Consider the following 57,671-nt stretch of genomic DNA (forward strand, 5'->3'; position numbering starts at 1 on the left):
ATCTTAACCCCTTTAACCTATTTAATCTTGATTTCGAAGCATTCAGTATTCTGCTGACAGTAATCATTGTATCGTTGGTATCATTCATTGCCTATCGCCCATTCTGTCAATTCATTTGTCCTTTTGGCCTTATTTCGTGGATAGCTGAGCGATTTAGTATTTTTCGTGTTCGAATTGACAAAGAAAAGTGTGTCCAATGCGGTGCCTGTATAAAGGCGTGTCCCTTAGGAGCTGCAGAAGGTCGCATTAACAGGAAAATATTACCGGCAGATTGTTTTAGCTGTGCGCGTTGTTTGAATGTTTGTCCAGTTGATGCTATCCAATATACGTTTTTCTTAAAAAAAGGGTAATCTAAATGATTGCACCAAGAAGCAATTATTTTAAGAGCGTACTGTTCTCCATAGTTATAATTTTTATATTTCTGTCTGTGGCAGCAGGGTTTCTGCATAATCACAGCGATTCAGAATTTCATAATGATTGTCCTGTGTGTATTTTAGCTATAACCGCATATATAATTATATTTTTCACAATCCTTCTTTTTGTAGATTTTCCATATATTGGTTTTACTTATATTACGTTCCAAAAGTTTATATATATAGATTTTTACTCCTCAAATTTTTCTCGAGCTCCTCCATTTCTCTTTAAAGTCTAATTTCGTCACTTAAAATTCACTTATACTACATAAAATAGAGGAGTGTTGCCTTTATATGAAGAAAATTTTATATCTAACCTTATTTTTAATGGGTATTGCATCTTTTGCGTATGCAGCAAGGCCATTATCTACCGATGATGCAGGAACAGTAGAAAAAGGATTTTTTGAGATAGAGAACGGTTTTGAATATGTTAAACAAGATGATGAAGAATATAATTTGAGCTTTGCTTTGAAATACGGTATTAGTGAAAGTTTTCATATAGGAGTAGAGCTTCCATATAAGTTTATTAACTTTAAGGAAAGCGAGGATATGGATGGTATAGGAGATCTCGTAGTTAGTTCTAAATATAATTTCTTGGAGGATGAAGGGAATTTGCCCAGCATGTCTTTAGGTGTCAGTATCAAGACAGAAACAGGAGATGCAGATAAAGGCTTAGGCACAAGTGAAGTAGATTATGGTGTTAATGGAATAATGAGTAAGGAAATAGGAAGATTAATCTCGCATTTAAATGTAGGTTATACATTTGTTGGAGGGCCAGGAAAGGATACATCTTCCTATGGGCTTGCTATGGAATATCCAATAAATGAAAATTTGAATGTATTAGGAGAGATTACTGGTGAGACAGCTTTTGATGGAGATTTTGATGACAATCCTTTTAGCGGACTGGTGGGGGTAAATTATGCTATAAATGCGATGGTAATGTTCGATCTTGGAATAGGCTTTGAGATTTCAGATGCAAGCCCTGATTATACTATTGTTACAGGTTTGACATTAGGATTTTGATATTTTCATTAAGGATTGTACTAGTCACTATTTGGTCACTAGCAATAATCCTCAAAATCACCAATTCTCATAACTTATTGTGAGATAATAGGTTACAACCATACAATCCATCTAGGACATCAGATTTTCGATCTGACGACACCGGTTCGAATCCGGTTGGGGACGCCATTTTATCATAACTAATTGTAAAATAATAAGATAGGAAAGTACTTAATAAGCTACTCTTGAAGTGTCGTCAGATTGTATCTCTGATGACATAGCGGGGAGGGTCGAATTTAGCAAGTTTGTAGTTTTTTCAATAATGCACCCACTGTAGCCATCTTTGTCTCGAAATCGCACCCCTTCCCAATAAGCTATATTTGTGATATACTTATAATTGAATAAGTAGCTCAACTTAGCCCCTGAGAAAGGGCGATTTTTTGCCATGATTATGACGAGATTTAGAAAACTGTTAATCACAAAAACAATAGGATTGGTTATAATAGTTACGTTCTCTGTAACTACTACAGTCTACGGCATAGATTTGTCAGACTTCGAGCATCTTAGAAAGCCCCTTGATTTTAGCGATGTTTCTTTGGATGCGGACAAGAGACACAGCGATGCAAGAAAAGACTTGGTAGCTACAGAAGAAAATCTAAGACTTATAGATGAAAATGAAAGAAATGATATTTTGCAAGCGATTAAAATTTCCATAGAGGGAGTAAGAATAGCAAAGCGTCTAAAATTAATTTCTCGAAAACAAAAAAATGAAAATATTTCTTTGTTGCGAGAATTAAAAAGAAAAAATTCAATCTTTATTCGTTCGAATCCTGAAAAAATATTAAACATAGATTATTTTTTGGGGCCAATTCGTTCCAACGAAAGATTTATTTTTGCCCAAGAATTATTTAATAGGTCCTGGTTTAAAGGGCGTGGCCTGGAATACCTATCCGACCTTATTCTCTTTCGCACCCTATCTACCGATGACCTAAGAAATAAAATCATAGGCGAGGAGAAAGTTATCAAGTTAAAGCAAACAGTAGAATTTTACCTAGAAAACTATAGGAAGTCTCCCCAAGAAAGAAACCTAACATTGCTCTATTTTGAAGAATCGTTAGAAGATATTAGGCCCAGAGTAACAGAAGCAATAAAAGAAGTGATTGACCAATTGTTTTATCAGGAATCTGAAGAACGCAATAAATTAATACAAAGCTTAGAAACGTTAAATATTTTTAGATCTAGGAAGGGGAATTGGTTATCTACTAGCCATTATTATTGGGTACTTTTTAAAGCCTTGTTTCTTGGGCATTCTGTTAAGAAAGATGTTGTTCATCATGAGATGGGGCATCATAGTAGATACCTTTTTAATTTAGAAGACCCTTTCAGTGTATTTGGAAATATAGTAAGAGGACTTTTGGGTAAGGAAGACGAAAACGTACAAAAGGGGAAAGATTATGCCCGTTCTTATTTGGAGCAAAAAGTAACTCAAGGGGAACTCAAGAAAACAATAAGCGAAAAATGGTTAGAGGGTAGGACTAAAAAATATAGAGATCCTAAAGATTTTTTCTCTGACGAGGATTATAAGGCAGGATATTTTTTAGCAGGTCTTTTCTTGGGATTACATGGGAACGATAAAAAACGGGCAATGAAATTTGCATTGGATTTAACTTTTGCCGAATGGTTTAATTGGACAAGAAAATTTTTGAAAAAATATTATTTTTTAAATAACCTTTATCTTGCTTTAGGGCTGGTAGGTGATATTTTATTTGTAATATCCGGTGGATGGGGTATTTATATATTAACAGAATCAGCATGGGCAGTAGTTGGTGGCGTTATCGCCATTATTGTTCTCGGAGCATTTTTAATGACAGGGCATGAATCTTACCGTGAGAAATTATTCAATGAAAGAGTCGAAAGAGGAGATGTTAAAGATTTTGGTGCACCAATTGCAGATATAGACCTTATAGATGAAGAAGCTCCTCAACATAAGACTGATGATGCAGATGCAGCAAATAATTTGACTTCCGAACTAATTAAGTTTAGAAAACTTCAAGCAGACGATTTATAAAAAATTATTCTATTAAAAAGATGCTTGAACTAGTCACTATTTGGTCACTAGCGATAAACTGAAAACTTACCAATTCGCCCAACCTGTTGTAAAATAATAAGTTGTAAGTATAATATTTTACTAGGACATCAGATTTTCGATCTGACGCCGATAAAACCCCTTGACATTGTATATACCATATGGTATATTTTAAATGGTGATAAATATGAAAAATGGTATATTTTCCGTACAAGAGCAGATTAGTTATATTATGAAAATGTCTGGTATGAACCAGGCAGATATAGCTAGGGCTTTAGAGGTGGATTACAAGACTGTAAACAGGTGGATTAACGAAGAAAGGGCACCGCATACTGCACATAGGCAAAAGCTTTATAAGTTATTTATCGAAAAAGTTGATTTGCCTTTATTGGCCGCTAGATTAAAAAAAAGATACAAGAATCCTCTGAAAACAATAAAAGAAAACCCCAGCATATATAATAAGTTCCTGGTAAGTTTGACCTATAATTCAGATGCGATCGAAGGCAGCACTTTAACAGAGAGTGATACGGAAAGGATCATTATACAAGGAGATGTCTTGGCCAATAAAAGCCAGAAGGCACAACAAGAGGCAATAAACCATAAGACAGCGCTGGAGTTTGTATTTTCAAAAGCAACCAGGGATTTTAAAATAGACGAAGGTTTTATATTGTCGTTGCACAGAATGGTTATGCACGGGTTAAGCAAAGACGCGGGTCAATTAAGAAGGGTAAACGTAAACATAAGAGGGCTTCAGAAAAAATTGTCCCACTACCAGTTTGTTCCGCAGCTATTTAAGGAGTTTACCTCAGATGTAAATACGTACGGGGGTAATGTGATAAAAAAGACAGCCATTAATCATTATGAATTTGAAGAGATGCACCCATTTAGTGATGGGAATGGCAGGGTGGGTAGGCTCATTTCCATAACTCAGCTATTATCAAAAAACTTCCCTCCTTGTGTAATACAAAATAAAGACAGAGAGCGTTACTATGGTGTTCTGCAGATGGGAGACATACATAGGTTTGACCCTATAGCGAATTTTTTCGCTGAAAGCATTTTGCAAGGATATGCTTTGTTGGAATAACTTTCCTCCTTGACCATCCTGATTTTTCTTCTATAATATAACGACATGCGTTATACCAGAGATCAAATATTATCCGCGCTCAAACAATATTGGGGTTATACTTCTTTCCGGCCTTTACAGGAAGAGATAATTTTTTCTATTCTCGAGGACAAAGAGAGCCTTACAGTCCTGCCCACTGGCGGGGGAAAGTCACTCTGCTTCCAATTGCCGGCGCTTCTTAGGGATGGCATGGCAGTTGTCATTTCTCCGCTTATATCTCTCATGAAAGACCAGGTGGACGCGTTAAAAGATATAGGAATAGCCGCGGTATATTTAAATTCCAGCTTATCTATTAAGGAACAAAGAAAAATAATAGCGCTTATCCAGGAGCAAAAAATAAAACTTCTCTATATCTCGCCTGAGCGTTTGCAGAACGAAGAGACAGTTGATCTCTTGCGCTCGGTACAGGTCTCCTTTTTTGTAATAGATGAGGCGCATTGTATAAGCCACTGGGGGCATGATTTCAGGGCTGACTATCGTAATCTCAGGATTATAAAGGAGATGTTCCCGTCGATGAGTGTCCACGCGTTTACAGCCACTGCTACAAAAGCAGTGCAGGATGATATTGTGGCCCAGCTAAAATTTGACGACGCGAAAGTACACATTGCTTCTGTAGACCGGTCTAATCTGACATACAGGGTGGTGCCCCGCACGATCATTATACAGCAGATAACTGATGTGCTGAAAAAACACGTTAACGAACCAGGCATTATATATTGTCTGCGCAGGGATGATGTTGACACGATATCTGATAAATTAAATAAACTTGGTTTCGAGAACCTGCCTTATCACGCGGGCCTTACAGATGAAGTGCGCCACGTGAACCAGGATAAGTTCGTGCGTGAACAGGTCAATATAATAGTGGCAACAGTTGCCTTTGGCATGGGTATTGACCGTTCAAATATCCGTTTTATCATACACGCTGCTATGCCCAAAAGCCTGGAATATTATCACCAGGAAACAGGACGCTCTGGCCGCGATGGACTCCCGTCATATTGTTACATGTTTTTTGGCGGCAGGGATTATCGCACCTGGAAGTTTCTGTCGGAAAAATCCTCTAATCAGGATACTCTCGTTGCTAAACTAAATACAATATATCATTTTTGCTCAAAGCCTCAGTGCAGGCACAAGGCTATCGCAGCTTATTTTGACCAGGTGTATGATAAAAATTCCTGCGCGGCCTGCGATTATTGCCTGGATGAATTTGACATGGTCGTGAATCCTTTAAAGATAGGGCAGGACATATTGTTCTGTATATACGAGGTCACACAGGATATCTCTTACGGATTTGGCGCAGGCCATATAGCCAATATATTAAAGGGGCATCTGACCGATAATGTTGAAAGAAGAGGACATCATAAGTTAGCCAAGTTTGGTATGATGACCGGCACTTCGCTGGAATTCATAAGATACATGATAGAGCAGATGATAGGCCAGGATTTTCTTGTAAGGGAGGGAGCGTATTCTACACTTTCGCTTACGCCTTCCGCGATAAAGGTGCTAAAAGGCGAGATCACTCCGACGCTGGTCAAGCCGCTACTGGCCAAAAAGAAAAAAGAGATCGCGAAGAAAAGAAAAGAGATAAAAGAAAAAGAATGGCAGGGCATAGATCAGGAATTATTTCAGATGCTTCGCAGGAAACGAGCAGAGCTTGCGTTTAACCATCGTGTCCCAGCCTTCATAATCTTTGGAGACAAATCCTTAAAAGACATGGCCATCATAAAACCTACCACAAAAGAAACCTTTGCCACAGTATTTGGAGTAGGCGCCAAAAAAGCAGAGACCTACGCAGACACCTTTACTTCAATAATCAGCGAATACCTGAAGTCATATGACTGAATATATTTGCCCTCACTGCAAGCAGCCTGTTTATGATGACGATGCAATAAGGTGTCTTTATTGCGGGGAAAGTCTGAACCGTAGCATAGGCTTTATGGCACGCATAAAATATCCACCGTATAAAACAATAATCATCGCTGCCGTAATATTGGTCTTAGTAAGTTTTATCGCATTAATAATTAGATAAGAGGTGAAAAAATGAAATTACCGAGTTCTTTAGTGGTGTTTGATCTTGAGACGACCGGTACTTGGATTGAGAAGGACAGGATAGTCGAGATCGGTATGATCAAGTTATTGCCGGATGGTTCAAGAGAGGCTTATGTAAAACGCGTTAATCCTGGCATACCAATTCCACCTAATGTCAGTCGTATTATTAATATCGTGGACGGTGATGTTAAAGACGCGCCGCGATTTAAGGATATAGCCAAGGAGGTGCAGGAGTTTATAGGCGATTCTGATCTTGGCGGATTCAATATCCTGAGATTTGACCTGCCTGTATTGGAGCGCGAGTTTTTTGACGCGGGCTTCAGTTTTTATTGGCGCGAGCGTAATATATACGACGCGCAAAAAGTTTATCACATACACGAAAAAAGGGACCTGACAGCCGCTTACCGGTTATACTGCGGAAAAAATCTTGATAACGCGCATTCCGCCCTGGGTGACGCTGAAGCAACGGTCGAGATATTTGACGCGCAGATCAAAAAGTACGGGGCCGTGGAGCAGGGCATAGAGTCTCTGAAAGATTTTGATTATGAACGCTCCAGCGCTTATTTTGATAAAGGCCGAAAGTTTTGCTGGTGGAATGGCGAACTGTATCCAATGTTCGGTAAATATGGAAAGAAAAAACACATAAAGGACATCCTCAAGAATGACCGTCGATATTTAGAATGGGTGATTACCAAGGATTTTAGCGAGGAAATCAAGGTGATGATAAAAAAAGCCCTGGCCGGAGAATTGCCGCAGGCCCCGTCATTTGATAATTAAAAGGAGGTTTAGCGTATGACTTATCTAAGGATAATTTTAATATTAATATTCCTTTCAATCGTTTCTTGGGTAGGGGAGTCCAATGTTTTTGCTGAAAAATTAAAACCCATTGAGCTTTTAAAACCTCAGCTCGAAAGAGGCGTATTGTTAATGCAGGCGCTCAAGGAAAGAAAATCAGAACGTGAGTTCAGCACCAAGGAGCTTTCCCTGGAACTTATTTCAAATCTTTTATGGGCTGCTTCTGGCGTAAACAGGCCTGATTCTGGAAAACTTACATCTCCCACTGCAAAAAACTGGCAAGAAATCGAGATATATGTGGCTATGGAAAAAGGATTATATTTATACAATGCCCAAAAGCATACCTTAGAACCGATCATGGCTAAGGATGTGCGGGAGTTTGTCGGGCTTCAGTCTTTTACGCAAATAGCTCCTCTTGATCTTATATATGTAGCTGATTTTGCAAAAATGGGTGGACATAATGAAGGGACAATTTTTTATTCAGCGACCGATACAGGGTTTATCAGTCAGAATGTATATCTTTTCTGTGCATCAGAAGGGCTGGCAACTGTTGTCCTGGGCTGGGTTGATAAACCAGCCTTGTCAAAAATCATGAACCTTAGAGACGATCAAAGTATAATACTTACACAGCCAGTAGGTTATCCAGAGTAAGGGAAATTTTATGAAACGTAAAAAAGTTGAACTCGTGGCTCCAGCAGGATCCTGGGCTGGGCTACAGACTGCTATAAAATATGGGGCAGATAGTGTGTATTTTGGCGTAAGAGATTTGAACATGCGCCACAGCGCAGAGAATTTTGATTTACTCGAGCTGGACAAGGCAATGAAGTTATTGCATAAAAACAATAGAAAAGGTTACCTGACTTTAAATACTATCATCTACAATAACGAACTTAGCAAGATCAGGAAGATCCTGAAAAAGGCTAAAAAAGCAGGCGTGGACGCGGTTATTGCTTGGGACATGGCTGTTCTTAAGATAGCTAAAGAATTAAAACTCAAGGTTCATCTTTCAACTCAGGCAAGTGTTTCAAATTTTTCTGCAGTGAAATTCTATAGTTTATTAGGGGTTAAAAGGATTGTGCTGGCAAGGGAGTGTAGTTTCGAAGCAATAAAGGATATCATTAAATCCATCAGAAAAGAGAAGATAGGCTGCGAGATAGAGACATTTATCCACGGCGCCATGTGCGTGAGCCTATCAGGAAGATGCTTTTTATCGTCGTATGCATTTGCAAAATCAGCAAATAGAGGCAAGTGTATCCAGCCCTGCAGGAGGCGATATCTTATCACTGACCTGGAAGAAAAGGGCAATAAGTATATTTTGGGCAAGGATTATATATTGAGTCCCAAGGATCTATGCACAATAGATTTTATTGACAGACTTATAGAAATAGGCGTAACTTCTTTTAAAATAGAAGGCAGGATGCGTAACCCTGAGTATGTGAAGGAGGTAACTTCTGTATACAGGACTGCGATAGACGCGTTCTTTAAAGATAGCCTGAGCGCGCAGTTGAAAAAAAATCTCAAGCGCAGACTGAATTCGGTCTACAATAAAGGCTTTACGAACGGATTTTTCTGGGAGACACCTAATGATACAGGTGCTGGCCCTGTAGACAGTAAACACGAAAAGATCTTTTTAGGAGAGGTGGTTAATTTTTACAATAAAAATAACGTCGCGGCCATCCATATAAGGAACCAAGGTGTTAAGATAGGAGACAGGATCGCAATCTACGGAAAAAGCACACCCTTATCCATCGCAGAAGTAAAAGAGATGCAGATAGCCGGCAAGGCAGTAACCTTTACAGAAAAAGGCAAACAAGTAGGCATAAAACTACCCTTCAAAGTAAGACGCAACGACAAGGTCTTCTTTTACAAGCAAAAACATGCTTAACTTTACATTTAAGGTCTTGCTTTAAATGTAAAGTTAAGTACAATTCGCCATACCGCTACCCCCTTCCCAATAAGCCATATTTGTGGTATAATATACTTGTATGAGCATCTCAACCAGGCCCTTGAGAAAGGGTGGTTTTTTGGGTGGATTATGGAGAGAATTAAAAAACAGTTAACTGTGATAACGTTATTTGTGTTTGTATTTACAGCCACAGCTTATAGCGCAGATGGGCATCTAAGGATACCGCTTTTATCAAAAGAGAAAGAGGCCCTGCAGAAATTAAGAGATTTATTTTATAATGACGACATGAACTTGCGAGAACGCTTGCATCTGCAGGGCATAACAGAAAAAGAAATTGACATTATCGGAAAAGAGACTAAAGAGCCTCAAGACTACAGATATTTTTATGAATACGAATTAGGGATTGTGCAAATCAAATCTTTGATGCAATATCTTAAAGGGCCAGTAATTTTAGTTATAGAAGGAGAGATGGGTAGCGGCAAATCTACGTTAATACATAGGCTGGCAACAGGACGCGATTTTGGTATAAACCCTTCAGCTATCACTGTATTTGACGAAGATATTTTAGACATGGAGCATGACGAAGACGAAATGAGAGATATAATAGAATTATTTATCGAAACGATAGAAACTGATAAGAATTTTATAATTTATGATGGGCATTTTTTTATACAGCATGTTCGCACGTTGCCTAGTGTATACGACAGAACGAAAGAGTTACTGAAAAAGTTTTATATTATTAAAGTTAGCATAGAAGCTATCTGGGATAGAGAAGGGCGTATACTGACAAAAAACGAAGATTTTGTTACTATACCCACAATTGGTGACCTAGACTTTGATGATAAGTTGCAAAGCCAGAAAAGATATATTATGATTAAGCCCGATGCGATACTACAAAAGGCAAAAGGGGATTCTTCAAAGGACTTATCCCGAGATGCTGTCCAACTCGGCAATAAGAAAAAAATCATAAAAGAACTAAATCGTCTAAAAGTTAAGACGCTGCATTTTCTTAGGAAAATTGGTTTTAGATTTTTGTGATGTAGAAGAGAGTAAGCAGTCTTCCTAATAATCCCATCCAAATATCAGATTTTCGATCTGACTCCGACTGGTTCGAATCCACCGGGCGGAGGGGCCCACGAACAGAATACCCCACGCACCATAATATGGGATAAAGAGATTGCTTCGGCCCCGGTAAATCGGGACCTCGCAATGACATACATATTTCCCTGTTAACTTACCGATTATCCTAAAACCTATTAATCGCTTATAACTTTCCTCTTTACAAAACCTTACCCACCTTGTATAATAATTCAGCTGCATGCCCCGTTCCAAATTTTATAGGATGTGGAATTGTTTAGGGGTATGTATGTTTTTAGAGTCACTAAATCAATATGACAGCCAAATCAAAGATTTGGAACGGGGTGAAGAAAAAGGCTAAGCGTATAAAGGTACGTAGGTCTTGGACCATTAATCCCAAAACTCGCGTAAAAAAGAGTGAGAAGCGCTATTCCAGAAAAGATAAAATGAGATTGCTTCGCGGAGTTTACCCCGAGCGAAGTCGAGGGGCCCGCAATGACGTATTGGAGGGTGATAAGATATGAAGTTAAAACTTGGACTTCCTAAGGGTAGCCTGCAAGAGGCTACTATCCGGATGTTTAAAAAAGCAGGCTTTAATATATCTATAGGTTCTAGAAGTTATTTCCCATCTATAGATGATATAGAGATAGAGCCGTTTTTATTAAGGGCGCAGGAGATGGCGAGATATGTTGCTGATGGCGCGCTTGACTGCGGCATTACAGGCAATGACTGGACCATAGAGAGCGGCAAACAGGTCGTAAAGGTGTGCGATCTTATATATGGCAAGCAGGGCCTCAGGCCAGTGCGCTGGGTTCTGGCAGTACCGAAAGATTCAAAGATAAGAAGCGCAAAGGATCTTAAGGGAAAACGTATAGCCACTGAACTCGTCAATGCTACAAAGGCATATTTTAAGAAGAAAAAGGTGAGCGTGGATGTAGAATTCAGCTGGGGTGCGACAGAGGCAAAGGTGGGCGCAGGCCTGGTAGACGCAATAGTCGAACTTACTGAAACAGGCATGAGCCTCAAGGCTAATAACCTTCGCATCATCGATACGATCTGCGAATCCACGACTCTTGTAGTAGCAAATAAGGCCTCGTGGAAGAATCCATGGAAAAGGCAGAAGATAGAATCCATAGCGCTTCTTCTAAAAGGCGCGTTGGCAGCTGAGGAAAAGGTAGGGCTTAAGATGAACGTGGAAGAAAAGAATCTCAAGAAAGTGATCTCCATTCTTCCTGCCATGAAAAAACCCACCATCTCAAAACTTTCTCAAAAAGGATGGTGCGCGATAGAGACTATAGTTGAAGAAACAATCGTTCGTAATATTATTCCAAAGCTGAAAAAGCAGGGCGCTCAAGGAATCATCGAATATCCATTGAATAAAGTGATACAATAACAGGAGGTCGTACATGCCTTGTGGCAGAAAACGAAAACGCAGAAAGATCTCGACTCATAAGAGGAAAAAAAGACGCAGAAGAGATAGACACAAGAAGAAGTAACCGCGGTTTACAACATTGATAATGACTTCGAGACATTTATTAATCTTAGCGATTGCAGGGATAGTGGCTTTGCATGGCGTGGGCTGCGTGTCTACAGAGAAGGCAAAGAAACGCGTAACATTCAGCCCTGCCCAGGAGATTTTGAGGATAGCAGAGAAAAAGACTGCTCCGTCCATAGCACCCCGTTCATACGCCCATTATTCTATGGGCATGATCTATGACAATGAAGGCAATGTCTCCCAAGCAATAGAAGAATACCTTAAGGCCATTGAGATCGATCCTGGCGCAGCGCCTGTGTATTATAAATTAGGCGCAGCTTACGTAAAACTGGGCAGGGCTAACGAGGCCATTGTAAATCTCAAAAAGGCATCAGAGCTCGACAAAGAAAATAGTCACGCCAGATTTTTGCTCGCTCTTATTTATACCTCTCAGCAAAATTATGACGAGGCAGCAAAGGAATACGAAGAGATCTTGAAAAGCGACCCAAAGGATCTCGCGATCCTTACGTCCCTGGCAGATATGTATATACTTGGCCAGGATTTGGACAGGGCCATAAAGATCTATGAAAAACTTGCTGGAGAAAAAAGGGATTCACCGCTGATCCATTTTAATCTCGGAGTCGTATACACAAAGGCAGCGCGGATCGAGGCCGCGGTGAAAGAATTTAAAAAGGCAATAAAGTTAAGGCCAGATTATCTGGAGGCCCATTTAGCCCTGGCAGTGCTCTTTGAAATAAATAATAATCTGGATGGGGCAATAACGCATTACGAGAAGTCGATAAAACTCGACCCTGTAAATACAAAATTATATCGCCAGTTGGGTCAGCTCTATTTTCAGATGGAGAATGCCACTGAGGCGATACGCCAGTATAAGCTTTTGTTGAAGTTTGACCCTGAGGATGTTATTGCGCATATAGAGCTCAGTTATATCTATGTCGCAGATTCCAGGATCGATGATGCGATAGAACTTTTAAAAGAGGCGCTTCTTCTGGAGGAAAGAACAGAGGATATCTATCTTGCCTTGGGTTTTTGTTACAGTGAAAAAGGCGACAAAAACTCCGCGGTAGAGTCGTACAAAAAAAGCATAGAAGTAGACCCCTTTAATCCAAAATCTCATTTTTATCTGGGGGCAATGCTTGAAGATATGGGCCAGCGGAAAGACGCGTTCCTGCAGCTGGAGAGATCCCTAGAGTTAAATGCTGATGATCCTGAGGTATTGAATTATCTTGGTTATATATACGCTGAGGAAGGCATAAATCTTGAAGAGGCAGATCGTCTAGTAAGAAAGGCGCTCTCTATGAGCCCGAATAACGGCGCGTATATAGATAGCCTTGGGTGGGTTTATTATAAAAGGGGCATGTTTGAAGAGGCGAAGCTGGAACTTGAAAGGGCGATAGGGCTGATAGGTGACGATCCTGTAGTATATGATCATCTGGGAGACGCGTATTTTAAGACAGGCGCGCTTGATCAGGCAAAAGGGGCCTGGCAAAAATCACTCCAACTTAACGAAAACAAGGAAGTTCAAAAGAAACTGGATGAGCTATGTCAAAAAGAAGAGCTGATATCAAAGAATTAGAAAAAATAGCAAAAGAGATCCGGATTGAAATAGTGAAGATGCTTACTTGCGCTGGCTCAGGCCATACAGGTGGGTCGTTATCCATGGTGGAGCTTGTCGTGGGGCTTTATTTTTATAAGTTTAGATGCGAATCTGACAAGCCACTCTGCGATACGCGTGACATATTTGTGCTTTCAAAGGGCCATGCCTGTCCTGCGCTATACGCAGTGCTCGCGCACATGAATTTTTTCGATAAGAAAGAACTATGCACATTGAGAAAGACAGGCACGCGGCTTCAAGGCCATCCTCAGGTCGGACTGCCAGGCATAGAGGCATCAACTGGTTCTTTGGGTCAGGGCCTTTCGATCGCGAATGGATACGCGCTTGCCGCAAGATTAAACAAAGACCCTAAGCGCATCTATTGTCTTATGGGCGATGGTGAGCTCGATGAAGGACAGATCTGGGAAGCAGCCCTTACATCAGCGCATTATAAGTTAGATAATGTGTGCGGCATAGTGGATAATAATAAATTTCAGATAGATGGAAGAATAGAAGATGTAAAAGGCCTTGAACCACTTAAGGAAAAATGGCGCGCGTTTAACTGGGAAGTGCTGGAGGTAGACGGGCATAGCATAAAAGAAGTGGTAGATGCTTATGACAAGGCAGAAACCATAAAAGGAAAGCCTACTTTAATAATAGCGCACACAGTGAAGGGAAAAGGCGTTTCATTTTTTGAAAACCAGAATCAATATCACGGCGTAGCCCCTAGTAAAGAAGAATTAGAAAGAGCGTTAAAGGAATTAGGATCGTAGAAAGGCAATATGGACAGAAAACCAACAAGAGATGGATTTGGCGAAGGACTTTTGGAGCTGGGCAGTAACCGGCAGGACATAGTGGTACTTTCAGCAGACCTGACAGATTCTACGCGCGCAGGATGGTTTAAAAAGAAATTTCCTGAGAGATTTTTTTCAATGGGCGTGAGCGAACAGGACATGATCTCTACTGCAGCAGGCATGGCGCTTTCAGGCAAAATAGCCTTTGCCTGCACATTCGGAGTATTTGCCGCAGGCAGGGCATGGGATCAGGTACGGGTCTCAGTCGCATACATGGATCTGGACGTAAAGATAGCTGGGACGCATGGAGGCGTATCAGTAGGACCAGATGGCCCAACGCACCAGGCAATAGAAGAGATAGTGCTCATGCGCATCCTGCCAAACATGAGAGTAGTTGTGCCGTGTGATGCTATAGAAGCGAAAAAAGCGACCATTGCCAGCGCTTCTTGTAAGGGCCCTGTGTATCTGAGGCTGGGCAGGTTAAAAGAACCCATTATTACAAAAGAGGAAGATAGTTTTGAAATAGGTAAAGCAAAGGTTTTAAGGAATGGCAAGGATGTTACGATCATAGCATGCGGCCATGAAGTGAGTGAAGGACTTATCGCATGCGAGATTTTAAAAAAGCAAGGCATTGACGCGCGTCTTATTAATCTACACACAGTAAAACCGATTGATAAAGCCACGATTTTAAAAGCAGCCAGAGAAACAGGCGCGATAGTAACAGCTGAAGAACATACTATAGCAGGCGGCATGGGCAGTGCTGTATGCGAGGTCTTGATGCAGGAGAACCCAGTGCCAGTGGAGTTCATAGGCGTAAAAGATAGATTTGGCGAATCAGGCGATCCTAACGAGCTTTTTAAGATATTTGAATTAACCGCGGAAGACATTGCTAAGGCGGCGAAAAAGGTTATCGCAAGAAAGAAATAAATGTAGGTCACGCAATAGCTGCTTATAGCAGCTGTAGGGCACACTTTAGTGTGCCAAAAGAGTTTCATGCATGAATTCATTGTCTACGCCCCAGCAAAGTTGAATTTGTATTTAGATGTAGTTGGAAAGCGGCCTGACGGTTACCACGATATAGAAACGATCTTTGAAAAAATAGATTTAAAAGACGAGATCCTCATAAGAAAGAAAGGCAGAACCCTTGAGGTAAAAGTAGAACCTCATGACGTATGTCCTTCAGGCGATGACAACATTGTTTATAAGGCTGTTCAGGCCCTTTTAAAAGAGGCCAATGCTGATCTGGGCTTGGAGATAGTCGTCAAAAAAAATATACCTGTCTCTGCTGGGCTGGGAGGAGGCTCGAGCGATGCAGCATCAGCGCTTCGCTCTATAAATGAACGATTCGAACTGGCTGTGCCTTTCGAACGACTTTTATCCATTGCCTCGGCTACAGGCGCAGACGTTGGATTTTTTATGCAGGATGATCCTTTTGCAATAGGCACTGGCAGAGGAGACACTATAGAACCAATAAATACAGATTGTTCTTTGTCGCACGTGGTCATAAAGTTTGAGCTATCTATCTCAACATCCGAGATGTACAAAAGGCTTGATAGCCACAAGAGAAAATCCAAACGCTCAAACATCAAAGACATCGCCTCGAACATTAAAAATAAAGATATATCTTTAGTAGGCGCGAATTGTTACAATATCTTTGAGGAGGTCCTGGATGGTTATGGCCAGGATATAAAGAGAATCAAGGTTTTATTGTCACAGGCAGCTGGAATGCCTGTGTTTTTATCTGGGAGCGGACCTTCGATCTTCTGCACAGTTAAAAGCAGGGGGGAGGCGATGAAAATAGCAGAGAAGGTGCCGAAGGGAAACAGGTTGAAATCGTTTGTTGTAACAACGAACACTGGAGGCATCTATGGAGATAACTGAGGTTAGGATATTTCCAAAAGAGGGATTGAACAATAAGCTGCGCGCATACGCTACCATAACTATTGAGAATGCATTCGTGGTCAGAAATATAAAGGTCATAGAGGGGAAGAACGGGCTTTTTGTAGCAATGCCGTCGCGAAGAATGAAAGATTCGTGCCCGAAATGCGGGCATAAGAACGAGGTCAGAAGTAAATTTTGCAATGAATGTAGCGCTAGTATCCCTGCAAAGGCACCTGTAGCTGCTACCCCAGAGGCCCAACACGATGCGCGGCAGTCAGAGCATAAAGACATTGCGCATCCCATAACTGTGGAGTGCAGGGAGCGTATCCAGAGAAAGGTCCTGGATGCGTACGAGGCAGAAAAGGGTAAGCCCAAGAGTATATAGCGGAAGATAGTGGGACGTCGTCCAAAGGTAGGACGCGAGGTTTTGGATCTCGTTATTGTGGTTCGAATCCACACGTCCCAGCCATCCTGCGCTCAAATGGGACGAATCTTCGAAGCATGCTTCGGATGGCAAACCATTGACTTACGGAAGGTAGAAGACCATGAAAAATATAGCTGCTGTAATTTTAGCTGCGGGCGAGGGTACGAGGATGCGTTCCTCGATCCCCAAAGTGCTTCATACTATTTGCGGGAGGTCGATGATAGACTATCCGCTGCTTACCCTAAAATCTATCGGCATACAGAATATAGTAGTTGTGGTCGGCCACAGGTCTGGCCTGGTACAAGAAAATCTAACAGGAGTAAAATGCATTAAGCAGGATAAACTTCTTGGCACTGGAGACGCGGTCTTAAAGACGAAAAATGTTCTTTTAAAAGATAATAAAATAGACATGGTTCTTATAACATGCGGGGACGTGCCTTTATTAAAGGCCGAGACATTGCGGAGGCTTATCTCAAGACACCTCTCTACGCGTTCTGGCTGTACCCTTCTTACTTCTCATCTGAAGAACCCTACCGGTTATGGCAGAATTTTACGTTCTGGCAATGATAAGATCGTGAAGATAGTCGAAGAAGTGGATGCCTCGATCTATGAGAAGGTCACAGAAGAGATAAATGTAGGCGTGTATTGTTTTGATAAAGATGCGCTTTTTGACGCGCTCCAAGAAATAAAGCCAAACAATAGAAAAAAGGAATATTACCTGACAGATACAATAGAGATCCTGGCCAAATCAGGCATAGTAGTAGATTCTATATCCACTGATGAGACTGAAGAATTTTTGGGTGTTAATACGCGGAGTGACCTGATGCAGGCAGAGGAGGTTGTGAGGCGCAGGGTCCTGGCTGATATCATGCAGAAGGGCGTGAGCATCATTGACCCGAACAATACCTATATACAGGAGGGCGTTGAGATAAAAAGGGACACGGTAATATATCCCTATACATTTATAGATAACGGTGTTAAAATAGGCCAGAAATGCAGCATCGGCCCGTTCGCGCGATTGCGGCAAGGTACTGTACTGGATGAGGAAGTCTCCATTGGAAACTTTGTGGAGATAGTGCGCTCTAAAGTAGGCAAGGCCACAAAGATCCGCCATCAGTGCTATATAGGCGATACTGTAATAGGCAAGCGCGTCAATATTGGCGCGGGCACAATAGTCGCAAATTACGACGGAAAGCATAAGCATAAGACTGTCATTGATGACAATGCTTTTATAGGTACAGGCACTGTATTAATAGCGCCTGTCAAGATAGGCAAGGGTAGTGTGACTGGCGCTGGCAGCGTTGTCACCAAGAACCATAACGTACCTGCGGGCAGGACGGTGATCGGCGTGCCTGCGAAGATACTAAAAAGGACCAAACACTCTGTGTAATGTTTAATGTGTAATGTGTAATGTACCAAGCTGCCCCAATTACATTACACCTTACACCTTACACATTACACAAGCAAAGTGAGGTAACCATGAACAAGACCGCTTCTATTGTTACAGGTAATTCCAATACGGCTCTGGCAAAAGAGATCGTAAAATACCTAAAGATGCCCCTTTCAAAGGCCATTGTAACTGTGTTTAGCGAGGGCGAGGTATTCGTAAAAATAGAAGAGAATGTGCGCGGCAAGGACGTATTTATAGTACAGTCAACATGTCCTCCTGTAAATGATAATCTTATGGAACTATTGATATTGCTGGATGCATTAAAGAGGGCCTCTGCAAAGAGGATTACAGCGGTACTCCCTTATTTTGGATATGCTAGGCAGGACCGCAAGGACCAGCCGCGCGTTCCAATAACCGCGAAGCTTGTGGCAAATCTTTTGACCACTGCAGGCGCGGACAGGGTACTTACAGTGGATCTGCACGCAGGCCAGATACAGGGTTTCTTTGATATACCTGTGGATCATCTTTTTGCAGTTAATATATTCGTCAAATATTTTAAGCAGCTAAAGATCAAAGACATCACAGTCGCATCTCCAGATGTAGGCGGTATAAAAATGGCGCGGGGATATGCAAAGAGATTAGGCGCGCCATTGGCCATAGTGGATAAAAGAAGGGTTTCAGGAGAAGACACAGAGGTTATGAATATCCTGGGCGAGGAAGAGGTAAAGGGAAGACATGTATTGCTGGTAGATGATTTAGTGGCAACTGCTGGATCTCTTGTTGAGGCAGCAGGTGCGCTAAAGCGCGCAGGCGCAAAAGATGTCTATGCCGCGATCACACACCCTGTTTTGTCAGGCCCAGCAATACAACGCATAGAAAAATCAGCCATAAAGAAGCTGGTAGTAACAAACACCATTCCTGTGGAGGATGGAAAAAAGCACAAAAAAATAAAAGTGCTATCCATAGCACCTCTTTTAGCAGAGGCAATAAAGAGGATACACAACGAGGAGTCAGTAAGCTGTTTATTCGACTGAAAATCGCGGAACCTACGCGGAAGCCGGCCTTCGGCCGGACGCGGAACTTACGCGGAAGATTAACGGGGAGGAATTAAATGGATTTCGTAGAATTACACGCGAGTTTGAGAGAAGGAACAGGTAAGGAGATCAACAAGAAATTAAGGAGCGGTGGCCTTGTGCCAGCGGTTGTCTATAAAAAAGGCGAGGATACCCAGTCCCTGAAGATAGACAAAAAAGAACTTTTTACAACCCTTCATACAGAGGCAGGAGAAAATGTTATAGTAAAGCTCTGTATAGATGGCGCAAAAAAGAAAAAAGAACGCACTGTGATATTTAAAGATATACAAAGGGATCCCATAAAGGATATATTGTTGCACGTGGATTTCCAGGAGATATCTTTGACCGACACGCTCAAGGTAAAAGTGGCAATAGCAGCAAAAGGCGAGGCTATGGGAGTCAAGCAGGACGGCGGCGTACTGCAGCATGTGTTATGGGAATTGGAGCTGGAGTGTCTGCCTACCAATATTCCTGAAAAGATCGAAGTGGATATAACTAACCTGAAGTTAGGCGAATCAATACATGTGAAAGACATCACCATACCTGAAGACGTAAAGGTATTGGATGATCCTGAAGGCGTTGTCTTTAGCGTGGAACATCCTAAGAGCGTAGAGGATCTTGTGGCAGCGCCTGCTGAAGGAGAGTTGCTGGAGCCAGAGGTAATAAAGGAGAAGAAAGAGGTACCTGAGGAAGGCGAGGCAGCTGAAGGCGCAGAAAAACCAGCCCCAGCTAAGGAAGAGAAAAAGGCGGAAAAAAAAGAGGGAAAATAAAGGAACGTTAGCTATACATGAAACTAATAGTCGGCCTTGGAAACCCCGGGGATAAATACGCTCTTACTCGACACAACATAGGGTTTTTGATTTTAGAGGAATTCGCAGGCCAGAATGATATACGATTTAAATCCAATAGGCGCTTCAAGGCGCTTACAGGAGAAGGCGCTGTGGGTAAGGAAAATGTAATTCTTGCCATGCCCCAGACCTTCATGAATCTTTCAGGCCATTCTGTGCGTTCCATGGCGAACTGGCTCAAGATAAACTTGAGCGATATATTATTGGTAGTAGATGACATAGCGCTTGAATTTGGCGCGTTAAGAATAAGACCCAAGGGTTCCAGCGGTGGGCACAAGGGTCTGGGCTCAACAATAGATGTTTTAGGCACGAATGAGTTTTCCAGGATGAGAATAGGCATCATGGGAAGAAAGGGCATAAAGGATTGTTCAAAATATGTCCTCAGTATGTTTACAAAAAAAGAACGAACACTCTTACCAGATATCTTAAAACGCTCCTCTAGAGCGTGCGAGTGCTGGGCGAGACAGGGCGTTGATACAGCAATGAACAAATACAACGGAGGTCAAGGATGAAGAGTTACGAGGCTATACTTATTGTTAAACCAGATCTTAGTCAGGACGGACTTGACAAGACGCTAAAACAGATCAAGGATATCTTTGCAAAGAATAAAGTATCTTCAGAAGATTTCAAAGAAATGGGCAAGCAAAGAATGGCTTTCCCTATAAAAAAATTCAAAGAGGGCGTGTATTATCTTGTGAATTTTGATATGGATCCTGCTGCGATAACCACGATCAAGCGCTCTTTTAATCTGAACGAGACGATATTAAGGACATTGATCATTAGCAAGGGGTGATTACACAGCAGCTTATAGCAGCTGTAGGGCACACTTTAGTGTGCCGAACAAGAGCAAGCAAGGGAGGATAAGGATGGCCAGTTTTAATAAGGTATTTTTGATGGGGAATCTTACAAGGGATCCTGAACTGCGTTATGTACCTAGCGGAGCGCCTGTTGCCACATTTGGCCTGGCAGTGAATCGCAGATACGTGACACAGCAGGGAGAGAAAAAAGACGAAGTGTGTTTTGTCAGGATCGTAGTCTTTGGAAAACAGGCAGAAAGTTGTAGCCAATACTTGAATAAAGGCCGACTTGTTTTTATAGAAGGTCGCCTGCAGTATCGGTCATGGGAGCAGGAAGGTCAGAAGAGAAATTCGCTGGATGTTGTCGCAGACAGGGTCCAGTTTTTGGGCGCGCCACGCTCGCAGGGTACCGGCGCGGATGTAGACTCTGCCAGCGAGATTCCAAAAGGCGGCGAGGTAACAGAGAGCGCGGGACTAAAAACGGATGAAGAGGCACCATTCTAATTGAATAAGGAGGAGAAATGCCAGGAGAGAGACGAGGTAGTTTTCAGAAGCAAAAGGGTAGATTCCAAAAGGGCAAAAAGAAGGGCCCAAAACGAAAACTTTTTTTTAAGAAGAAGTTTTGCAAGTTTTGCGCGGATAAGGTAGATAGCGTAGATTACAAGGATGTGATGAAACTGAAAAGGTTTATCACTGAGAAAGGAAAGATCCTGCCGAACCGCATAACAGGGAATTGCGCCAAACACCAAAGGGTTGTAGCGCGTGCCATAAAACAGGCAAGATATGTCGCGCTTTTGCCATACGTGAGTGAAGGATAGATTCCGAGGTAAGCGAAGCTCGAGGGGGATTTAAAACATGAAAGTAATACTGATAGAAGATGTCCAGAAGCTAGGGGTAATGGGTGAGGTGATCCAAGTCAAAGAAGGCTATGCCAGGAATTTTCTTTTTCCAAAGGATCTGGCAAAGCCGGCAACAGGCTCAAATATGAAGATAATAGATGAGATAAAGAAAAAGAAGATACAGGCCCTTACGAAAGAGAAAAAAGAAGCAGAGGAACTCAAAGAAAAACTTTCACATGTCTCTTGCACTGTCTCTGTTGAGGCAGGGGATGATGATAGGCTTTTTGGAAGCGTGACCACGCAAGATATCTCAAAGGCCTTTGAGGAGGCAGGACTTTCTCTGGACAAGCGAAAGATAATCCTTGAAGAACCAATAAAGAAACTCGGCGTCTATCACATTACTGTAAAGATCCATCCCGAAGTCACGGGAGCGGTGAAGGTGTGGGTGGTGAAAAAATAATATGGACAAGATAGATATGCAATTAGAAAAAATGCCGCCGCAGAATTTAGAGGCGGAAATGGCAGCGTTGGGTTCTATGCTCATAGAAGAAAACGCCATTGCTGACGCCATAGATATCCTGGATGCGAGCTGCTTTTACAATGATGCGAATCGTAAGATCTTCGAATGCATGTTGCAGCTATACAGTAGCGGCAAGGCAGTTGACATAGTCACATTAATAGAGGAATTAAAAAAGACAGAAGACCTTGAGAGAATAGGCGGCGCTACTTATATAACAGGCCTTACTACAGTAGTGCCGACAGCCGCGAATGTGAAGCACTATGGCAGCATTGTAAGAGAAAAGAGCATACTGCGCAATCTGATATCTGTTTCTACGAATATTATCTCTGAAAGCTATGACGCGCAGGGCGATGTGCGAAAGATCCTGGACAGGGCAGAGCGTACCATATTCGAGATCTCTTCCAGGAAGATGGATACGCATTTTTCTCCGATAAAAGAGGTAATAAAAGATAGCATCGAGACAATAGACAGGCTCTATCAGCAAAAGGCGCATGTAACTGGAGTCGCGACTGGCTTCAGTGATCTTGATGGTCTGACAGCAGGACTGCATCCTTCAGACCTGATCATCTTTGCAGGCCGCCCGTCAATGGGTAAGAGCGCGCTCGTTACTTCTATGGCAGAACACATTGGCCTGGTTGAGAAAAAGCCGATCGCGATCTTTAGCCTTGAGATGTCCAAGGAACAGCTGGCACAAAGGATGCTCTGTGCTCACGCGCGCGTAAACGCACATAGCGTGAGGACAGGATTCCTGTCCCAGTCTGACTGGCCGCGTCTTACAAGCGCTGCAGGTAAGCTTTCAGACGCGCCTATTTTTATAGACGATACTGCTGGACTTTCCGTACTTGAATTAAGGGCAAAGGCAAGGCGATTAAAATCCCAGCAAGACATACAGATAATAATAGTGGACTATCTTCAGCTAATGCAGGGGCTGCCAGGTTCTGAGAATAGACAGCAGGAGATCTCAGAGATCTCCAGATCTTTAAAGGCGCTTGCAAGAGAATTAAACGTACCACTAATAGCAGTGAGTCAGCTCTCAAGGGCAGTGGAGTCGCGACAGGACCACAGGCCCCAGCTTTCAGATCTGCGGGAATCAGGCGCCATAGAGCAGGATGCGGATCTGGTAGGACTTTTATTAAGAGAAGAATACTATAGCCCTACACCGGAGAACAGAGGCATAGCAGAGCTTATTATTGCAAAGCAGCGCAATGGCCCTGTGGGCACAGTAAAGCTCACTTTTATCAAGGATTATGCGAGATTTGAAAACCTCACCATGGTGGCTGAGGAAGTAGTGGAGTAGTAGAAATACTATGAAAAAATCCCAATACTACCAATACTACCAAATCCCCAATAAATCCCAATTTCAAAATCCCAAACATGGTTTTGGATTTGGGATTTTGGATTTATTTGGTAGTATTGGTATTTATTGGGATTTGGGATTTTCTCAAGGTAGATTGACATGTTAGTAGATATATGCTATATTCGTTAATAATATAATGATTAAAAAGACTTCTATAATACTCTTCGCGGTTTTATTTCTATTAGGGACATGTTTTTCTGTCTCTCTACTGGCCCAGGAAGAATCCTCTAAAAAAATTATTAAATATGTGGACGTAAAAAACAATAAAACTGTCTCAAGCGCAAAGATATTGGCTAAGCTAAAGACAAAAAGGGGAGATATATTTTTAGAAAAGGTGGTCAATGAAGACGTCAAGAGACTTTATCTCATGGGATATTTCAGTGATGTCAGCATTTCGATCGAAGAGGTCCAGGACGGCGTAGGCGTTATATTTACAGTCAAAGAAAAGCCGCCGCTCACATCCCTCAGGTTCATCGGCAATAAGAGATTCAAGGAAGAAAAGTTAAAGACAGTTATTAAGTCAAAATTGAATGAATTTGCAGATGAAAGAAAACTTAAGCAGGACGCGGACGCCATAGAAGACCTCTATAAGCGCGCAGGCTACCCGTGGGTTAAGGTTACATACGAGGTGGAGACTGCTGAGGATGTAAACGAAGGCATAGCTATTTTCAGGATAGATGAAAGTGTAAAGGCAGTTGTGAGAAAGATGAGCGTAATCGGGAATACCGCATTTAGCGATAAGCGTATATTAAAGGTCGTGAAGAGTCGGACATCCGGCATGTTCCGCTCAGGTGTTTATAAAAAAGATGTAGTGGATGATGACATGGAGCGGATCAAGAATTTTTATAGAAGTGAAGGGTTTTTGGATGTCGATACTAGCTACGAAGTGGTATCCAGGGAAAAGGGAAAGAAGAAATGGATCGAGCTGGTGATACGACTTGAAGAGGGAAGAAGGTACATTGCTGGCGATGTCAAGATAGTCGGCAATTCTATTTTTTCAGATGAACAGCTAAAGGCCCTTTTAAAAGTAAGACCAGCAGATGTATTTACAGAGATGGCCCTGCACGGTGAGGTAGCAGCTATCCAGGAATATTATTTTGATAAAGGCTATATAATGGCTAAGGTAAAGCCGGATACACTCTTGAATCTAAGTACAGACAGGGTGGATGTCGTCTACAATATCGTTGAGGGCGAGATCTGTTATGTAAATAAAGTCAATGTAAGAGGAAACACCAAGACAAAGGACATTGTGATCAGGAGAGAGTTAAGGCTTAATCCAGGCGATCAGTATGACGGTAAAAAGTTGCAGCGCAGTAAAGAACGTCTTTATAATCTTGGGTTTTTCGAGGACATAACATTTGACACAGAGGATACCGAAGTAGAAAACAAAAAAGACATGGTGGTAGAGGTAAAAGAGTCTAAGACAGGCGAGTTCAGTTTTGGAGGAGGCTTTTCTTCTGTAGATAAACTCATAGGCTTTATAGAAGTAGAGCAGAGGAATTTTGATATCTTGAATTTTCCGACATTTACAGGAGATGGCCAGGATCTTAAATTAAGGGCAGAGTTTGGCAGTGTGCGTAAAAATTATCTCCTGAGCTGGACTGAGCCGTGGATCTTTGATCGCCCTCTTAGTTTTGGATTTGATTTGTACGCCTCTGAGCGGAACAGAAGCGGATCTACAGGCTATGCCTATGATGAGGAAAAACAAGGAGGCGCTTTAAGGCTGGGCAAGGAATTCAACGAATACCTGAGGGGTGATTTTGTATACAGGCTCGAGACCGTTGATATATCTGATATATCTGCCACGGCGTCTCAGGAATTAAAAGATGAGCTGGGCGAAAAGACAGTCTCCAGTGTCTTGTTTCAGCTCACAAGAAATACCACGGATAATGCTTTTAATCCTACACAAGGCTATGTATTGACAGGCTATGTTGAAGTAGCTGGCGGCCTTATAGGAGGAGACAGGGACTTTGCAAAGTTTTTTGATTCTGGTAGCCACTATTCTAAAATAGGGCCTTTTGTCTTGGAGCTGAAGGCAAGAAGCGGTGTTGTCAGTTCATTTGGTGATTCAGGCAAGGTACCTATATATGAGCGCTTTTTTGCTGGCGGTACTTATAGTATACGCGGGTATAAAGAGCGTGACGTCGGGCCAAAAGATATTTCAGGAGATGCAATAGGAGGCGGGAGCATGTTTGTAGCCAATGCAGAGATGACACTCCCCATAGTGACCAATATAAAAGGCGCGTTGTTTGTTGATGCAGGCAATGTGTGGGCAAGACCTGACAGTAAACCGAAAAGCGGCACAGCTACAAGAGGACTAAAAGCAGGCGCAGGTGTTGGTGTTAGGATAAAGACTCCGATAGGGCCTGTTAAATTGGATTTCGGATATCCTTTAAATCCAGAAACATGGCAGGAAGATCAGCCTAGATTTCATTTTAGTATGAGTAGGGGGTTTTAATTAAGGAGGTTACGTAATGTTACGTAATGTTATGGAAGGTTATGGAAGGTTACTGGTTCTAAGTTTAGTCGCAGTGTTTCTGTTTGCAGGGCATGTGTTTGCGCAGGACGGCAAAATAGGCTTCGTAGATCTCTCTCGGTCATTTGATGAGTATCAGAAGACAAAAGATTTTGATAGGAATCTGGAAAAGACAGGGGATATCAAGCAGCAGCAGAGAGAGAAGCTGGTTAAAGATATAAGAAAGATGAGGGATGAGATCGAGCTCATGAATGAAAAGGCCAGACAGAAGAAAGAGGATGATATAGAGGCGAAGATAAAATCTCTTCAGGAGTTTGACCAGGATGCCAAGATGGAGCTTACAAAGGAAAGAGACGATATGGTGCGAGAGATCCTGAAAGAGATAAATACAGTGATAGAAGAATACGGAAAGACCCATGCGTATTCGATTATCTTAAACGACAGAGTTCTTTTATACGGACAAAAGACCCATGATGTGACAGACGAGATCATTGATTTGTTAAACAAAAATTACGAGCAGCAATAAGGACAGAGAGATGAAGAAGACATTGACCGAAATAGCCGCTATAGTCGACGGAGAGATCGTAGGCGACGAGAAAACAGTTGTGACTGGCATATGCGGCATAAAAGAGGCGCAGAAGGGTGACCTCACATTTATCGCAAATTCCAGGTATCTTTCGCTTATGAATCAGACAAAGGCATCCGCGATTATTACGTCCCGAGATGTGAAGTCAGCGCCCAAGCCTATCGTACGCACTGAAAATCCTTCTATAGCATTTGCCAAGATGGTCTCTCTTATGGCGCCCAATGAGGTAAAAAAGCCAAAAGGCATACACCCTACTGCTGTTATAGGAGAAAAGGTAAGAATCGGCAGGAACGTAGCTATACAGGCCTATGTTGTTATCGAAGATAATGTTGAAATAAAAGATAGTACTATTCTTTATGCAGGGGCATACGTGGGGCATCACGCAAAGATAGGGAAGAACTGCAAGATATATCCGTATGTTATAATCAGGGAACGCGTTGAGATAAACGATAGAGTAATCATACATGGAGGTACTGTTATAGGCAGTGATGGTTTTGGTTTTTCTACAGTCAAAGGCGTGCATCAGAGGATCCCCCAGATCGGTACTGTGGTGATAGAGGATGACGTAGAGATCGGGGCCAATGTCACGATAGACAGGGCGCGTTTCGAAAAAACTATTATAAAAAAAGGCACTAAGATAGATAATCTTGTCCAGATAGCTCATAATGTAATCGTCGGAGAACATTCTATAATAGTTTCCCAGAGTGGGATATCAGGGAGCGCAGTTATCGGGAACAATGTTACACTGGCAGGTCAGGCCGGGGTCATAGGGCATGTTACTGTTGGAGACAATGTAGTAATTGCCGCAAGAGCTGGCGTGACAAAGTCTATCCCTTCTAATGCCTGTGTTTCAGGCTATCCTGCGAAGCCACACACAGTTGCTAAGAGAATTAATGCATGTGTCCAGAACCTTCCGGATTTATACAAAAAGGTACGAGCATTAGAAGAAGAAATAGAAAAGTTTAAAGGCAAAGGCCGAGAATAGGCAGATTTCAATCTGCCTGTTTATGAAGGCTTTTGCGACCACTTTTGTAGGTCACACTTCAGTGTGACAATCCCTAACAGAGGATATATGGAACAGAAAACAATAAAAAAACCAATAGAGCTTAGTGGCGTCGGTCTTCATACAGGTGCTGAGGTACATCTTAAATTTAAACCTGCGCCTACGAATACAGGCATAAACTTCATAAGAGTAGACGTGAAAGATTCTCCTATGATAGGGGCGAATATCCACCATATGCTGGATCAGGATAAAAGCCCCAGGCGCACGTCCATTGGCAGAGGTTCAGTAGAGGTGCACACAATAGAACATCTAATGGCAGCATTATGGGCCATGGGCATAGATAATCTTCTTATTGAGATAGATGGTCCAGAGCTTCCAGGCCTGGATGGCAGCGCAATCGGTTTTATCGAGACACTGAAAAAGGTTGGCATAGAAAATCAGGACCTGCCAAAAAAGGTGTATCAGGTGCGTTCCCCTATCTGGATAGAGCAGGATGACGCCATAATCATGGTCTTGCCTGATAATCAATTCAGGGTATCCTATACATTGAATTACGAACACCCTCTTCTAAAGTCGCAGTATCTTTCTTTTGTGTTGGATGAAAATACTTTTGAAAAAGAACTGGCTTCTTCAAGGACCTTTTGTCTTGAGAGGGAGGTCAGTGATTTGAGGAAACAGGGGCTTGGCAAGGGCGCAAACTACGAGAATACCGTCGTGGTGGGCAAGAAAGGTGTTATAGATAATGATTTGAGGTTTGACGATGAATTCGCAAGGCATAAGATACTGGATTTATTGGGGGATTTATATCTATTGGGGTATGTGATAAAAGGTCATATAATAGCAATACGCAGTGGCCACCCTTTAAATATAAAGCTTGTTGATAAGATAAGCGCGCAGAGAGAAAAAATACAGGCTGGCGGCATAAAGGGCGTGTATGTTGAGACAGAAGGTAATGTTCTGGACTCCAGTGATATCCAAAAGATCCTGCCGCATCGCTATCCATTCTTGCTTGTCGATAAGATCATAGAGCTTGTGCCGGATAAAAAGGCAGTCGGGATCAAGAATGTCACAATGAACGAGCAATTCTTTACAGGGCATTTTCCAGGGACACCTGTTATGCCAGGCGTGTTGATTGTTGAGGCAATGGCGCAGGTGGCAGGCGTATTGATGTTGAATAAAAAAGAGAATGTTGGGAAAATGGCCTATTTTATGAGTTTGGATAAGGCAAAGTTCAGAAAGACAGTAGTGCCTGGAGACCAATTACGGCTCGAGGTAAACGTAGTTAAGCTAAAGTCAAAAATAGGCCATGTGCATACGCGCGCGCTTGTAGATGGCCAGGTCGTAAGCGAGGCAAATCTGATGTTTGCGCTCGTGGATGCGTAAGTTTCAGAAGACAGAGGTCAGATGACAATTCATCCGACAGCAATTATAGATAAAAAGGCGAAATTGGCCGACGATGTAGAAGTCGGCCCTTATGCTATTGTAGGTCCTTCAGTGGAAATAGGGAGTAAGACCACTATAGGAGGCCATGCGGTAGTTGATGGCAATACTACTATTGGCAAGGGCTGCTCTATTTTCACAGGCGCAGTAATAGGGAGCCCTCCTCAGGATCTTAAATATAAAGGCGCAAAGAGCTTTTTGAAGATAGGGGAGAATAATATTATCAGAGAATATGTAACTATGAATCCAAGCACAGATGAGGGAGGAGTTACATCTATAGGAGACGGAAATCTTTTCATGGCCTATTCTCATGTGGCGCATGATTGCAAGATCGGCAGCGACTGTGTTATCGCGAATTCAGGAACACTCGCAGGACACGTGACGCTGGAAGATAAAGTAGTGATAGGCGGACTCACTGCCATACATCAGTTTGTGCGCATAGGTAAGATGGCGATTATAGGCGGATGTTCAAAGGTAGTGCAGGATATTCCGCCTTTTTCTACTTGTGACGGGCATCCAGCAAGGGTGTATGCCTTGAACCTGGTGGGACTGAGGCGTTCAGGTGTGTCAAAGGATGCTCAAGCCTCGCTCAAAAAGGCCTTTAAGATCTTATTTCATTCCGGGCTTACATTTAAAACCGGCGCAGAGAAAGTAAAGCAGGAAATACCGAGCTGTGGAGAAGTGCAGTATCTATTGGATTTTATAAAAGGATCAAAGAGGGGCATGTGCAGGGGTGAAGAGAATAGGTCTAATAGCAGGTAATGGTGGTTTTCCAATACTTTTTGCGCAAGAGGCAAAGAAAAAAGGCGTAGAGGTAATTGCGATAGGCATAAATGAAGAGACAGCAAAAGAATTAGAAGGTCATGTCAGCAAGATATACTGGTTAGGCGTAGGAGAATTAGAAAAATTATTTCAGGTGTTGCTTACAGAGAAATTAAAAGAAGTTGTGATGGCAGGCCAGGTAAAGCATAAAAGGCTTTTTGAGAACATAAAGCTGGATACTGGCATGCAGAAGCTCCTGGCTGGCACAAAAGATAAAAAGACAGATTCGCTTATAGGGTCGATCGCAAAGAAATTAGAGCAGGCCGGGGTAAAGGTCTTGGACTCTACGACTTTTTTATCAGATTACCTTCCAAAAAAAGGTGTTCTAACAAAGAATAATCTCGATAAAAGGATTTTAGATGACATTGAATTTGGCAGGGGCATTGCCAAGTCCATTGCTGGCCTGGATATAGGCCAGACAGTAGTTGTGAAGGATAAGGTAGTCCTTGCAGTTGAGTCTATTGAGGGCACAGACGAGACAATAAAAAGGGCTGCGAAATATGGCAAGGACGGCATAGTGGTTATAAAGGTATCCAAACCAAATCAGGACATGAGATTCGACGTACCTATAATAGGGCCTGATACGATAAGCCTGTTAAAAGATGTAAAGGCAGCTTGCATATCAATAGAGGCGCAGAAGACACTCATCATAGATAAGGCTGAGACCATTAAACTTGCGGATCAATCAGACATAGGGATTGTGGCATCATGAGCTCTAAAAAATCTACAAAGAAATCAGACACAATAGGCGCGCTTTCAAAGATTAGCAAGGCCATATCCAGTGATTTATATTTAGAAGATATCTTAAAGCTTATCGTGACTGTAACAGCTGAGGTCATGAATTCCAGGATCTGTTCATTGATGCTTTTGGATGAGAAGGGACAAAATCTTGTCATAAGGGCCACGCAGACTATCAGCGAAGAATATATAAAAAAGCAGCCCCTGAAAAAAGGACAAGGCATTGCCTGGAAGGTGGTGCAGGAAAATAAACCAGTCACTGTACCTGATGTATTAAAGGAATCAGGTTATAAACATAAAGACATAGCAGAGAAAGAAGGCCTTGTATCACTATTGTGTGTACCAATGGCAGTTAAAAAAAGGGTTATAGGTGTCTTAAACTGTTACACCTCAAAGCCTCACAAGTTCTCAAAGATAGAAGTTAATATACTCACCAGCGTGGCAAATCAGGCAGCTGTTGCTATAGAGAATACGGAACTCATGGTAAGGACAAAAGTTATACAGGAAGAATTAGAGACACGCAAGGTCGTTGAAAAGGCAAAGGGCATACTGATGAGGAGCGAGGGCCTGACAGAAGAAGACGCATTCAGGACGATCCAGAAATACAGCATGGACCGCCGCAAGCCCATGAAAGAAGTCGCAGAAGCCATCATCATGATGCACGACTTAAGGAAATGACAAAATACGAAGGCTTACAGACAAAGGTTCGCAAGTTAAGAACACCTAAAATAGAGGTGTGGCGCAATCAGTATGCGGACAAGGATTATGTTGTGATGCTCGAGAATCCGGAATTTACATGTGTTTGCCCTAAGACAGGTTTGCCTGATTTTGCAAATATCACGATTCAGTATAAGCCTGATAAATGGTGCGTGGAACTCAAGTCCTTTAAGCTATACATGATTTCTTACAGGGATGTCGGCATATTCCACGAGCATGTAGTAAATAGGGTCATGGATGATCTTGTTGCATCATGCAAGCCAAGATGGCTGTATATTAAAGGTGAGTTCAATGTGCGCGGAGGAATCAAGACCACAGTTACATCAGAATATAAAAGGAGTTAATCATGACAATAAAAACCAAAAAAGACGTCTTAGCTGCAGTAAAAAAACACAATATTAAATTTATTAAACTCTGGTTCACTGATGTCCTGGGTTTCCAGAAGGGCATTGCTATAACTAAGAGAGAGCTTGCCAAGGCCATGGAAGATGGTATGGGATTTGACGGCTCATCCATCGAAGGATTTGCCCGTATAGAAGAAAGCGACATGGTGGCAATGCCTGACGCTTCTACATTCCAGCTGATCCCGTGGCGCACAGAAAAAGATGGTCTTTCTGCGCGGATGTTCTGTGACATTGTAAAGCCAAATGGCAAACCTTTTGAAGGAGATCCGCGATATATCTTGAAGAAAAATCTAAAAAAGGCCAAGGATATGGGTTTTACCTATTATATAGGGCCAGAGCTGGAATATTTTTATTTTGAAAATCCTAAAAACACGATTATTCTTGATAGGGGCGGATATTTTGACCTGACGCCTCTTGATGTGGCGCAGGATCTGAGGCGTGAAACAGTAGTCATGCTCGAGAAGATGGGTGTAAAGGTAGAATACTCTCATCACGAGGTTGCTACGTCCCAGCACGAGATAGACCTGAGGTATTGTGACGCGCTTACCATGGCAGACAATGTCATGACCTATCGCATGGTAGTAAAAGAAGTGGCGCGTCAGCACGGTAAATACGCTACTTTTATGCCAAAACCGATTTACGGCATAAACGGAAGCGGCATGCACGTGCATCAATCTCTTTTTAAGGGCTCAAAGAACGCGTTTTTCAGTAAAACCGATAAATCGCATCTTTCAGACACAGCAAAATATTTTATAGCCGGAATATTAAAACACGTTCCTGAGATGACAGCAGTGACGAATCAATGGGTGAACTCTTACAAAAGGCTTATACCTGGCTATGAGGCGCCTGTGTACATATGCTGGGCACAGATGAATCGCTCTGCGCTTGTGAGGGTGCCGATGTACAAGCCTGGTAAAGAAAAAGCAACCAGGGTAGAATTCCGTTCTCCTGACCCGGCAGCAAATCCATACCTTGCCCTTTCTGTTATGCTGGCAGCTGGTTTAGAAGGCATGAAAAAGAAGTACAAGCTTCCCAAGGCAGCAGAGGATAATATCTATCGGATGACAGAAAAAGAAAGAGAAAGATCTGGGATAGAGTCTTTGCCAGAAGACCTTTACGAGGCAATTAAGCTTACAGAAAAAAGTAAGCTCGTAAAAGAAGCCCTTGGCGAAAAATTATTCGAATACTTTATCCGCAATAAATATATGGAGTGGGACGAATACAAGGCCCAGGTGTCAAAGTACGAGATTGACAAGTACCTGCCAATACTCTAACAATACATTATGCGTAAAATAAGCATTGTAGTTATTCTGATAGTCTATTGCTGCGGGCTGGCCCATGCTGCGCCGCCTTTTGCCAAGGGTGAGAAGTTGACGTATAATGTGAAGTATAAGGCCTTGAAAGTAGGCACCTCTGTCCTTACTTTTCATGGTGAAAAAGATCTAGGCAATAAAAAGGCCTATCATATTACATTTTCTACAAAGATCCCCTCACTTAAGGACACCGAAGAGCTATACGCGGACAAGGAAACTTTCCTTCCGATAGAGGTGCACAGGACGATCAAGAAGAGGTTAGGATTTGGCGACAGGATAAAAGAGGTGTATGACCAGGAGAATTTCAGGGTGGATATTTCTTCAAAGAGCAAGCTGCGCAAAAAGAATTTTTCAATACAAAAGGATTCACCTATCCATAATGCGATACTCCTGGCGTATTACTATAGGACGCAGGATTCCTTTAATAAAGGCGATAAATTTAAGATTGCGCTACCCACGTTTGATTTTGAGGTCTCATTTACCGGCATAGAAGAGATAAAGACCCCTCTTGGAAAATTCCAGGCATATGCCTTTACAAGCGAACCACCCAGGTTCAGACTCTGGTTAAGCGCAGACGAAAAACGCATCCCCCTAAAAATCCACAACCCCTCTACCCTAGGCTATTCCCTAATAATAAAATCCATAGACTAACCCCCATTATCATTCCCGCCCCTTCATGTCATTCCCGCGAAAGCGGGAATCCAAATCGCTCTATCATTGCGAACGCAGTGAAGCAATCTCACTCCTGCCCCGCCAGGCTGGCAGGCCTTCAAAAAGACGCTCGGCCGCCCCAGCGAGGCGGCCTTCGCTCATTGTAATTTTTTGCTCGTCCCGCCCTTTTGACTTTGTCAAAAGGGCGGGACACCATGCCCGCAAAAAATTACGATGCTTTTTTCAGACCTACCAGCCCGCCGGGGCAGGAGCGAGATCCAGTTGAGATTAGTTGGGCAGGGGAGTATAATGATAAAAGACAACCTTGGACATTCCGACATAAGGACAACGCAGATATATTTACAGGCTGTTCCAAGGATAAAGAGTAAAGAGATAAAGAAGATTTTTGATAGGTGGAAGCAAAGGAAGGATAGGCGAAAAGTAGTTATGATAGAAGTACCCGAGTATCTAAAAAAATTATTAGAAATAGAAGAAAAGGTAAAGTTGAAAAGATACTGCAATGATATAATCGTAACACAGGAAGATTTTGTAAAATTAATAACCAATTGTTATAAAATTGGTTATCTTCACCAAATCAAACATCACGACTTTGTGTCTTCTCATCTTCATCCTTCAGAAAAAGAGAAAGACGCATTAGCTTCAGTTACAGTTGGAGAAAGAATTACAGGAGATGCTAAAAAGTTTATGAATAAAATTTCTCAAATCTTCAAAGAACGCAGATATCTTGTTGCCCATATATTTTTTAACGAAAAGAAATGGCATATGTTCTACTTTGACCAAAGAGACGCAGAAAGTCAAAGGAAAAACCATTGGAAAAAAGGGGCTCACATTCATTTCGTGAATTATTTATGGCCGCAGTATGATTTGAATAAATTATGGGAAATATTTGATATGGCTAATGCATCTGCCGGGGGTAAATTACATATCAAGTTTGAAGGGCAAGATTATGATAGAATTAATTCAACTATTTAAGAGGTTTGATGTATATAACCCTTGTATAACCCTTGTACCGTTTGCGAATTCTCCTACCAATGTGTCCCCAAGTTTATAACAGCTAAAAAGAAGGTCTGCGGAGCCCCATTCCAAATTCTAATCGATAAGCTATTTATTATTTGTAACTAATTGCGGACAATTCTAATGGATTGTTTGGTGATATTCAAGAATTTGGAACGGGGCAGGCGAATTGAAAATTTAGCCTGCGATGGATAAGTGGGGCGTGGGGTGTTCTGTGAGTGGGAGGATCCACACCGGGCGGAGGGGCCCGCGAACAGAATACCCCGCGCCCCACGATACGTGATAAAAGGTTACCCTTGAGCGAAGCCCCATACCAAAATCTTCGATTTGATACGGGGCAGGCAGACCTTCTTTTTAGCTGCTCCTGTAGCGTGAATTTCAGTTGCGATTTGTCTGGGTTATGGTAGCATAATGACAAGAGAGAAGGAGGAGTGAAATGGTAAAAAGATTAGGGGTGTTTGTTTTTATAGTTTTAGTAGCTAGTATGTTAAGCATGTTATGTTATGCTGAAGATCCTGGTATCTATGTGGCGGAACATTATAGGTACTTGACGGAGATCATCGAATGGAATATGGGTGATCCCAACAAGTGTGTTGAAAAGGCTAAGCGCTTCTTTGAAAGTATTGACAAAGAAGAATATGCGCGTAATTGGGAAGCGTCAATGAACAAGTTTCTTGGTGAAGAGCCATCTGAAGAATCCATGGAAAGCGAACCAGATAAATCTATGATGGAATATAATAATGCAATAGCACGTTTTATGCAGAAATATCCAGATCATGGCAGAAAGATACTGGAATTATCAATAGACATTATGGGCGAATCAAAAGCGAACTGACTGCTTTAGTTGGAGCAAGAGATGTTAGAATATATTAGTCATATTTTAGACAAGATTTCTTTTTATCACATTAATGTGCTGTTTCTTTTGGGCCTGGCGCTATTTGGGGGTACCATAGGCGGCCGTATTTTCCAGAAGATGCGAATTCCCCAGGTCGTAGGATACATAATAATCGGTATTTTAATAGGCCAGTCAGGATTAAAGATCGTTGGAGCGGATATCATAGAAGCACTGAGGCCATTTAATTATTTCGCGCTGGGGCTTATAGGTTTTATGGTAGGAGGCGAATTAAAGAAAGAGATATTTTCTAAATATGGAAAGCAGTTCAGCTATATCCTTCTCAGCGAAGGCATTGCGCCGTTTTTATTGGTAAGCATCGCTACAGGTATTATGGGGAGTTTTTTATTTGGGCCTTCGCCTTTTGTATGGGGGCTTGCGCTTCTTTTGGGAGCTATCTCATCCGCGACAGATCCAGCCACAACCACATCTGTACTTAAGGAATATAAAACACGAGGCCCTCTGACCACCACTATCTTAGGAATCGTTGCCCTGGACGATGGCCTGGCCCTATTATTGTTCGCGATCGCATCCAGCATAGCAGGTACTTTAATAGGCCATGGCGATGCAAGTACATGGATTTCAATCATCCACCCGTTTTATGAAATAGGCGGCGCTATTATTATAGGTATCTTATCAGGATTGGTTTTAGTAAAGATGCTCAGGAGATATTCAGAGAAAGAAAGGGTGCTTGCCTTTTGTATCTCTACAGTGCTTTTGGTAACTGGATTGTCAGTAGCGGCAAATGTAAGCATGCTTTTAGCTGTTATGACATTAGGCGTCATGGTTGTGAATCTCGCGCCTCGTAAGAGCAAAGAGGCCTTTAGCCTGGTAGAGAGTTTTACGCCGCCGATCTATGTCTTATTCTTTGTGCTTGTAGGCGCAAAACTGACGCTTGGCCATCTTACACCGTCTATTTTTCTCCTGGTCTTTGTATATCTTTTCTGCGGGATGTTCGGCAAGATGATAGGCGCTAGTATTGGCGCGCGTCTATCAAAGGCGCCAAAGACAGTTATAAAGTACCTTCCTTTTTCTCTTTTTAGCCAGGCAGGGGTTGCCATCGGGTTATCCATACTGGCTGCGCAGCATTTTCCAGGCCATATTGGCAATACCCTCGTAATTATCATAACGACCACTACTTTTGTGACACAGATCATAGGCCCTCCTTTTACTAAATTCGCAGCCATAAAATCAGGAGAGGCAGGGTTGAATATTACAGAAGAGGATATAATAAAGAGCTCAAAGGCAGAGGATTTTATGGATAAAAACCCGCCCATTATATATGAGAATATGCACCTGCAGGATATACTGCAGATCTTTAGCGAAAATGACAGTCTGTACTATCCCATGGTGGACAAAGAGAAAAGACTCCAGGGCATAATAACTGTTGAGGGCATAAAACAAACATTTTTGGAAACAGCTATGAGCGGCCTCATTCTAGCGCTGGATTTAATGGAGCCAGTAGTCGCGAAGACAACATGTGATACCCCCATGTCTGATATAATAGACCTCTTAAATAGATACAACCTCGAATATCTCCCTGTGGTGGATAAAGCAAACAAGATACAAGGCTTTATAGAACGCAAAAAGCTAAATAAATTCATATCTACTAAGATCATAGAACTGCAAAAACAAACTGATTCTCTTGGATAGATAGAAAGAACGAGATGAAAAGGTTTTTGTTGTATTTAATAAGATGGCAGCTTAGCACGCCTATACTTTGGCTGGTTGTAAGGCAGCTGGGCGCGGGCCTGTGGCAGACTATGGTGGCCAATCTGATTGGTGCTAGTATATTTTTCTGGGTTGATAAGTTTATATTTACCTCCAAAGCAGTAGAGATGTGGCATTTTAAGGAATTAGGCACCTGCGATGCCTGCGGCAAAGAGACTTCTCTATGGAGACTGGTATTAGCGCCCAAGTACGATAAAAGAGACTCTGAACCCAGATTCTTCTGCCTCGAATGTTCCAAAAAAAGAACAGACGAACTCAGGCAAAGGGGCATAAATATTAGGGGCAGAAGTAGATAAGGCTGCCAAATCCTCCCTTATTCTCCTAACTTTACACTTTTCTGACATACAGAAAAGTGTAAAGTTAGGTCTAGATTCAAAAGAAAAAGGAAATTTTTTCCTTGACTAAATACTCTATTTCGTAGATAATATATTATACAATTTGATACAAAGGTGTATCAAGCATGGATAGAATTAGGTCAGGACAAAGGTGTTCTAGGTAAAGAATAGGAACACCTTTTTTATTTTAAGGAGGATTATTATGCAGAAGAAAATTAAAGACTTTATGGAGCTGGTTGTAAAGAAGAATCCTGGCGAGATAGAATTTCACCAGGCAGTGCAGGAAGTTGTAGAGTCAGTAATGCCATTTATTGAAAAAAATCCCAAGTATCGGGATGCAAAGATACTCGAGAGGATCATTGAGCCAGAGAGAGTACTGATGTTCCGGGTACCATGGCAGGATGATAAGGGCGAGGTCCAGGTAAATAGAGGATTTCGCATAGAGATGAATAGTGCACTCGGCCCTTATAAAGGAGGCTTGAGGCTTCATCCGAGCGTATATATTGGGATCTTGAAGTTCCTGGCATTTGAGCAGGTGTTTAAGAACAGTTTGACCACGCTTCCTATGGGCGGCGGCAAAGGCGGTTCTGACTTTGACCCAAAGGGTAAGTCAGATAACGAGGTAATGAGATTCTGCCAGAGTTTTATGACAGAGCTGCAGCGCCATATCGGCCCAAACACAGATGTGCCAGCAGGAGATATAGGTGTAGGTGGTCGTGAGATAGGATTTATGTTCGGGCAGTACAAAAGGCTTCGCAATGAGTTTACAGGCATACTTACAGGCAAGGCCTTAAACTGGGGTGGAAGCTTGATAAGGCCAGAGGCAACGGGTTATGGCTGCGTATATTTTGCTGAAGAGATGTTAAAGACCAGGGGTGAATCTTTTAAAGGAAAGATCTGCGCTATTTCTGGTGCAGGCAATGTCGCGCAGTACACTGTTGAAAAACTTCTCCAGCTAGGCGCAAAGTCAGTCACGCTCTCAGACTCCGGCGGGTACATCTATGATCCAGATGGAATAAGCGAGCAGAAGTTAGAGTTTGTGATGAAGCTAAAGAATGTACGTCGTGGCAGGATCAAGGAATACGCCGCGAAGTACAATTGTAAATATGTTGAAGGCAAGCGGCCGTGGGAAGTGAAGTGCGATTGCGCATTTCCGTCTGCTACGCAGAATGAAATACACGAGTCCGATGCTAAGCACCTTGTTAAAAATGGTTGCATGCTGGTTGCAGAGGGCGCGAACATGCCTACTGCGCCAGAAGCAATAAAGGTATTCCAGAAGGCAAAGATCCTGTATGGACCTGGCAAGGCATCAAATGCAGGAGGCGTTGCCACGAGTGGTTTAGAGATGTCGCAGAATAGCTTGAGGCTATCCTGGACAAGGGAAGAAGTGGACGGTAGACTGCATGATATAATGATCAAGATCCACGAAACTTGTGTTAAATACGGAAAACAAGGAAATGTTGTTGACTATGTAAAAGGCGCAAACCTTGGGGGTTTTGTAAAAGTAGCTGATGCAATGCTGGATCAGGGTTTGGTCTAAAACATTACACTAAAGTATAATGTATGTGCTTAATATGCGATTTGCAATGGGGCGTTCTGAATAAGGGCGCCCCTTTCGCTTTTTTAGGCATTTACTCGGAACGTGCTTCGTGCTATAATGGGCCGTTAAAAAGGGGGTAAGTTGTGCCAAAGATCCAAGACATCAACAAGGTGCTGATTATAGGTTCTGGCCCGATCGTGATAGGCCAGGCGTGCGAGTTTGACTATTCAGGGACACAGGCGTGCAAAGCATTGCGCGCTGCAGGATATAAGATCGTGCTTGTAAACTCTAACCCAGCTACAATTATGACAGATCCTGGAATGGCTGATGTCACCTATATAGAGCCGCTTAACGTTGAAAGAATTACCAGTATTATTGAAAAGGAAAGGCCAGACGCGCTTTTACCAAATCTTGGCGGGCAGACCGGGCTGAACCTATCCAGCGAGCTATCAAAAAAAGGCATTCTTAAGAAATTCGGCTGTAGGATCATAGGCGTGCAGCCAGATGCTATTGAGAGGGGCGAGGATAGGCTAGCATTTAAAGAGACAATGAAAAAGCTGGGCATCCCCATGCCAAAGAGTGAGCTTGCATATTCTGTTACAGAGGCTAAAAAAATTGCTCATAGTCTAGGTTATCCTATTATTATCAGGCCTGCATATACCATGGGCGGGACAGGTGGTGGAGCAGTATTTAATGACGAAGAACTTGAGGTAATAGCTGCAAGAGGCATATCAGTGAGTCTCATTGGTCAGATCCTTGTTGAGGAGTCTGTTCTTGGCTGGGAAGAGTTAGAGCTTGAGGTAGTAAGGGATAGAGAGTCGAATAAGATCACAGTTTGTTTTATAGAAAATATTGACCCAATGGGCGTTCATACAGGAGATTCTTTTTGCTCTGCCCCTATGCTCACAGTGGAAAAAGAGATACAAAAGAAGCTTCAGGATTATTCCTATAAGATAGTTGATGCGATCGGCGTTATTGGCGGCACAAATGTTCAGTTTGCGCGAAAACCTAAAGACGATAGAGTGGTTGTAATAGAGATCAACCCAAGAACATCGCGTTCATCAGCCTTGGCAAGTAAGGCAACAGGTTTTCCGATCGCGCTTGTATCATCCATGCTCGCAGGCGGGGATCTTTTAAGAGATATCCCTTACTGGCGCGACGGCACACTGGATAAATATACTCCTTCAGGAGATTATGTGGTAATAAAATTTGCGCGCTGGGCGTTTGAAAAATTCAAGGGCATAAAAGACCAGCTTGGCACGCAGATGAGGGCTGTGGGCGAGGTAATGAGTATTGGCAAGACGTATAAAGAGGCATTTCAAAAGGCAATAAGGAGTCTTGAGAGAAAACGCTATGGTCTTGGTTTTGCTAAAAATTTCAACGAGCTTTCCCTGGATGAATTAAGAAAGCTTCTTGCGTATCCCACGTCTGAAAGACAGTTTATTATGTATGAGGCGCTTAGAAAAGGCGCGAGCGTGGATGAGCTATATGATAAGACATGCATACATAGATATTTTATCACGCAGATGAAAGAGCTTGTGGAGTTAGAAGAAGAGATTCTGAAATATAAAAGTAAGAAGCTCCCGGATGATATGCTCATAAAGGCAAAGGAAGATGGTTTTTCAGATAAATACCTGAGCCAGATTTTAGGTGTTAGTGAGAAAGAGATTCGCGAGAGACGTCTTAAGCTTGGCAAGACAGAGGCATGGCATGCGGTTCCTGTGAGCGGCGCAGAAAATGCAGCTTATTATTATTCGACTTACAGGGCGCCGGATAAGGTCAGTGTATCGTCTAATAAAAAGATAATGATACTCGGTGGCGGGCCAAATAGGATCGGCCAGGGGATAGAGTTTGATTATTGCTGCTGTCATGCTGCATTTGCGCTCAGGGATCTGGGCTACGAGAGCATAATGGTCAATTGTAACCCTGAGACAGTTTCAACAGACTATGATACATCCGATAAACTTTATTTTGAGCCTTTGACTGTCGAAGATGTATTGAGTATTTACAATAAAGAGAAGCCAGAAGGTGTGATCGTGCAGTTCGGCGGACAGACACCTCTTAATATTGCAAAAGAATTAGAGGATGCAGGTGTAAAAATACTTGGCACCTCTGTTGAAAGCATTGATCTTGCAGAGGATAGAGAGAATTTTGCTAAGGTAATGAAGAAGATGGATATTCCACAGCCAGAGAGTGGCATGGCGAGTACGCTCGAGCAGGCTTTGAAGATTGCAGAGAGAATTGGATACCCGCTTGTTGTAAGGCCTTCATATGTCTTGGGTGGAAGAGGCATGGAGATTGTCTATGATGAGGAGATGCTAAGAGATTATGTAAAGGCAGCAGTTGATGTATCTCCTGACAGGCCGATTCTCATAGATAAGTTCTTAGAAGATGCTGTAGAGGTAGAGGCAGATGCTATTTCAGACGGAGAGGATGTGTATATTCCGTCGATTATGGAGCACATAGAAGAGGCAGGCATACATTCTGGAGACTCAGCCTGCGTTATTCCTCCAAAGACAATACCTAAAAAACACATAGATACTATCTCTAGCTACACGCAAAAGATCGCGCAAAAGTTAAAGGTCGTGGGCCTTATGAATATACAATATGCGATTGCAAAGGATAAGGTCTATGTCCTGGAGGCAAATCCCAGGGCGTCAAGGACTGTTCCTATAGTATCAAAAGTAGCTGGTATTTCCATGGCGAGGATAGCGACAGAGGTTATGCTTGGCAAGAAAATAAAGGACATGAATCTTAAGCCAAAGAAATACAAGCACTATGGCGTAAAAGAGGCTGTGTTCCCATTTTACATGTTTCAGGAAGTGGATCCCGTACTGGGTCCTGAGATGCGTTCTACAGGAGAGGTCATGGGCCTTGCTGATTCAGCAGGACTGGCGTATTTCAAAGCGCAAGAGGCAGCTGGCTTAAGACTTCCTACAGAAGGCACAGTACTTGTGACAGTCGCTGATAAGGATAAGAAGAAAAACATTGCTACGGCAGTAAAAAAACTAAAGGAACTTGGCCTTAAAGTAGTGACAACAGAAGGCACAAAGAAATTTTTGGCCAAACACGGTATTGAAGCAGAACTTATTAAAAAGACACATGAGGGAAGACCGAATATCATAGATGCTATTAACAATAAAGAGATAAAGCTTATTATCAATACGCCTGCTGGAAAGACCGCGGCATATGATGATTCGTATATTCGTAAGAATGCGATCAAGCATAAGATCCCGTATATCACGACACCAGCGGCAGCTGTTGCAGTAGCGGATGGCATAAAGTCTTATCTTGAGAACAAGGGCGATGTAAAATCGCTGCAGCAATATCATTCGGAAATAACATAATATGTTCAAACGCGTCGTTACAAAAAAAATAAGTTTTGACAACGAAAAATACCTCTCAGAGCAGACCAAGGAGATCCTCTCCAGGGTCAAAAAATTCGACAACAAGCTCTATCTGGAATTCGGAGGTAAGATATGTTTTGATTACCATGCCGCAAGGGTGTTGCCGGGCTATGACCCGAATGTCAAGATGCGACTTCTTGAAAAGCTTAAAGATTATACTGAGATAATTGTAAGCGTGTATGCAAAAGATATTGAACAGGGTCGAGTGAGAGGAGATTACGGCATAACATATGACCTTGCTACATTAAAGTTAATAGATGATCTGAGGGCGTGGAACCTTAATGTTACATCTGTTATACTCACGAGGTTTAATAACGAGCCAGCCGCAGTTAAGTTTAAACGCAGACTTGAAAAGTTAGGGCTTAAGGTCTATAAGCATGTAGAGATAAAAGGCTATCCGCATGACATTGAAACAATAGTAAGCGCTGGCGGTTATGGGAAAAATGATTATATCGAGACAAAAAAACCTATAGTTGTCATGACTGCGCCTGGTCCAGGAAGCGGGAAGCTCGCCACATGTCTTTCTCAGCTTTATCATGATCACGTAAAGGGAATAAATTCAGGCTACGCAAAGTTCGAGACATTCCCCATATGGAACCTGACGCTTAATCATCCTGTGAACATTGCTTATGAAGCCGCAACAGTTGATCTGGCTGATTTTAATCTGATCGACCCATTTCATCTCGAAAGATACAAAGAGGAAACAATAAATTATAACCGCGATGTCGACGCATTCCCCATATTAAGGAATATTATCCATAAGATCACAGGCTCCAGCGACAGTTATTATAATTCACCGACAGATATGGGTGTTAATAGGGCTGGTTTTGGCATAATAGATGATGAAGGCACTCGTGTGGCTGCAAAAGAAGAGATAATCCGAAGATACTTTCGCCATAATCTGGAATTTGCAATTGGTACCGGCACCAAAGAAGAGGTTGAGCGCTCAGTTGCGATCATGGATAAGGCAGGTGTTAAAGTTGAAGATAGATCTGTAGTTCTTCCTGCCAGAAAATCAGCAGAGGATTGCAGAAAAAAGGGCAAGGGCAATAAAGGCTATTACTGCGGCGCTGCGATCGAGCTCAGCGACGGTAAGATCGTGACGGGTAAGAATTCTCCTGTTATGCATGCGGCATCCGCAGCTATTATAAATGCGATAAAACATCTTGCAGGTATTGGCGATAAAGTACATATACTCAAGCCAGAGGTCATGAGCGATCTATCTAAATTGAAAAAAGATATATTAAGAATGAGTTCAGAAAGTTTAACCCTGGATGAAATATTAGTAGCGTTATCTATAAGCGCACATACAGATAAAAACGCAAAAAAAGCCCTGTCCATGCTCAAAGACTTGAGTGGATGCGAACTTCACAATACGCACCTTCCTACGCCCGGAGATGAAGCAGGACTCAGGAGACTTGGCATAAATTTCACAACAGACGCAATTCCATCGTCGAGCTTGTTTTTTAATTACTAACCAGGAGGCTTACACATGAGTGGCATATTTGGAGTAGCAGCAGAGAAGAATTGTACATTGGATCTATTTTATGGGGTTGACTATCATACTCACCTGGGCACAGAGTACGGCGGAATAGCTGTATCGACAGACAAGAGGATCTACAGGCAGATCCATGACATATCTCAGAGCCAGTTTAAATCCAAGTTTTACGAAGACTATAAAAAATTCGGAGGAAAGTATGGCATTGGCGTAATAAGCGATTCTGACGCGCAGCCCATGTTTTTAAATGCCAAATTCGGATCGTTTGCAATATGCATGACAGGTCTTATAGAAAATACAGGACAGCTTATAAAGGAGCTGCACAAAAGAGGCCATTCTTTTAGCGAGACAGAAGGCGGGTCTTCAAATAGCGTCGAGGTGGTGGCAAAACTCATAAGCGAGGGAGAAGATTTTGTAAGTGGTATTGAGAATATGTCTAGCAAGATCATAGGTTCTGCCAGCGTACTTTTACTTTGTAAAGACGGTATATATGCGGCAAGAGACAGATTTGGGTATACGCCACTTGTTGTAGGAAAAAGAGGAAATGATTTTGCTGTTTGTTCAGAGTCATGCGCTTTTCCTAACACGGATTTCAAGATCCAGAAATTTCTTTCACCTGGCGAGATAGTTTTAGTGAATGATAAGGGCGTGAAACAGGTAAGAGGCCCGAAAGACGTAAATCAGATATGCTCATTTTTATGGATATATACGGGATTTCCAGCCTCTACTTATGAAGGCGTAGGTGTTGAGACAGTAAGGGAAAGATGTGGCAGGACTTTAGCAAAGCGTGACAAGGATATAGAAGTGGATGTTATTTCCGGCATTCCAGATTCAGGCGTTGCGCATGCGATCGGCTATAGCATGGAGTCGAAAAAACCATATAGGCGGCCACTTGTAAAATACACGCCTGGGTACGGTAGAAGCTATACCCCGCCTGTCCAGGAGATAAGGGACCGTGTGGCAAAGATGAAGCTTATACCTGTAAAGGATGTCATAAATGGGAATAGAATCATTGTGTGCGACGATTCTATTGTAAGAGGGACACAACTTAAGAACTTTGCTATTAATAAGCTCTGGGACAATGGCGCAAAAGAGATACACGCAAGGCCAGCATGTCCGCCACTGATGTTTCCGTGCAAATTCTGTTTATCCACAAGATCTATCAGTGAGCTCGCAGCGCGCCGAGCAATAAGGAATATAGAGGGTAAAGATATCGACGATGTCTCGAAATATACAGACGACACCACCCCAGAATACAAGAAGATGATCAAGTGGATTGAAAAAGATATTGGCGTTACCACACTCCGCTATCAGAGGCTTGATGATATGATAAAAGCAATAGGCCTTCCTCGCGAAAAACTTTGCACCTATTGCTGGAATGGCGAGTGCCGAGCCAAAGGCAATCTCATTTGAGATCCTTCAGCCCTTTGGGCTTCAGGATGAGCTCTCGGATAAGAATAGAGAAAAAGACTTCCCGAGAGCTCAGTAAAATCGTTGTTGTTGGCGGTGGGCCCAGCGCTATGATGGCTGCGATACGCTCTAGCCAGCTAGGCCAGTCCGTAACCCTCCTGGAAAAAAATCCTACTTTAGGTAAAAAACTTCTCTTAAGCGGCAAAGGCCGTTGTAATCTTACCAATGCGTGTAGTCTGGAAGAATTTCTTGAGAGATTCTCAAAAAGCGGGCCATTCTTAAGAGATGCTTTTAAGATTTTCTTTAATCAAGAGCTAATGGATTTTTTTGAGGTGAGAGGATTAAAGCTCAAGATAGAGCGGCAAAAAAGGGTCTTTCCTGTAACTGATGAAGCGGACAGTATCCTTCGAGTGTTAAAGAAAGAACTCTTAGAGAATAAAATTAAGATTATTTATAATACCGCTGTTAATGATATTGTGATAAAGAGTGACAAATTTTTGGTTAATTCGATCCTGGCTGATAAGGTAATCCTGGCAACAGGCGGTATCTCTTATGGTTTTACTGGCTCAACAGGCCAAGGCATGAAAATAGCTAAAGCGCTAGGCCATCGCATAACTCCTTTAAGGCCAGGTCTTGTGGCATTAGATATAAAAAAGAATTATTCTAAATTCTTGGAGGGTCTGACATTAAAAAATATACGCCTTCGATTTACCGACGGGAAAAAAGAGATTCTCTCGGATATAGGAGAATTACTTTTTACTAAGACCGGGATCTCAGGTCCGCTTGTTTTGTCTTTGAGCGGGAAAATAGTGGATTGGCTGGACAAAAAGGGCAGGGTCTATCTCGAAATAGATCTTAAACCTGCGCTATCCCTCGAAAAATTAGAAACCAGGCTATTAAGGGAATTCAAGGAGAGCCCCAAAAAGGCTCTCAAAAATACACTTAAAAGTCTTTTGCCTATGAGATTAATCGATGTGTTTTTGGATATTGCTGGGCTCTTGCCTGATAAAAAAGTTAACCAGGTTACGCAGGATGAGCGAAAAAGAATCGCCATGTTATTAAAGGCCCTGCGCTTTGAGATCAAAGGGTCACGCCCCATAAAAGAGGCAATGGTCACACGTGGAGGCGTATCTTTAAAGGACATTGACCCGCGCACTATGCAGTCCCGCATCATTAAGGGCCTATACTTTGCCGGTGAGATCATAGACATAGACGCAGACACAGGCGGCTTTAACCTACAAGCAGCATTCTCCACAGGCTACCTAGCTGGTCAAACCCTTCCTTGAAAACAAGAAGCATATCTGTTATCATATTATTCCTATGAAAAATACGTACGATGTTATAGTTATAGGTGCAGGGCATGCTGGGGTGGAGGCGGCTCTTGTAGCTAACAGGATGAAGGTTAAGACTCTGCTTATTACTATGGATGTGGATAAGATAGGGTATATGTCTTGCAATCCTGCTATTGGTGGCATTGGTAAGGGCCAGCTGGTAAAGGAGCTGGATGCGTTGGGTGGGGAGATGGCTAAGGCAACGGATTTTAGCGCTATACAGTTTCGTATGCTGAATAAGAAAAAAGGACCTGCTGTTTGGTCATCAAGGGCACAGGTGGATCGATCTCTTTATTTAAAGTACATGAAAGATGCAGTAAAAAATATAGATGTTTTAGAAGGCTGCGTGACAACTCTTATTATAAAGAATAAAATCGCATGCGGGGTAAAACTTAAAGACGGAAGTTTTATAAAAACCAAGGCAGTTATTCTTACGCCAGGTACATTCTTAAACGGCGTTATTCACATTGGCCTTGAGCATTTTTCAGGCGGTAGGTTAGGCGATCCAGCGTCTCTGAGCCTTTCAGATAATCTAAGGTCATTAGGTTTTGATGTATTGCGGCTTAAAACAGGAACCACTGCTCGCTTAGATACAAAGACCATAAAATTTTCTAAAATGAAGAAGCAGCTTGGCGATAATCCTCCAGTCCCGTTTTCATTCTCAACAAAGAAGATCTCCAGAAAACAACTCCCGTGCTACATTACATATACAAATAAAAAAACGCATGAGATCATCCGCAAAGGCTTGGATCGCTCGCCGCTTTATACCGGGAAGATTAAATCCACTGGCGCTAGATATTGTCCGTCAATAGAAGATAAGATAGTACGGTTTAGCGATAGAGATAGACACCAGGTATTCCTGGAGCCAGAAGGATTAAAAAAAGATCAGTATTATCCTAATGGAATATCTACGAGCCTGCCACAGGATATACAGCTAAAGATGATTCGGTCTATCCCTGGGCTTGAAAAGGCAGAAATAAATATACCTGGCTATGGCATAGAATATGATTTTGTAAATCCTACACAGCTAAAGTCAACGCTTGAGACAAAACTCATTGAAAATCTTTATCACGCAGGCCAGATCAATGGCACTACTGGTTATGAAGAGGCAGCGGCGCAGGGTTTTATGGCAGGTGTAAACGCGGTGCTTAAAATAAGAAAAAAAGCACCTTTTATCTTAGATCGTTCACAGGCATATATAGGTGTCCTTATAGATGACCTTGTGACAAGAGGCACGCAGGAACCTTACAGGATGTTTACATCGCGCGTTGAGCATCGACTTGTCTTAAGGGAAGACAATGCTGATCTAAGGCTGAGTGGAATAGGGCATAATCTAGGCCTTGTGAGTAAAAAGGACTACGAAAAAGTAGTCTCCAAGAAGATAAATATATCCAATGAGCTTAAAAGGATAAAAAACACAAGAGGTTACTTGCGTACTAGAGGCCTTTCTAATGAAGAAATGAAGCAAGTAGAGATAGAAGTAAAATATAAAGGTTTTATTGACAGGCAGGCAAAGGAGATCGAGAAGTTTAAGCAAATAGAAAAGATAAACATACCAAATAGCTTTAAGTATAAAGGTATACCAGGCCTATCAAAAGAGATCATTGAAAAACTTACCATGGCCAGGCCAATAAATCTTGGCCAGGCCTCAAGGATCTCAGGCATAACTCCTGTTGCAATCTCAGTTCTAATGGTGTATCTTAAAAGATACAAAGAAACCCTATGCAAAAAGAAACAGTAGTAGTCCTGGATTTTGGCGCACAGTATAACCAGCTCATAGCCCGTCGTGTAAGAGAATGCAATATATACTGTGTACTTCTGCCTTACAATACTTCACTCGCAAAGATAAAATCCCTGAAACCCAGCGCGATTATACTCACAGGTGGACCTTCCAGCGTTACAAGGAAAGGTTCTCCAAAGTGCGATTCAAGGATCTTTGGATTAAATGTCCCTATCTTGGGTATCTGTTATGGTATGCAGTTAATGGGATATTTGCTTGGTGGTAAAGTAGGAAAGAGTAAGCGCCGAGAATATGGCAATGCAGAGCTTATTGTAGATAAAAAAGACAAATTCTATTCAGGCTGGAAAAGAAAAGAAAAGATATGGATGAGTCATGGTGATCAGGTGCTAAGGCTGCCAAAGGGTTTTGTAAGACTTGCTCATACGAAAAACAGTAAGATCGCCAGCATGTTTCATCCTGAGAAAAAGATTTACGGGGTCCAGTTTCATCCAGAGGTAGTGCATACACCAAAAGGCATGGTTATTTTTAAGAATTTCCTCTATAAGGTCGCTGGCCTTAAACCAACATGGACGATGAAGTCTTTTGTCAGAGAGGCTATCAAGGATATGCGGGCGAATGTCAAAAAAGAAAAGGTGGTGCTTGGTTTAAGCGGCGGGGTAGACTCTTCTGTGGCAGCAATTCTTTTGCACAAGGCCATTGGCAAGAAATTACACTGCATCTTTGTTGATAATGGAGTATTAAGAAAAGATGAAAAGAGGAATGTTATCGAGATGTTTAGAAGGCATTTTCACATGAATCTTCATGTGATAGATGCAGAGGAGAGATTCCTGAAGGCCTTGAGGGGAGTAGAAGACCCGGAGAAAAAGCGCAAAACAATAGGAAGGGAATTTATCAGGGTCTTTGAAAAAGAGGCACATCGTCTTGGAAAGATAAAGTATTTAGCGCAGGGCACACTTTATCCTGATGTGATTGAGAGCGTCTCTGCAAAAGGCGGGCCGTCAGCTACAATAAAGACGCACCATAATGTAGGGGGCTTGCCCAAAAAGATGGGGTTTAAGCTCATAGAGCCATTAAAGGATTTGTTCAAGGACGAGGTCAGAAGATTAGGAAAAGAGCTTAGCTTGAGTGATGAGATGGTGTGGAGACAACCTTTTCCAGGTCCTGGCCTTGCTGTAAGGATCATAGGAGATGTTACAAAGGATCGCTTAGATATTCTTCGCGAGGCAGATGCGATCGTGCAGGAAGAGATGAAAAAATACCCTGGCTATAAAAACATCTGGCAGTCATTCGCGGTTTTATTGCCAGTAAAAAGCGTAGGTGTAATGGGCGATGAAAGGACTTACGAAAACGTCTGTGCCATACGAATAGTCACAAGCCTTGACGCAATGACAGCAGACTGGGCCAAGATCCCCTACGACATCCTAGGCAAGATCTCCAACCGCATCATAAACGAAGCCTCTGGCATAAATCGAGTAGTCTACGACATCTCCTCCAAACCCCCGTCAACAATAGAGTGGGAATAAAAATAACTTTACATTTAAAGCAAGACCTTAAATGTAAAGTTAACTCAGGAATTTTTGGATTAGGTGTGCGGTGCGGTCGGATGCGCCTGGTGAGCCTAGTTTTTGTTTGACCTGTTTTAGCTCGAGTTTGATTTCGTCCTGGTTTTGGAGTGTTTCTAGAGTTTCTCTTGCTATATTTTTCGCGTTTACCTGAAACTGTACCAGTTCTGGTACGATCCTTTTTCCTGCCACTACATTTACCAAACCTATATCTGGGATTTTTATCAAATTTCTTGCCAAAAACCAGGTGATCAGCGATGTCTTGTAGATAATCACCATTGGCTTTTGCATGATGGCTGTTTCGAGCGTGGCGCTTCCAGAAGAGAGGATTACCAAATCAGCTATATCCATTATTTCATAGGGCCTGTTTTCGAGTGAATGCGGTTTTATCTTTGAGCGGGCAATAATATTGTTATAAATAGATCTATCCAATTCTTTCCTCCGAGAAAGTATAAATTCAACATCAGGTAATTTTTCTTTTATGAGCTCGCATGCCTTTAGCATAGAAGGGAGGTGTTTTTCAACCTCTTTTGCGCGAGAACCAGGAAGGAGCGCAATCTTTTTAGAGTGGTGATTAAGATGCAGGTGCTTTATGGTTTCTTCTTTTTTCCAGCCAGATCTTACTATGTCTAAGAAAGGATGCCCTACGAAACTTACCTTTACGCCAGCCTGTTTATATAATTCCTCCTCAAACCCAAATATCACGATCATCTTATCAACGCATTTTTTTATTTCCGCGACTCTCTCTTTTCCCCACGCCCATATCTGAGGGCTGATGTAATATATTACAGGGATATTTTTTGCTTTCGCCTGTTTTGCGAAACGCATGTTAAATCCTGGGTAGTCTACCAGAATAACCGCGTCAGGGCGTCTTGATTCAAGTAGATCGACCAGTTTTTTGAAGAGCTTCTTGAATACGCTGAGATGTTTTATCACCTCTATAAACCCCACGACTGCGAGCTCGACAATGTCATAGACAATATCGACGCCAGCTTCTTTCATCTTTTTCCCGCCAACGCCGAATATTTCTATGTGGGGATTGAGTGTTTTAAGGGATCGCGCGAGGTGTGCAGCCTGCAGGTCGCCAGATGCCTCGCCTGCGATGATCATAAGTCGCTTCTTCTTCATGTTTTTAGCTTTTTTAGGATTTTGTGAGCCACTAGTAGAGCGTTATATCCTTCGATCCCTGAGACAGTGGGCCTTTTTTTATTAAGCACGCAGTCCACAAAGGATGAGATCTCTTTCTTCAAAGGCTGTTCTTTTTTGATATCGATTTTTTTAGAGGAGATCTTATTTTTTATCTTTTTAGAGATCACAGCTTCCTGGTTCATGTAGTCTAAAGAGATATAACAGTCTTTTTGAAATATTCGAATCTTACGCAGACTGTCACTTGTCACGCGGCTTGCAGTAAGGTCGCATACAGTGCCGTTTTTAAATCTGAGCCTGGCATTTGCAATATCCTCATGTTTTGTTAGGATTTTTATGCCTATTGCCTCGATGCTTTCGATCTTTGATTTTATGAGACCTAACACTATATCGATGTCATGTATCATTAGATCAAGTACCACGCCCACGTCTTTTACGCGCGGACTAAAAGGCCCGAGCCTGTGCACCTCTATAAACTTTGGTTTTGAGGAAAGCCCTTCTATCGCCTGTATGGCAGAGTTAAATCGCTCAACATGACCTACCTGCATTATCAGGCGTTTTTTCTTAGCGAGTTTTAATAGCTCTTTGGCCTCTTTAATCGTTTTTGTGATAGGTTTTTCTATAAGTACAGGTATGCCGCGGTTCAAAAACGACCGAGCGATTTTATAATGGAGGTATGTAGGCGTGACAATGCTTACAGCGTCCAGGTTTTTCTTAAAAAGCTCCCTATAATCTGAGCACCAAGGTTTTTTTAAGGCATGTGCAATGGATTTTGCCCTGTCTTTGTCATTGTCGCACAGACAAACGAGCTCTACATCCTTTAATTCCGAGTATATCCGGGCATGAAGAGAGCCTAATCGCCCTATTCCAACCACTCCAACACGTAGTTTTTTCATATCTACAATAATAACAAACCTCTCGACAAAAGTCAATGAGAGTGATATAATACCTCAAATCATGCCGAGGTCGAACCTCGGCATTTTTGGGCTATATCATTATGAGAGAATACTTACGATTTCTAAAATTTCTGAAGCCGCATCTCTGGATTATGGCAGTCGCTTTAGTGTGCATGATTGTCTCATCTGGCATGGGAGGGGTGTCTCTGGGCATGATCATTCCGCTTGTTGACAATATCCTTGCTGGGAAGACGATATCTATGCCAGGCGTTCAGAGCCCGCCAGAATTTATCATCAGTCTTGTAGATAAGATCAATACTATACCAAAGGTTGCGCTTCTGAACTGGCTTGTATTGATCATAGCTTTAATATTTCTCATAAAAGAGATATTTTTATTTCTCCATACATATCTTATGAGTAAGCTTGGCCAGTCTGTGTTAAGGGATGTAAGATTGACAGTCTATAAAAAGCTTCTTAGTCTTTCAGGAGATTTTTATTCAAGTATGCAGACAGGCGAATTGGTCTCAAGGATCACTTTTGATGTAGGGATCATAGTGAATTCTATTACCGAGGGGCTCACAGATCTATTGCTCCAGCCAATACAGCTTTTGATATACCTTACCATGCTTATATGGATAAAGATATATTTTTCAATTCCAGTGACGCTGATCCTGGTCACCATAGTTGTATTCCCGCTTGTAGCATACCCTGTTATAAAGATAGGCAAAAAACTCAGAAAGATATCTGAGTCTACACAGGAGAGCATGGCGGATATAAACTCTTTATTATTTGAAACAATATACGGCATAGGCATTGTGAAATCATTTTCAGCAGAAAAATATCAGATAAATAAATTTGCCTCGTACAGTTACCGTTATTACAAAATGCTTCTCAAGTCTGTAAAGCGCATGGCTATCATAAGTCCCCTTGGCGAGTTCGTGGGTGTAGCGTGCATGGCCATTGTGCTGTATTTTGGCGGCAAAGAGGTGATAGCGGGCCGACTTTCAGGAGGCGCCTTTATAGCATTCTTAGCAGCGCTTCTTTCTCTTATAAAACCATTTAAGAGATTAAGCAGGCTTTATGGCGTAAATCTTCAGGCCCTTGCGGCAATAACAAGGGTGTTCAATGTACTCGACAGGGAGCCTACGATAAAAGACAGGCCTGGCGCTATTAAGCTAGTTGGATTTAAAGGTCGCATTGAATTAAAGGATGTAGATTTTTCGTATGGCGATGGCCCTGGGGTATTGAAAAACATTAATGTGAGTTTGACAAAGGGCAAGATCCTGGCAATAGTGGGACTGAGCGGCGCTGGAAAGAGCACATTAGTGAACTTACTACCCAGGTTTTATGATCCAAATAGCGGTGCAGTATTGATTGATGGCAAAGATATTAGGGACTTTAACATTCCATCTGTTCGTGAACACATAGGCATTGTGTCGCAAGAGACAATACTTTTTAATGACTCGATTCGAAATAACATTGCGTTCGGTAAGCCTGATGCAAGCATGGACGACATTATAAAGGCGGCAAAGGCAGCAAACGCCCATGATTTTATTGAAAAGACCTCAGATGGCTATGACACCTTTATAGGCGACAGGGGCATGAGGCTTTCAGGAGGCGAAAAGCAGCGTATTGCGATCGCAAGAGCACTTTTTAAGGACCCGCCTATACTTATACTTGATGAGGCAACGAGCCAGCTTGATACTGAGTCAGAGAGACTTGTCCAGGAGGCAATAGATCGGCTCATGGCGCACAGGACAGTGTTTGTAATTGCGCATAGACTCTCTACTGTTGAACATGCGGATAATATAGTGGTGCTTGAAGGCGGCAAGATCATAGAGATAGGCACACACAGGCAATTATTAGAGATCTCAGGCACGTATAAGCGGCTGTATGAGCTGCAGTTTAAATCCGTCCGATAGCCCCAAAAATGGCTTGCAAAAGCAAAAGCTTGTGATATAATAAAACACCTATAATTTTGAGCATATTTTGTCAAAACTACCATAATTAAGAGGAGGTAAGCACGTGGACACAGAATTAATCAAGAAACTTTTGGAAGCAGGTTCCCATTTTGGCCATAACAGGAGCCGCTGGAACCCAAGAATGAAGAAGTTTATCTTTGGGGAGCGTTCAAGGATCCATATAATAGATCTTGAAAAGACAGTAGAGTTTATCAATAAGGCCAGGGAGTTTTTAAAAGAGGTAGCTGCCAAGGGAGAGAAGATCCTTTTTGTCGGTACCAAGAAACAAGCCCAGGACGTCATAACTGAAGCTGCTCAGCGTTCAGGCATGTATTTTGTCAAGAATAGATGGCTGGGTGGCACACTCACTAATTTTAAGACGATTCGCAACAGCATAAACCGCCTAAAGGACATCGAGACAATGGAAAAAGATGGAACGTTCGAAGCCATTACAAAGAAAGAGCGGGCTATTCTTACAAAGGAGATGGAGAAATTAAGAAAAAATCTCCAGGGCATAGTCGAGATGAAAAAGATGCCAGGTGCCATGTTTATCGTGGATTCCAAGAAGGAAGACATAGCTGTAAAAGAGGCCAAGAAGCTCGGGATCCCTATAGCGGCTATAATAGATACAAATGCAGATCCTGATTTTATTGATTATCCTATACCAGCTAATGACGATGCCATGCGTTCCATAAAGCTTATAACAGATATGATCACAGATGGTATTATGGAGGGTCAGGGCCAGTTTGATCAATCAGAGGTCGATAAGAAGGCTGTGCAAAAAGAACAGGAGTCGGGGGATAAAAGCGAGCTTATTGAAAAGCCTTCGGAGCTTGCAGAGACAATAGAGGAAGAAAAACTGAAGGACAAGGAAAAGGAAGAGAAAAAGACAAAACCAGTTGTTAAAAAGAAACCATATAGACCAAGCAGACCAAAAAACAGATGATCCAATTTCTTATAGAAAGGTAAGGTAAGCACGATGGCAGTTTCAGTAGACATGATCAAGCAGTTGAGAGAAAAGACCAATGCGCCCATGATGGATTGTAAAAAGGCATTGCAAGAGGCGAATGGCGATCTGAAGACCGCGATGGAGATCCTGAAAAAACGGGGCCAGATAGTTGCGCTTAAAAAGGCAGGCCGCTCCGCAAAAGAAGGTGTTATAGAAAGCTATATTCACTCGAACAATAAGATAGGCGTACTCTTAGAGGTAAATTGCGAGACAGATTTTGTTGCTCGTAACGAAGACTTCAGAAAATTTGTAAAGGATGTCTGTATGCAGATCGCAGCAAGTTCTCCTTCCTATGTCTCGAGGGAAGAAGTGCCTAAGGCCACTGCGGACAGGGAAAAGGCGATCTTAAAGGATCAGATAAAAGGAAAAAAACCCGCGAATGTCATGGAAAAGATAATCCAGGGCAAGTTAGAGAAATTTTATTCAGAGGTATGTCTCATGGACCAGCCATTTATTAAAGACGATAAATTGACTATCAAGGAATGCCTGGGCTCGCTTATAGGAAAAATAGGTGAGAACATACTGATCCGCAGGTTCGTAAGATTTCAAGTCGGGGAGGATATTGGATGAAGAAATCTGCATACAAAAGGGTTGTTCTTAAATTGAGCGGAGAAGCGCTTCAAGGAAAAAAAGGTTATGGCATAGACCCTTCTGTTACAGACGCAATAGCGAAAGAGATAAAGGATATCAAGAAATTAGGCGTCCAGATCGCGATTGTAATAGGCGGAGGAAATATCTACAGGGGCGCTACAGCTTCAAAAGAGGGAGTGGATCGCATAATAGCTGATTACATGGGCATGCTCGCGACAGTCATAAACGGGCTTGCGCTGCAGGATGTGCTGGAGAAGGCAGGCGTTATGACGCGCGTCCAGACCGCGATTGATATGCAGCGGATCGCAGAGCCTTATATCAGGCGTCGCGCGGTAAGGCACCTTGAAAAAGGAAGAGTCGTTATCTTTGTCGCTGGTACAGGCAATCCGTATTTTTCAACAGATACAGCTGCCAGCCTCAGGGCAATAGAAATAAACGCGGATATTATTTTAAAGGCTACAAATGTAGATGGTGTATACTCCGCTGACCCAAAAAAGAACAAATCCGCGAAAAAATTTAAGAGCTTGAAATACATCGAAGTCCTGAATAAGGGTCTCAAGGTCATGGATGCTACTGCAGTAAGCCTTTGCATGGACAACAGTCTACCCATAATTGTTTTTAATCTCACAAAAAAAGGAAACATAAAAAGGGTCATCCTGGGCGAAAAGATAGGAACAGCAGTTAAATAAGCCAAACGTCCATATTGAAAAGGAGATAATTATGCTACCCCTCCAAAAGCGCCTTCATGAAATAGAAGAAAAAATGAAAAAGTCTGTGGATGCGACAGTAAGGGAATTCGCAGAGATTAGGACTGGTCGAGCAAATCCAAGCCTTGTTGAAGGCATAATGGTGGATTATTATGGTACAAATACGCCATTGAAACAATTGGCTGGTATATCTGTGCCAGAGCCGCGGCTTATCGCTATTCATCCATGGGATCCTTCCAGTGTACCTACAATAGAAAAGGCGATCTTAAAATCACAGCTGGGAATAAATCCTGTAAATGACGGAAAGCTCATAAGGATAGCCATACCTTCTCTCACCAAGGAAAGATGTGCAGAGCTCGGGAAAGTACTGCATAAGATCTCAGAACAAGGCAGGGTCTCTATCAGGACAGTACGCAGGGATGCCATAGACAGTATAAAGAAGATGGAAGATTCAAAAGAGATCCCGGAAGACGCGCGTTTCAAGGGCCAGGAAGAAGTCCAAAAATTAACAGAGAAATATACAAAGAAGATCGACGAGCTTTTAAAGAATAAAGAGAAAGAACTTGATACTATATAATGGTGTGGGCCGCTAGCTCATATTGGTAGAGCATCGCCCTTTTAAGGCGGTGGCGCCGCGTTCGATTCGCGGGCGGCTCACCATCCTACGCTCAAATAGAGCGAATCTTCGCAGCATGCTACGGATGGCAAGCCAGAATCAAAGATGACCAAACCTCCTTATAAAATCATCGAACATACTGCTGATGTTAGGATAAAGGCGAATGGCCGAACTCTCAAGGAGTTATTCGAGAATGCAGCAAAAGGCATGTTCGGGATCATCGGCGGCCCCAGTACCACTCGCTTCGCTCGGGTACGGGGTAAACAAGCACACAGAAAAATAGAGATACAAAAAGACGTTCAGAGTTTTGAAGAATTATTAGTATATTGGCTGAGCGAGTTATTGTATATTTTTAATAGAGATCAAATAATTTTTAGCAGTTTTAATATTCGAGAATTAGAAAAAAATCGATTAGTCGCTGAATCCTCAGGCGAGAAAATAGCCCCCGAAAACACCGACCTCCAGACAGAAATCAAGGCAGTCACCTTCCACGACCTTAAAATAGAAAAAAATAACGCAGGCTTTACCTGCAAAATCATTTTTGATGTATAAGATAGAAAAGATAGATAACTATCGCTGGAAAATACCTACCTCTTACAAGCAAGGCATGAAAGTTCCTGGCGTTATCTACGCAAGCGAATGTCTTCTTCCTG

General features: G+C 42.3%; 54 protein-coding genes and 2 tRNA genes (1 of these 56 running past the window's edge). 54 read left to right on the forward strand and 2 right to left on the reverse strand.

Features of this window, described 5'->3' with window-relative positions; translation table 11 throughout:
• The 46 genes from P9L93_04760 to guaA all read left to right on the forward strand — a co-directional run.
• A partial coding sequence (locus tag P9L93_04760) for a 4Fe-4S binding protein (protein MDP8230399.1) occupies window positions 1-350 on the forward strand: 350 nt, incomplete at its 5' end.
• Window positions 351-707: 357 nt separating this feature from the next.
• Window positions 708-1,436 carry a transporter gene (locus tag P9L93_04765; protein MDP8230400.1) on the forward strand — a complete coding sequence of 243 codons (729 nt, stop codon included), beginning with the start codon at window positions 708-710 and terminating at the stop codon, window positions 1,434-1,436.
• A gap of 430 nt (window positions 1,437-1,866) precedes the next feature.
• Window positions 1,867-3,483: a hypothetical protein gene (locus P9L93_04770; protein ID MDP8230401.1), complete on the forward strand. Its 1,617-nt coding sequence runs from the start codon at window positions 1,867-1,869 to the stop codon at window positions 3,481-3,483.
• A 250-nt stretch (window positions 3,484-3,733) separates the two neighbouring features.
• Window positions 3,734-4,585 (forward strand): Fic family protein, encoded by an 852-nt coding sequence (locus P9L93_04775; GenBank protein MDP8230402.1) that lies wholly within the window; start codon window positions 3,734-3,736, stop codon window positions 4,583-4,585.
• Between the two features lie 45 nt (window positions 4,586-4,630).
• Window positions 4,631-6,463 (forward strand): ATP-dependent DNA helicase RecQ, encoded by a 1,833-nt coding sequence (locus tag P9L93_04780; GenBank protein MDP8230403.1) that lies wholly within the window; start codon window positions 4,631-4,633, stop codon window positions 6,461-6,463.
• A gap of 198 nt (window positions 6,464-6,661) precedes the next feature.
• Window positions 6,662-7,447: a 3'-5' exonuclease gene (locus P9L93_04785; protein ID MDP8230404.1), complete on the forward strand. Its 786-nt coding sequence runs from the start codon at window positions 6,662-6,664 to the stop codon at window positions 7,445-7,447.
• 15 nt (window positions 7,448-7,462) lie between these two features.
• Window positions 7,463-8,116: a SagB/ThcOx family dehydrogenase gene (locus P9L93_04790; GenBank protein ID MDP8230405.1), complete on the forward strand. Its 654-nt coding sequence runs from the start codon at window positions 7,463-7,465 to the stop codon at window positions 8,114-8,116.
• Between the two features lie 10 nt (window positions 8,117-8,126).
• Window positions 8,127-9,350 carry a peptidase U32 family protein gene (locus tag P9L93_04795; protein ID MDP8230406.1) on the forward strand — a complete coding sequence of 408 codons (1,224 nt, stop codon included), beginning with the start codon at window positions 8,127-8,129 and terminating at the stop codon, window positions 9,348-9,350.
• A gap of 150 nt (window positions 9,351-9,500) precedes the next feature.
• Entirely contained in the window at window positions 9,501-10,409 is a 909-nt protein-coding gene (locus tag P9L93_04800) for a hypothetical protein (GenBank protein ID MDP8230407.1), read from the forward strand.
• A gap of 559 nt (window positions 10,410-10,968) precedes the next feature.
• A complete protein-coding gene (gene hisG, locus P9L93_04805) occupies window positions 10,969-11,841 on the forward strand; it encodes an ATP phosphoribosyltransferase (protein ID MDP8230408.1) in 873 nt (290 codons plus the stop codon).
• Between the two features lie 124 nt (window positions 11,842-11,965).
• Complete coding sequence (locus tag P9L93_04810; protein MDP8230409.1) at window positions 11,966-13,519, forward strand: tetratricopeptide repeat protein; 1,554 nt, start codon at window positions 11,966-11,968, stop codon at window positions 13,517-13,519.
• Window positions 13,486-14,310, forward strand: coding sequence for a transketolase (locus tag P9L93_04815; protein ID MDP8230410.1), 825 nt, complete (start codon window positions 13,486-13,488; stop codon window positions 14,308-14,310). The genes P9L93_04810 and P9L93_04815 overlap by 34 nt, the downstream gene beginning before the upstream one ends.
• 9 nt (window positions 14,311-14,319) lie before the next feature.
• Window positions 14,320-15,258 (forward strand): transketolase family protein, encoded by a 939-nt coding sequence (locus P9L93_04820; protein ID MDP8230411.1) that lies wholly within the window; start codon window positions 14,320-14,322, stop codon window positions 15,256-15,258.
• Window positions 15,259-15,324: 66 nt separating this feature from the next.
• Window positions 15,325-16,212, forward strand: a complete 888-nt coding sequence (gene ispE / locus P9L93_04825; protein MDP8230412.1) for a 4-(cytidine 5'-diphospho)-2-C-methyl-D-erythritol kinase — start codon at window positions 15,325-15,327, stop codon at window positions 16,210-16,212.
• Window positions 16,199-16,597, forward strand: coding sequence for a septation protein SpoVG family protein (locus P9L93_04830; protein ID MDP8230413.1), 399 nt, complete (start codon window positions 16,199-16,201; stop codon window positions 16,595-16,597). The genes ispE and P9L93_04830 overlap by 14 nt, the downstream gene beginning before the upstream one ends.
• A 10-nt stretch (window positions 16,598-16,607) precedes the next feature.
• A tRNA-Gln gene (locus P9L93_04835) sits at window positions 16,608-16,681 on the forward strand.
• Window positions 16,682-16,757: 76 nt separating this feature from the next.
• Entirely contained in the window at window positions 16,758-18,026 is a 1,269-nt protein-coding gene (locus P9L93_04840; protein MDP8230414.1) for a sugar phosphate nucleotidyltransferase, read from the forward strand.
• A gap of 89 nt (window positions 18,027-18,115) precedes the next feature.
• Complete coding sequence (locus tag P9L93_04845; protein MDP8230415.1) at window positions 18,116-19,060, forward strand: ribose-phosphate pyrophosphokinase; 945 nt, start codon at window positions 18,116-18,118, stop codon at window positions 19,058-19,060.
• A 77-nt stretch (window positions 19,061-19,137) separates the two neighbouring features.
• The gene (locus P9L93_04850; GenBank protein MDP8230416.1) at window positions 19,138-19,869 is read left to right on the forward strand and encodes a 50S ribosomal protein L25; all 732 of its coding nucleotides are present in this window, start codon (window positions 19,138-19,140) and stop codon (window positions 19,867-19,869) included.
• A 17-nt stretch (window positions 19,870-19,886) separates the two neighbouring features.
• Complete coding sequence (gene pth, locus P9L93_04855; GenBank protein MDP8230417.1) at window positions 19,887-20,459, forward strand: aminoacyl-tRNA hydrolase; 573 nt, start codon at window positions 19,887-19,889, stop codon at window positions 20,457-20,459.
• The gene (gene rpsF, locus P9L93_04860; GenBank protein ID MDP8230418.1) at window positions 20,456-20,740 is read left to right on the forward strand and encodes a 30S ribosomal protein S6; all 285 of its coding nucleotides are present in this window, start codon (window positions 20,456-20,458) and stop codon (window positions 20,738-20,740) included. The genes pth and rpsF overlap by 4 nt, the downstream gene beginning before the upstream one ends.
• Before the next feature lie 73 nt (window positions 20,741-20,813).
• A complete protein-coding gene (locus tag P9L93_04865; protein MDP8230419.1) occupies window positions 20,814-21,248 on the forward strand; it encodes a single-stranded DNA-binding protein in 435 nt (144 codons plus the stop codon).
• Between the two features lie 17 nt (window positions 21,249-21,265).
• On the forward strand, window positions 21,266-21,562 hold the full coding sequence (gene rpsR / locus P9L93_04870) for a 30S ribosomal protein S18 (protein MDP8230420.1): 297 nt from the start codon (window positions 21,266-21,268) through the stop codon (window positions 21,560-21,562).
• Between the two features lie 37 nt (window positions 21,563-21,599).
• The gene (gene rplI, locus P9L93_04875; GenBank protein ID MDP8230421.1) at window positions 21,600-22,043 is read left to right on the forward strand and encodes a 50S ribosomal protein L9; all 444 of its coding nucleotides are present in this window, start codon (window positions 21,600-21,602) and stop codon (window positions 22,041-22,043) included.
• Window position 22,044: 1 nt separating this feature from the next.
• Window positions 22,045-23,400, forward strand: coding sequence for a replicative DNA helicase (gene dnaB, locus P9L93_04880; GenBank protein ID MDP8230422.1), 1,356 nt, complete (start codon window positions 22,045-22,047; stop codon window positions 23,398-23,400).
• A 196-nt stretch (window positions 23,401-23,596) separates the two neighbouring features.
• Window positions 23,597-25,918, forward strand: a complete 2,322-nt coding sequence (gene bamA / locus P9L93_04885; protein ID MDP8230423.1) for an outer membrane protein assembly factor BamA — start codon at window positions 23,597-23,599, stop codon at window positions 25,916-25,918.
• Window positions 25,919-25,934: 16 nt separating this feature from the next.
• The gene (locus P9L93_04890; GenBank protein ID MDP8230424.1) at window positions 25,935-26,462 is read left to right on the forward strand and encodes an OmpH family outer membrane protein; all 528 of its coding nucleotides are present in this window, start codon (window positions 25,935-25,937) and stop codon (window positions 26,460-26,462) included.
• Window positions 26,463-26,472: 10 nt separating this feature from the next.
• Entirely contained in the window at window positions 26,473-27,507 is a 1,035-nt protein-coding gene (gene lpxD, locus P9L93_04895; GenBank protein ID MDP8230425.1) for a UDP-3-O-(3-hydroxymyristoyl)glucosamine N-acyltransferase, read from the forward strand.
• Between the two features lie 87 nt (window positions 27,508-27,594).
• Entirely contained in the window at window positions 27,595-28,908 is a 1,314-nt protein-coding gene (locus P9L93_04900; protein MDP8230426.1) for a bifunctional UDP-3-O-[3-hydroxymyristoyl] N-acetylglucosamine deacetylase/3-hydroxyacyl-ACP dehydratase, read from the forward strand.
• Between the two features lie 21 nt (window positions 28,909-28,929).
• Entirely contained in the window at window positions 28,930-29,727 is a 798-nt protein-coding gene (gene lpxA / locus P9L93_04905) for an acyl-ACP--UDP-N-acetylglucosamine O-acyltransferase (protein MDP8230427.1), read from the forward strand.
• A complete protein-coding gene (lpxI, locus tag P9L93_04910; GenBank protein ID MDP8230428.1) occupies window positions 29,699-30,499 on the forward strand; it encodes a UDP-2,3-diacylglucosamine diphosphatase LpxI in 801 nt (266 codons plus the stop codon). The genes lpxA and lpxI overlap by 29 nt, the downstream gene beginning before the upstream one ends.
• The gene (locus P9L93_04915; GenBank protein ID MDP8230429.1) at window positions 30,496-31,203 is read left to right on the forward strand and encodes a GAF and ANTAR domain-containing protein; all 708 of its coding nucleotides are present in this window, start codon (window positions 30,496-30,498) and stop codon (window positions 31,201-31,203) included. Before lpxI ends, P9L93_04915 begins: the two co-directional genes overlap by 4 nt.
• The gene (gene queF, locus P9L93_04920; GenBank protein ID MDP8230430.1) at window positions 31,200-31,586 is read left to right on the forward strand and encodes a preQ(1) synthase; all 387 of its coding nucleotides are present in this window, start codon (window positions 31,200-31,202) and stop codon (window positions 31,584-31,586) included. Before P9L93_04915 ends, queF begins: the two co-directional genes overlap by 4 nt.
• A 2-nt stretch (window positions 31,587-31,588) precedes the next feature.
• The gene (locus tag P9L93_04925) at window positions 31,589-32,920 is read left to right on the forward strand and encodes a glutamine synthetase family protein (GenBank protein MDP8230431.1); all 1,332 of its coding nucleotides are present in this window, start codon (window positions 31,589-31,591) and stop codon (window positions 32,918-32,920) included.
• A gap of 9 nt (window positions 32,921-32,929) precedes the next feature.
• Window positions 32,930-33,610 (forward strand): DUF3108 domain-containing protein, encoded by a 681-nt coding sequence (locus tag P9L93_04930; protein MDP8230432.1) that lies wholly within the window; start codon window positions 32,930-32,932, stop codon window positions 33,608-33,610.
• 309 nt (window positions 33,611-33,919) lie between these two features.
• On the forward strand, window positions 33,920-34,603 hold the full coding sequence (locus P9L93_04935; GenBank protein ID MDP8230433.1) for a hypothetical protein: 684 nt from the start codon (window positions 33,920-33,922) through the stop codon (window positions 34,601-34,603).
• A 478-nt stretch (window positions 34,604-35,081) separates the two neighbouring features.
• Window positions 35,082-35,480: a hypothetical protein gene (locus P9L93_04940; GenBank protein ID MDP8230434.1), complete on the forward strand. Its 399-nt coding sequence runs from the start codon at window positions 35,082-35,084 to the stop codon at window positions 35,478-35,480.
• 21 nt (window positions 35,481-35,501) lie between these two features.
• Window positions 35,502-37,190, forward strand: a complete 1,689-nt coding sequence (locus P9L93_04945; protein MDP8230435.1) for a cation:proton antiporter — start codon at window positions 35,502-35,504, stop codon at window positions 37,188-37,190.
• Between the two features lie 14 nt (window positions 37,191-37,204).
• Window positions 37,205-37,564: a hypothetical protein gene (locus tag P9L93_04950; GenBank protein ID MDP8230436.1), complete on the forward strand. Its 360-nt coding sequence runs from the start codon at window positions 37,205-37,207 to the stop codon at window positions 37,562-37,564.
• 241 nt (window positions 37,565-37,805) lie between these two features.
• On the forward strand, window positions 37,806-39,143 hold the full coding sequence (gene gdhA / locus P9L93_04955) for an NADP-specific glutamate dehydrogenase (protein ID MDP8230437.1): 1,338 nt from the start codon (window positions 37,806-37,808) through the stop codon (window positions 39,141-39,143).
• 143 nt (window positions 39,144-39,286) lie between these two features.
• Window positions 39,287-42,490: a carbamoyl-phosphate synthase large subunit gene (gene carB / locus P9L93_04960; protein MDP8230438.1), complete on the forward strand. Its 3,204-nt coding sequence runs from the start codon at window positions 39,287-39,289 to the stop codon at window positions 42,488-42,490.
• A 1-nt stretch (window position 42,491) separates the two neighbouring features.
• A complete protein-coding gene (locus P9L93_04965) occupies window positions 42,492-44,027 on the forward strand; it encodes a DUF1846 domain-containing protein (protein MDP8230439.1) in 1,536 nt (511 codons plus the stop codon).
• A 15-nt stretch (window positions 44,028-44,042) separates the two neighbouring features.
• On the forward strand, window positions 44,043-45,461 hold the full coding sequence (locus P9L93_04970; GenBank protein ID MDP8230440.1) for an amidophosphoribosyltransferase: 1,419 nt from the start codon (window positions 44,043-44,045) through the stop codon (window positions 45,459-45,461).
• 26 nt (window positions 45,462-45,487) lie between these two features.
• Window positions 45,488-46,744: an NAD(P)/FAD-dependent oxidoreductase gene (locus P9L93_04975; protein MDP8230441.1), complete on the forward strand. Its 1,257-nt coding sequence runs from the start codon at window positions 45,488-45,490 to the stop codon at window positions 46,742-46,744.
• Window positions 46,745-46,778: 34 nt separating this feature from the next.
• Window positions 46,779-48,530 carry a tRNA uridine-5-carboxymethylaminomethyl(34) synthesis enzyme MnmG gene (mnmG, locus tag P9L93_04980; GenBank protein MDP8230442.1) on the forward strand — a complete coding sequence of 584 codons (1,752 nt, stop codon included), beginning with the start codon at window positions 46,779-46,781 and terminating at the stop codon, window positions 48,528-48,530.
• The gene (gene guaA, locus P9L93_04985; protein MDP8230443.1) at window positions 48,512-50,053 is read left to right on the forward strand and encodes a glutamine-hydrolyzing GMP synthase; all 1,542 of its coding nucleotides are present in this window, start codon (window positions 48,512-48,514) and stop codon (window positions 50,051-50,053) included. Before mnmG ends, guaA begins: the two co-directional genes overlap by 19 nt.
• Window positions 50,054-50,092: 39 nt before the next feature.
• Here guaA and lpxB read toward each other — a convergent pair whose 3' ends face one another.
• Both lpxB and P9L93_04995 read right to left on the reverse strand, forming a co-directional pair.
• Window positions 50,093-51,220 (reverse strand): lipid-A-disaccharide synthase, encoded by a 1,128-nt coding sequence (lpxB, locus tag P9L93_04990; protein ID MDP8230444.1) that lies wholly within the window; start codon window positions 51,218-51,220, stop codon window positions 50,093-50,095.
• A complete protein-coding gene (locus P9L93_04995) occupies window positions 51,217-52,134 on the reverse strand; it encodes a Gfo/Idh/MocA family oxidoreductase (protein MDP8230445.1) in 918 nt (305 codons plus the stop codon). Before P9L93_04995 ends, lpxB begins: the two co-directional genes overlap by 4 nt.
• A gap of 101 nt (window positions 52,135-52,235) precedes the next feature.
• Here P9L93_04995 and P9L93_05000 point away from each other — a divergent pair, with 101 nt between their 5' ends.
• From P9L93_05000 to P9L93_05035, 8 genes are all read left to right on the forward strand, one after another.
• A complete protein-coding gene (locus P9L93_05000; protein ID MDP8230446.1) occupies window positions 52,236-54,056 on the forward strand; it encodes an ABC transporter ATP-binding protein in 1,821 nt (606 codons plus the stop codon).
• A 103-nt stretch (window positions 54,057-54,159) separates the two neighbouring features.
• Entirely contained in the window at window positions 54,160-55,041 is an 882-nt protein-coding gene (rpsB, locus tag P9L93_05005) for a 30S ribosomal protein S2 (protein ID MDP8230447.1), read from the forward strand.
• A 33-nt stretch (window positions 55,042-55,074) separates the two neighbouring features.
• Window positions 55,075-55,674 carry a translation elongation factor Ts gene (gene tsf, locus P9L93_05010; protein ID MDP8230448.1) on the forward strand — a complete coding sequence of 200 codons (600 nt, stop codon included), beginning with the start codon at window positions 55,075-55,077 and terminating at the stop codon, window positions 55,672-55,674.
• Complete coding sequence (pyrH, locus tag P9L93_05015; GenBank protein ID MDP8230449.1) at window positions 55,671-56,384, forward strand: UMP kinase; 714 nt, start codon at window positions 55,671-55,673, stop codon at window positions 56,382-56,384. The genes tsf and pyrH overlap by 4 nt, the downstream gene beginning before the upstream one ends.
• A gap of 31 nt (window positions 56,385-56,415) precedes the next feature.
• Complete coding sequence (gene frr / locus P9L93_05020; protein ID MDP8230450.1) at window positions 56,416-56,979, forward strand: ribosome recycling factor; 564 nt, start codon at window positions 56,416-56,418, stop codon at window positions 56,977-56,979.
• Window positions 56,980-56,985: 6 nt separating this feature from the next.
• Window positions 56,986-57,062, forward strand: a tRNA-Lys gene (locus P9L93_05025).
• A gap of 61 nt (window positions 57,063-57,123) precedes the next feature.
• Entirely contained in the window at window positions 57,124-57,570 is a 447-nt protein-coding gene (locus P9L93_05030; protein ID MDP8230451.1) for an archease, read from the forward strand.
• On the forward strand, window positions 57,563-57,671 hold the 5' portion of the coding sequence (locus P9L93_05035) for an RtcB family protein (GenBank protein ID MDP8230452.1). Its footprint extends 1,340 nt past the window's final position; the window shows 109 of its 1,449 coding nt (coding positions 1-109); it begins with the start codon at window positions 57,563-57,565; its stop codon lies beyond the right edge, outside the window. The genes P9L93_05030 and P9L93_05035 overlap by 8 nt, the downstream gene beginning before the upstream one ends.

It is taken from the genome of Candidatus Gorgyraea atricola (genome assembly GCA_030765235.1).
GTDB lineage: Bacteria > Omnitrophota > Gorgyraeia > Gorgyraeales > Gorgyraeaceae > Gorgyraea > Gorgyraea atricola.

What these genes read in the sequence shown, in the direction of transcription:
- P9L93_04765 (MDP8230400.1), top strand. Translation starts at nt 708, where the DNA reads ATGAAGAAAATTTTATATCTAACCTTATTTTTAATGGGTATTGCATCT.
- P9L93_04770 (MDP8230401.1), top strand. Translation starts at nt 1,867, where the DNA reads ATGACGAGATTTAGAAAACTGTTAATCACAAAAACAATAGGATTGGTT.
- P9L93_04775 (MDP8230402.1), top strand. Translation starts at nt 3,734, where the DNA reads ATGAAAATGTCTGGTATGAACCAGGCAGATATAGCTAGGGCTTTAGAG.
- P9L93_04780 (MDP8230403.1), top strand. Translation starts at nt 4,631, where the DNA reads ATGCGTTATACCAGAGATCAAATATTATCCGCGCTCAAACAATATTGG.
- P9L93_04785 (MDP8230404.1), top strand. Translation starts at nt 6,662, where the DNA reads ATGAAATTACCGAGTTCTTTAGTGGTGTTTGATCTTGAGACGACCGGT.
- P9L93_04790 (MDP8230405.1), top strand. Translation starts at nt 7,463, where the DNA reads ATGACTTATCTAAGGATAATTTTAATATTAATATTCCTTTCAATCGTT.
- P9L93_04795 (MDP8230406.1), top strand. Translation starts at nt 8,127, where the DNA reads ATGAAACGTAAAAAAGTTGAACTCGTGGCTCCAGCAGGATCCTGGGCT.
- P9L93_04800 (MDP8230407.1), top strand. Translation starts at nt 9,501, where the DNA reads ATGGAGAGAATTAAAAAACAGTTAACTGTGATAACGTTATTTGTGTTT.
- hisG (MDP8230408.1), top strand. Translation starts at nt 10,969, where the DNA reads ATGAAGTTAAAACTTGGACTTCCTAAGGGTAGCCTGCAAGAGGCTACT.
- P9L93_04810 (MDP8230409.1), top strand. Translation starts at nt 11,966, where the DNA reads ATGACTTCGAGACATTTATTAATCTTAGCGATTGCAGGGATAGTGGCT.
- P9L93_04815 (MDP8230410.1), top strand. Translation starts at nt 13,486, where the DNA reads ATGTCAAAAAGAAGAGCTGATATCAAAGAATTAGAAAAAATAGCAAAA.
- P9L93_04820 (MDP8230411.1), top strand. Translation starts at nt 14,320, where the DNA reads ATGGACAGAAAACCAACAAGAGATGGATTTGGCGAAGGACTTTTGGAG.
- ispE (MDP8230412.1), top strand. Translation starts at nt 15,325, where the DNA reads ATGCATGAATTCATTGTCTACGCCCCAGCAAAGTTGAATTTGTATTTA.
- P9L93_04830 (MDP8230413.1), top strand. Translation starts at nt 16,199, where the DNA reads ATGGAGATAACTGAGGTTAGGATATTTCCAAAAGAGGGATTGAACAAT.
- P9L93_04840 (MDP8230414.1), top strand. Translation starts at nt 16,758, where the DNA reads ATGAAAAATATAGCTGCTGTAATTTTAGCTGCGGGCGAGGGTACGAGG.
- P9L93_04845 (MDP8230415.1), top strand. Translation starts at nt 18,116, where the DNA reads ATGAACAAGACCGCTTCTATTGTTACAGGTAATTCCAATACGGCTCTG.
- P9L93_04850 (MDP8230416.1), top strand. Translation starts at nt 19,138, where the DNA reads ATGGATTTCGTAGAATTACACGCGAGTTTGAGAGAAGGAACAGGTAAG.
- pth (MDP8230417.1), top strand. Translation starts at nt 19,887, where the DNA reads ATGAAACTAATAGTCGGCCTTGGAAACCCCGGGGATAAATACGCTCTT.
- rpsF (MDP8230418.1), top strand. Translation starts at nt 20,456, where the DNA reads ATGAAGAGTTACGAGGCTATACTTATTGTTAAACCAGATCTTAGTCAG.
- P9L93_04865 (MDP8230419.1), top strand. Translation starts at nt 20,814, where the DNA reads ATGGCCAGTTTTAATAAGGTATTTTTGATGGGGAATCTTACAAGGGAT.
- rpsR (MDP8230420.1), top strand. Translation starts at nt 21,266, where the DNA reads ATGCCAGGAGAGAGACGAGGTAGTTTTCAGAAGCAAAAGGGTAGATTC.
- rplI (MDP8230421.1), top strand. Translation starts at nt 21,600, where the DNA reads ATGAAAGTAATACTGATAGAAGATGTCCAGAAGCTAGGGGTAATGGGT.
- dnaB (MDP8230422.1), top strand. Translation starts at nt 22,045, where the DNA reads ATGGACAAGATAGATATGCAATTAGAAAAAATGCCGCCGCAGAATTTA.
- bamA (MDP8230423.1), top strand. Translation starts at nt 23,597, where the DNA reads ATGATTAAAAAGACTTCTATAATACTCTTCGCGGTTTTATTTCTATTA.
- P9L93_04890 (MDP8230424.1), top strand. Translation starts at nt 25,935, where the DNA reads ATGTTACGTAATGTTATGGAAGGTTATGGAAGGTTACTGGTTCTAAGT.
- lpxD (MDP8230425.1), top strand. Translation starts at nt 26,473, where the DNA reads ATGAAGAAGACATTGACCGAAATAGCCGCTATAGTCGACGGAGAGATC.
- P9L93_04900 (MDP8230426.1), top strand. Translation starts at nt 27,595, where the DNA reads ATGGAACAGAAAACAATAAAAAAACCAATAGAGCTTAGTGGCGTCGGT.
- lpxA (MDP8230427.1), top strand. Translation starts at nt 28,930, where the DNA reads ATGACAATTCATCCGACAGCAATTATAGATAAAAAGGCGAAATTGGCC.
- P9L93_04915 (MDP8230429.1), top strand. Translation starts at nt 30,496, where the DNA reads ATGAGCTCTAAAAAATCTACAAAGAAATCAGACACAATAGGCGCGCTT.
- queF (MDP8230430.1), top strand. Translation starts at nt 31,200, where the DNA reads ATGACAAAATACGAAGGCTTACAGACAAAGGTTCGCAAGTTAAGAACA.
- P9L93_04925 (MDP8230431.1), top strand. Translation starts at nt 31,589, where the DNA reads ATGACAATAAAAACCAAAAAAGACGTCTTAGCTGCAGTAAAAAAACAC.
- P9L93_04930 (MDP8230432.1), top strand. Translation starts at nt 32,930, where the DNA reads ATGCGTAAAATAAGCATTGTAGTTATTCTGATAGTCTATTGCTGCGGG.
- P9L93_04935 (MDP8230433.1), top strand. Translation starts at nt 33,920, where the DNA reads ATGATAAAAGACAACCTTGGACATTCCGACATAAGGACAACGCAGATA.
- P9L93_04940 (MDP8230434.1), top strand. Translation starts at nt 35,082, where the DNA reads ATGGTAAAAAGATTAGGGGTGTTTGTTTTTATAGTTTTAGTAGCTAGT.
- P9L93_04945 (MDP8230435.1), top strand. Translation starts at nt 35,502, where the DNA reads ATGTTAGAATATATTAGTCATATTTTAGACAAGATTTCTTTTTATCAC.
- P9L93_04950 (MDP8230436.1), top strand. Translation starts at nt 37,205, where the DNA reads ATGAAAAGGTTTTTGTTGTATTTAATAAGATGGCAGCTTAGCACGCCT.
- gdhA (MDP8230437.1), top strand. Translation starts at nt 37,806, where the DNA reads ATGCAGAAGAAAATTAAAGACTTTATGGAGCTGGTTGTAAAGAAGAAT.
- P9L93_04965 (MDP8230439.1), top strand. Translation starts at nt 42,492, where the DNA reads ATGTTCAAACGCGTCGTTACAAAAAAAATAAGTTTTGACAACGAAAAA.
- P9L93_04970 (MDP8230440.1), top strand. Translation starts at nt 44,043, where the DNA reads ATGAGTGGCATATTTGGAGTAGCAGCAGAGAAGAATTGTACATTGGAT.
- P9L93_04975 (MDP8230441.1), top strand. Translation starts at nt 45,488, where the DNA reads ATGAGCTCTCGGATAAGAATAGAGAAAAAGACTTCCCGAGAGCTCAGT.
- mnmG (MDP8230442.1), top strand. Translation starts at nt 46,779, where the DNA reads ATGAAAAATACGTACGATGTTATAGTTATAGGTGCAGGGCATGCTGGG.
- guaA (MDP8230443.1), top strand. Translation starts at nt 48,512, where the DNA reads ATGCAAAAAGAAACAGTAGTAGTCCTGGATTTTGGCGCACAGTATAAC.
- lpxB (MDP8230444.1), bottom strand. Translation starts at nt 51,220, where the DNA reads ATGAAGAAGAAGCGACTTATGATCATCGCAGGCGAGGCATCTGGCGAC.
- P9L93_04995 (MDP8230445.1), bottom strand. Translation starts at nt 52,134, where the DNA reads ATGAAAAAACTACGTGTTGGAGTGGTTGGAATAGGGCGATTAGGCTCT.
- P9L93_05000 (MDP8230446.1), top strand. Translation starts at nt 52,236, where the DNA reads ATGAGAGAATACTTACGATTTCTAAAATTTCTGAAGCCGCATCTCTGG.
- tsf (MDP8230448.1), top strand. Translation starts at nt 55,075, where the DNA reads ATGGCAGTTTCAGTAGACATGATCAAGCAGTTGAGAGAAAAGACCAAT.
- pyrH (MDP8230449.1), top strand. Translation starts at nt 55,671, where the DNA reads ATGAAGAAATCTGCATACAAAAGGGTTGTTCTTAAATTGAGCGGAGAA.
- frr (MDP8230450.1), top strand. Translation starts at nt 56,416, where the DNA reads ATGCTACCCCTCCAAAAGCGCCTTCATGAAATAGAAGAAAAAATGAAA.
- P9L93_05030 (MDP8230451.1), top strand. Translation starts at nt 57,124, where the DNA reads ATGACCAAACCTCCTTATAAAATCATCGAACATACTGCTGATGTTAGG.